The 57472-nt window shown below is 73.7% G+C and carries 48 protein-coding genes and 1 tRNA gene (2 of these 49 cut by a window edge); 25 read left to right on the top strand and 24 right to left on the bottom strand.

The features are described 5' to 3' along the window. Nucleotides 1-1639, top strand: the 3' portion of a protein-coding gene (locus ACN268_RS19385) for a S8 family serine peptidase (protein WP_421484420.1). 53 nt of this gene lie to the left of the window's left edge; only the last 1639 of its 1692 coding nucleotides appear in the window; its start codon lies beyond the left edge, outside the window; the stop codon is at nt 1637-1639. A gap of 161 nt (nt 1640-1800) precedes the next feature. Here ACN268_RS19385 and ACN268_RS19380 read toward each other — a convergent pair whose 3' ends face one another. Together ACN268_RS19380 and ACN268_RS19375 are read right to left on the bottom strand one after the other, a co-directional pair. After that, nucleotides 1801-3036 carry a hypothetical protein gene (locus ACN268_RS19380; RefSeq protein WP_421484419.1) on the bottom strand — a complete coding sequence of 412 codons (1236 nt, stop codon included), beginning with the start codon at nt 3034-3036 and terminating at the stop codon, nt 1801-1803. 367 nt (nt 3037-3403) lie between these two features. After that, entirely contained in the window at nt 3404-4072 is a 669-nt protein-coding gene (locus ACN268_RS19375; protein ID WP_420119378.1) for an IclR family transcriptional regulator, read from the bottom strand. A gap of 252 nt (nt 4073-4324) precedes the next feature. Here ACN268_RS19375 and cysS point away from each other — a divergent pair, with 252 nt between their 5' ends. Further along, entirely contained in the window at nt 4325-5740 is a 1416-nt protein-coding gene (gene cysS / locus ACN268_RS19370) for a cysteine--tRNA ligase (RefSeq protein ID WP_421484418.1), read from the top strand. Continuing rightward, nucleotides 5740-6885: a 23S rRNA (guanosine(2251)-2'-O)-methyltransferase RlmB gene (rlmB, locus tag ACN268_RS19365; protein ID WP_421484417.1), complete on the top strand. Its 1146-nt coding sequence runs from the start codon at nt 5740-5742 to the stop codon at nt 6883-6885. Before cysS ends, rlmB begins: the two co-directional genes overlap by 1 nt. 87 nt (nt 6886-6972) lie before the next feature. Here the strand turns inward: rlmB and ACN268_RS19360 are convergent, their stop codons facing one another. Beyond that, complete coding sequence (locus ACN268_RS19360) at nt 6973-8064, bottom strand: ABC transporter ATP-binding protein (protein WP_204924671.1); 1092 nt, start codon at nt 8062-8064, stop codon at nt 6973-6975. Between the two features lie 365 nt (nt 8065-8429). Here ACN268_RS19360 and ACN268_RS19355 point away from each other — a divergent pair. The 5 genes from ACN268_RS19355 to ACN268_RS19335 all read left to right on the top strand — a co-directional run bounded on the left by ACN268_RS19355 (nt 8430) and on the right by ACN268_RS19335 (nt 11208). Beyond that, a tRNA-Thr gene (locus tag ACN268_RS19355) sits at nt 8430-8506 on the top strand. Nucleotides 8507-8679: 173 nt separating this feature from the next. Beyond that, on the top strand, nt 8680-9744 hold the full coding sequence (locus tag ACN268_RS19350; RefSeq protein WP_421484416.1) for a hypothetical protein: 1065 nt from the start codon (nt 8680-8682) through the stop codon (nt 9742-9744). Between the two features lie 111 nt (nt 9745-9855). After that, on the top strand, nt 9856-10260 hold the full coding sequence (locus tag ACN268_RS19345; protein WP_088643227.1) for a helix-turn-helix domain-containing protein: 405 nt from the start codon (nt 9856-9858) through the stop codon (nt 10258-10260). A 35-nt stretch (nt 10261-10295) separates the two neighbouring features. Further along, nucleotides 10296-10715, top strand: coding sequence for a VOC family protein (locus ACN268_RS19340; protein ID WP_421484415.1), 420 nt, complete (start codon nt 10296-10298; stop codon nt 10713-10715). Between the two features lie 58 nt (nt 10716-10773). After that, nucleotides 10774-11208, top strand: a complete 435-nt coding sequence (locus ACN268_RS19335) for an ASCH domain-containing protein (protein WP_421484414.1) — start codon at nt 10774-10776, stop codon at nt 11206-11208. 30 nt (nt 11209-11238) lie between these two features. On the opposite strand, the gene ACN268_RS19330 is transcribed toward ACN268_RS19335, so the two are convergent. Both ACN268_RS19330 and ACN268_RS19325 read right to left on the bottom strand, forming a co-directional pair. Further along, nucleotides 11239-11934 (bottom strand): hypothetical protein, encoded by a 696-nt coding sequence (locus tag ACN268_RS19330; RefSeq protein ID WP_421484413.1) that lies wholly within the window; start codon nt 11932-11934, stop codon nt 11239-11241. Between the two features lie 137 nt (nt 11935-12071). Then, the gene (locus tag ACN268_RS19325) at nt 12072-12620 is read right to left on the bottom strand and encodes a hypothetical protein (protein WP_421484412.1); all 549 of its coding nucleotides are present in this window, start codon (nt 12618-12620) and stop codon (nt 12072-12074) included. Between the two features lie 168 nt (nt 12621-12788). Here ACN268_RS19325 and ACN268_RS19320 point away from each other — a divergent pair, with 168 nt between their 5' ends. Both ACN268_RS19320 and ACN268_RS19315 read left to right on the top strand, forming a co-directional pair. Next, nucleotides 12789-15176: a M4 family metallopeptidase gene (locus tag ACN268_RS19320; RefSeq protein ID WP_421484411.1), complete on the top strand. Its 2388-nt coding sequence runs from the start codon at nt 12789-12791 to the stop codon at nt 15174-15176. A 105-nt stretch (nt 15177-15281) separates the two neighbouring features. Next, nucleotides 15282-16046 carry an enoyl-CoA hydratase/isomerase family protein gene (locus ACN268_RS19315; RefSeq protein ID WP_421484410.1) on the top strand — a complete coding sequence of 255 codons (765 nt, stop codon included), beginning with the start codon at nt 15282-15284 and terminating at the stop codon, nt 16044-16046. A gap of 235 nt (nt 16047-16281) precedes the next feature. Here ACN268_RS19315 and ACN268_RS19310 read toward each other — a convergent pair whose 3' ends face one another. Further along, the gene (locus ACN268_RS19310; protein WP_363650616.1) at nt 16282-16725 is read right to left on the bottom strand and encodes an HNH endonuclease; all 444 of its coding nucleotides are present in this window, start codon (nt 16723-16725) and stop codon (nt 16282-16284) included. 385 nt (nt 16726-17110) lie between these two features. Next, nucleotides 17111-18079: a hypothetical protein gene (locus ACN268_RS19305; RefSeq protein ID WP_421484409.1), complete on the bottom strand. Its 969-nt coding sequence runs from the start codon at nt 18077-18079 to the stop codon at nt 17111-17113. Nucleotides 18080-18300: 221 nt separating this feature from the next. Between ACN268_RS19305 and adhE the strand changes: the two genes are divergently transcribed. Continuing rightward, entirely contained in the window at nt 18301-20874 is a 2574-nt protein-coding gene (adhE, locus tag ACN268_RS19300) for a bifunctional acetaldehyde-CoA/alcohol dehydrogenase (protein WP_421484408.1), read from the top strand. Nucleotides 20875-20922: 48 nt separating this feature from the next. Here the strand turns inward: adhE and ACN268_RS19295 are convergent, their stop codons facing one another. Together ACN268_RS19295 and ACN268_RS19290 are read right to left on the bottom strand one after the other, a co-directional pair. Then, the gene (locus tag ACN268_RS19295; protein ID WP_421484407.1) at nt 20923-22449 is read right to left on the bottom strand and encodes a hydroxysqualene dehydroxylase; all 1527 of its coding nucleotides are present in this window, start codon (nt 22447-22449) and stop codon (nt 20923-20925) included. Nucleotides 22450-22507: 58 nt separating this feature from the next. Next, on the bottom strand, nt 22508-23032 hold the full coding sequence (locus ACN268_RS19290; RefSeq protein ID WP_421484406.1) for an MSMEG_6728 family protein: 525 nt from the start codon (nt 23030-23032) through the stop codon (nt 22508-22510). 145 nt (nt 23033-23177) lie between these two features. On the opposite strand from ACN268_RS19290, the gene ACN268_RS19285 reads away from it, so the two are divergent. Continuing rightward, on the top strand, nt 23178-24971 hold the full coding sequence (locus ACN268_RS19285) for an NAD-binding protein (protein WP_421484405.1): 1794 nt from the start codon (nt 23178-23180) through the stop codon (nt 24969-24971). On the opposite strand, the gene ACN268_RS19280 is transcribed toward ACN268_RS19285, so the two are convergent. After that, entirely contained in the window at nt 24951-26204 is a 1254-nt protein-coding gene (locus ACN268_RS19280; RefSeq protein ID WP_421484404.1) for an APC family permease, read from the bottom strand. The genes ACN268_RS19285 and ACN268_RS19280 overlap by 21 nt on opposite strands. 255 nt (nt 26205-26459) lie before the next feature. Here ACN268_RS19280 and ACN268_RS19275 point away from each other — a divergent pair, with 255 nt between their 5' ends. Then, nucleotides 26460-27605: a hypothetical protein gene (locus ACN268_RS19275; protein WP_421484403.1), complete on the top strand. Its 1146-nt coding sequence runs from the start codon at nt 26460-26462 to the stop codon at nt 27603-27605. Nucleotides 27606-27617: 12 nt separating this feature from the next. Here ACN268_RS19275 and ACN268_RS19270 read toward each other — a convergent pair whose 3' ends face one another. Continuing rightward, on the bottom strand, nt 27618-28409 hold the full coding sequence (locus ACN268_RS19270) for a phosphatase PAP2 family protein (protein ID WP_421484402.1): 792 nt from the start codon (nt 28407-28409) through the stop codon (nt 27618-27620). A 111-nt stretch (nt 28410-28520) separates the two neighbouring features. Here ACN268_RS19270 and ACN268_RS19265 point away from each other — a divergent pair, with 111 nt between their 5' ends. Continuing rightward, nucleotides 28521-29729 carry a DUF4032 domain-containing protein gene (locus ACN268_RS19265; RefSeq protein WP_421484401.1) on the top strand — a complete coding sequence of 403 codons (1209 nt, stop codon included), beginning with the start codon at nt 28521-28523 and terminating at the stop codon, nt 29727-29729. Between the two features lie 27 nt (nt 29730-29756). Here the strand turns inward: ACN268_RS19265 and nagA are convergent, their stop codons facing one another. From nagA to ACN268_RS19250, 3 genes are read right to left on the bottom strand one after another with little or no spacing between them, the layout of a single operon-like run. Then, the gene (gene nagA, locus ACN268_RS19260) at nt 29757-30866 is read right to left on the bottom strand and encodes an N-acetylglucosamine-6-phosphate deacetylase (RefSeq protein ID WP_421484400.1); all 1110 of its coding nucleotides are present in this window, start codon (nt 30864-30866) and stop codon (nt 29757-29759) included. Then, entirely contained in the window at nt 30863-31801 is a 939-nt protein-coding gene (locus ACN268_RS19255; RefSeq protein ID WP_421484399.1) for an ROK family protein, read from the bottom strand. The genes nagA and ACN268_RS19255 overlap by 4 nt, the downstream gene beginning before the upstream one ends. Next, nucleotides 31798-32727, bottom strand: a complete 930-nt coding sequence (locus tag ACN268_RS19250; protein ID WP_421484398.1) for an SIS domain-containing protein — start codon at nt 32725-32727, stop codon at nt 31798-31800. The genes ACN268_RS19255 and ACN268_RS19250 overlap by 4 nt, the downstream gene beginning before the upstream one ends. Before the next feature lie 196 nt (nt 32728-32923). Here ACN268_RS19250 and ACN268_RS19245 point away from each other — a divergent pair, with 196 nt between their 5' ends. The 5 genes from ACN268_RS19245 to ACN268_RS19225 all read left to right on the top strand — a co-directional run bounded on the left by ACN268_RS19245 (nt 32924) and on the right by ACN268_RS19225 (nt 37121). Beyond that, entirely contained in the window at nt 32924-33709 is a 786-nt protein-coding gene (locus tag ACN268_RS19245; RefSeq protein WP_421484397.1) for a DeoR/GlpR family DNA-binding transcription regulator, read from the top strand. A gap of 118 nt (nt 33710-33827) precedes the next feature. After that, entirely contained in the window at nt 33828-34838 is a 1011-nt protein-coding gene (locus ACN268_RS19240; RefSeq protein ID WP_421484396.1) for an ABC transporter ATP-binding protein, read from the top strand. Continuing rightward, nucleotides 34835-35848, top strand: coding sequence for an ABC transporter permease (locus ACN268_RS19235; RefSeq protein ID WP_421484395.1), 1014 nt, complete (start codon nt 34835-34837; stop codon nt 35846-35848). Before ACN268_RS19240 ends, ACN268_RS19235 begins: the two co-directional genes overlap by 4 nt. 189 nt (nt 35849-36037) lie before the next feature. Then, complete coding sequence (locus tag ACN268_RS19230) at nt 36038-36475, top strand: DUF3263 domain-containing protein (RefSeq protein ID WP_421486937.1); 438 nt, start codon at nt 36038-36040, stop codon at nt 36473-36475. A 133-nt stretch (nt 36476-36608) separates the two neighbouring features. Next, nucleotides 36609-37121: a GNAT family N-acetyltransferase gene (locus tag ACN268_RS19225; RefSeq protein WP_421484394.1), complete on the top strand. Its 513-nt coding sequence runs from the start codon at nt 36609-36611 to the stop codon at nt 37119-37121. Between the two features lie 269 nt (nt 37122-37390). Here ACN268_RS19225 and ACN268_RS19220 read toward each other — a convergent pair whose 3' ends face one another. The 7 genes from ACN268_RS19220 to ACN268_RS19190 form a co-directional block, all read right to left on the bottom strand. Further along, complete coding sequence (locus ACN268_RS19220; RefSeq protein ID WP_421484393.1) at nt 37391-39697, bottom strand: AAA family ATPase; 2307 nt, start codon at nt 39695-39697, stop codon at nt 37391-37393. A 112-nt stretch (nt 39698-39809) separates the two neighbouring features. Beyond that, on the bottom strand, nt 39810-40481 hold the full coding sequence (locus ACN268_RS19215) for a hypothetical protein (RefSeq protein WP_421484392.1): 672 nt from the start codon (nt 40479-40481) through the stop codon (nt 39810-39812). Nucleotides 40482-40523: 42 nt separating this feature from the next. Continuing rightward, nucleotides 40524-41279: an ATP/GTP-binding protein gene (locus ACN268_RS19210; protein WP_421484391.1), complete on the bottom strand. Its 756-nt coding sequence runs from the start codon at nt 41277-41279 to the stop codon at nt 40524-40526. Further along, complete coding sequence (locus tag ACN268_RS19205) at nt 41257-41730, bottom strand: DUF742 domain-containing protein (RefSeq protein ID WP_421484390.1); 474 nt, start codon at nt 41728-41730, stop codon at nt 41257-41259. The genes ACN268_RS19210 and ACN268_RS19205 overlap by 23 nt, the downstream gene beginning before the upstream one ends. Beyond that, the gene (locus tag ACN268_RS19200; RefSeq protein ID WP_067305308.1) at nt 41727-42197 is read right to left on the bottom strand and encodes a roadblock/LC7 domain-containing protein; all 471 of its coding nucleotides are present in this window, start codon (nt 42195-42197) and stop codon (nt 41727-41729) included. The genes ACN268_RS19205 and ACN268_RS19200 overlap by 4 nt, the downstream gene beginning before the upstream one ends. Further along, nucleotides 42194-45046, bottom strand: a complete 2853-nt coding sequence (locus ACN268_RS19195) for a nitrate- and nitrite sensing domain-containing protein (protein WP_421484389.1) — start codon at nt 45044-45046, stop codon at nt 42194-42196. The genes ACN268_RS19200 and ACN268_RS19195 overlap by 4 nt, the downstream gene beginning before the upstream one ends. After that, on the bottom strand, nt 45033-46214 hold the full coding sequence (locus tag ACN268_RS19190; RefSeq protein ID WP_421484388.1) for a hypothetical protein: 1182 nt from the start codon (nt 46212-46214) through the stop codon (nt 45033-45035). The genes ACN268_RS19195 and ACN268_RS19190 overlap by 14 nt, the downstream gene beginning before the upstream one ends. 370 nt (nt 46215-46584) lie before the next feature. Here ACN268_RS19190 and ACN268_RS19185 point away from each other — a divergent pair, with 370 nt between their 5' ends. After that, nucleotides 46585-49455 carry an alpha/beta fold hydrolase gene (locus ACN268_RS19185; protein WP_421484387.1) on the top strand — a complete coding sequence of 957 codons (2871 nt, stop codon included), beginning with the start codon at nt 46585-46587 and terminating at the stop codon, nt 49453-49455. Continuing rightward, on the top strand, nt 49455-50396 hold the full coding sequence (locus tag ACN268_RS19180; protein ID WP_421484386.1) for an ABC transporter permease: 942 nt from the start codon (nt 49455-49457) through the stop codon (nt 50394-50396). The genes ACN268_RS19185 and ACN268_RS19180 overlap by 1 nt, the downstream gene beginning before the upstream one ends. 154 nt (nt 50397-50550) lie before the next feature. Here ACN268_RS19180 and ACN268_RS19175 read toward each other — a convergent pair whose 3' ends face one another. Continuing rightward, nucleotides 50551-51723: a sensor histidine kinase gene (locus ACN268_RS19175; RefSeq protein WP_421484385.1), complete on the bottom strand. Its 1173-nt coding sequence runs from the start codon at nt 51721-51723 to the stop codon at nt 50551-50553. Then, nucleotides 51720-52376 (bottom strand): response regulator transcription factor, encoded by a 657-nt coding sequence (locus tag ACN268_RS19170; protein ID WP_421484384.1) that lies wholly within the window; start codon nt 52374-52376, stop codon nt 51720-51722. The genes ACN268_RS19175 and ACN268_RS19170 overlap by 4 nt, the downstream gene beginning before the upstream one ends. A 124-nt stretch (nt 52377-52500) precedes the next feature. On the opposite strand from ACN268_RS19170, the gene ACN268_RS19165 reads away from it, so the two are divergent. The 4 genes from ACN268_RS19165 to ACN268_RS19150 all read left to right on the top strand — a co-directional run bounded on the left by ACN268_RS19165 (nt 52501) and on the right by ACN268_RS19150 (nt 56141). Next, nucleotides 52501-53043 carry a hypothetical protein gene (locus ACN268_RS19165; RefSeq protein WP_421484383.1) on the top strand — a complete coding sequence of 181 codons (543 nt, stop codon included), beginning with the start codon at nt 52501-52503 and terminating at the stop codon, nt 53041-53043. After that, complete coding sequence (locus tag ACN268_RS19160; protein ID WP_421484382.1) at nt 53040-54173, top strand: peptidoglycan-binding protein; 1134 nt, start codon at nt 53040-53042, stop codon at nt 54171-54173. Before ACN268_RS19165 ends, ACN268_RS19160 begins: the two co-directional genes overlap by 4 nt. 28 nt (nt 54174-54201) lie before the next feature. Then, nucleotides 54202-54888: an ABC transporter ATP-binding protein gene (locus ACN268_RS19155; RefSeq protein ID WP_363792820.1), complete on the top strand. Its 687-nt coding sequence runs from the start codon at nt 54202-54204 to the stop codon at nt 54886-54888. Between the two features lie 77 nt (nt 54889-54965). Continuing rightward, nucleotides 54966-56141, top strand: a complete 1176-nt coding sequence (locus tag ACN268_RS19150; RefSeq protein WP_421486936.1) for an ABC transporter permease — start codon at nt 54966-54968, stop codon at nt 56139-56141. Nucleotides 56142-56347: 206 nt separating this feature from the next. Here the strand turns inward: ACN268_RS19150 and ACN268_RS19145 are convergent, their stop codons facing one another. Further along, nucleotides 56348-57472, bottom strand: the 3' portion of a protein-coding gene (locus ACN268_RS19145) for a hypothetical protein (protein ID WP_421484381.1). The gene runs 633 nt beyond the window's last position; the window shows 1125 of its 1758 coding nt (coding positions 634-1758); its start codon lies beyond the right edge, outside the window; it ends in the stop codon at nt 56348-56350.

Here is a 57472-nt window from a genome sequence, read left to right as displayed (position 1 = left end):
TACGGTGACCGGCCTGACCGTCCCGGCGAACGCCGGGCCGACCACCAGCCGGACGTTCACCGTGGTGGCCGAGGACGGCGTTTCGGCGGACGCGGCGATCGCCGCGATCCGTGCCGCCGGTGGCACCGTCGTGTCCCGTACGGACGACGTCGGTCTCTACCAGGTCACCAGCGACCGGGCCGACTTCGCCGGCCGGGTCACCGCCGCTTCCGCGCTGGTCGGTGCGGCCGAGCAGCGGGCCATCGGCCGCAAGCCCAAGCTGGACCGGGTCGCGCATGAGAACCTGCTGACCGAGACCAGGAAGGCGGCCAAGGCGGCGGCCAACGCCAAGGGCAAGAAGCTGGACCCGCTCGACGACAAGCTCTGGGGCCTCACCGTGATCGGGGCCGACAAGGCCCGCAAGGTCATGCCGGGCGACAAGCGGGTCACCGTCGGCATCCTGGACACCGGCGTCGACGCCAGCCAGCCCGATCTCGCGCCCAACTTCAACTGGGCGCTGTCGCGCAACTTCGCCCCGGACATCGCCGAGGTCGACGGCCCGTGCGAGGTGCCGAGCTGCCTCGACCCGGTCGGCACCGACGACGGCGGGCACGGCACCCACGTCGCCGGCACCATCGGTGCCGCCGCCAACGGCTTCGGCCTGTCCGGCGTGGCCCCGAACGTCTCGCTGGTGGAGCTCAAGGGCGGCCAGGACTCCGGGTACTTCTTCCTCAACCCGGTCGTCAACGCCCTGGTGCACGCCGGCAAGTCCGGCCTCGACGTGGTGAACATGTCGTTCTACGTCGACCCGTGGCTCTACAACTGCACCGCCAACCCGGCTGACTCGCCCGAGTCGCAGGCCGAGCAGCGGGCCGTCATCAAGGCGATGAAGCGGGCCCTGAACTTCGCCCACAACAAGGGCGTCACCCTGGTCGGCTCGCTCGGCAACAACCACGAGGACCTCGGCGCGCCCCGCACCGACGTGTCCAGCCCGGACTACGGCGCCGACCCGTACCCGCGCCCGATCGACAACGAGAGCTGCTGGGACTTCCCGGTGGAGGGCCCGCACGTGATCGGCGTGTCCGCCATCGGCCCGTCCGGCAAGAAGGCCGACTACTCCAACTACGGCACCGAGCAGATCTCGGTCGCCGCACCGGGTGGCTGGTTCCGCGACGGCTTCGGCACCGACACCTACCGGACCGACGCCAACATGATCCTCTCGACGTACCCGAAGAAGGTGCTCCAGGAGGAGGGGTCGGTCGACGAGAACGGCAACGTCGTGCCGGGCTTCGAGAACTCGGTGTTCAAGCAGTGCACCACCGCCGGGGAGTGTGGCTACTACACCTACCTCCAGGGCACGTCGATGGCGTCGCCGCACGTCAGCGGGGTCGCCGCGCTGATCGTCAGCAAGTGGGGCAAGAAGGAGGGTAAGGACGGCTACGGCCTGGCACCGGCCAAGGTGGAGCAGCACCTCTACCGGACCGCCACCGAGCACGCCTGCCCGGAGCCGCGTCTGCAGAGCTACGCCAACGAGGGCCGGTCGACCGAGTTCGACGCGTACTGCGCCGGGTCGCTGAACTTCAACGGCTTCTACGGGTACGGCATCGTGGACGCCAACGCGGCGGTCCGCAGCCCGCTCAAGCCGAACGTCAACCCCTGACGCCACGGCCCTGGGAGAGGCCCGGACGACCCCGGTCGTCCGGGCCTCTCCGTATCCGGACTCTTCTGCTTCTGCGGCGACGGGGTCGATTCTGCGGCGACGGGGCCGATGTTGCGGTGTCGGGGTGAGGGGATAACGCAACACCGGCCCAAGGGGGCGGATCATCGGCGCCAGCCGCGTTGGGTGAGGACCATGCGTACCTCGCCGGCCACGGCGGGGAAGTCGTCCCTCAGCCGGCGACTGGTCACGTGCAGAACGGTCCAGCCGGCGGCGATCAGGTGGTTGAGCCGGCGACGGTCCCGGTGCAGTTGCTCGGGATCGCTGTGCCAGCGCCCGTCGTACTCCACCGCGACCCGGAACTCCGGCCAGGCGAGATCGGGGTGCAGCACCAGCCCCGACGGCAGCCGTACGGGATGCTGCGCGACCGGCCGGGGCAGGCCGGCCAGCACGAGTCGTACCCGTAGGTGCGACTCGGGCGGTGACTGCGCGGCCGGATCGGACAGCTCGAAGACCCGGCGGGCCCGCACCCCACCCCGTCGGTCGGCGAAGCGCGTGGCGATCTCGGCGAGGGCGGCCGGGCTGGTCAGCCCCCTGCCGAGCAGCGAGTCGACGATGCCGACCGCCCGGACCGGGTCCAGCCAGGCCGCCGTCTCCCAGGCGGCGAGCGCGGGGGACGACCGGGGTAGGACGGGCGGTGCCGGACAAGGGCCGACCGCCGGGGTGAGAGCGTCCGTCAGTGTCGCCGTGGTGAGCGGGACGGGCCCGGCCGCCCCGAGGCCCGGCCTGTTCCGGGTCGCCGGCCCGTCCCTCCCGCCCGCGAGCACCGCCGGTGCGGTGGGCAGGGGCGGTCGGGGATGAGCGGCCGACCCGCCGGGGGCGGCAACGCTGTGCACCCGGATACCGCCCGGGGAACCCGGCCACCCGCTAGCAGCCCCCGGCCATCCGCCAGCCGCGCCCGGCCATCCGCTAGCAGCCCCCGGCCATCCGCCAGCCGCGTCGCGTCGGGCCCCGCCCGCGTCGGGCCGGATGCCGCTGGTGACGGTGCGACGGGCGGTACTGCGGGAGGCGGACGTGGCCGCCCCCTGGGAGCCGACCCGGGTCGCCCGGGGGACGAGCACGTGCACCTCGTCACCGAAGCCGGCGGCGTGCTCGATCCCGTGCAGGTACGCCGCCGACGGACCGGCGATGAGCGTGCCAGCGGGCATCCGGAGGAGGGCGGCGCGGCAGGTCAGGGCGTGGTCGCGGGCGAGACGGGCATCGGCGTACACGTCGTGGCCGAGCCGGAGCCAGGACGCCCCGCGCAGCTGGTGGCGGGTGAGCAGGCCCTGGCGGATCGCGTCGGAGCCCCGGAACACCTGCCCGACGAGGGCTGCCGGGCGATGAGGTCGAGGTGGCATGACCTCAGCGTCGGACCTCCCGGCCGCTCGCCGAAACCCCTGTGGACAACCGCCCCTGCCCGTGGACCCACCCCCTGTGGACAAACCCCCACCGCACGACACAGCGTGGTAATGCACGGTTCCCGCACCGTCGATGCGCCCCGATCCTCTCCCGCCTGCTTCCGCCCCTCGGTCTCCACGCCCTCACCTGCGAGGACAGCCGAGGGGGAGAGCGCGTGATCGACTCATGTGGGTCGAAGTTGTGGGGTGGAGGCTGGCGGATACCGCTGTTTCGGCCCGGATGAGTCGATCATCCCCGGGCCAGGGCCCGGGCCGGGCCAGGTCAGGGCGGGCCAGGCCAGGTCAGGGCGGGTCAGGGCGGGGACGGTCAGGATAGGGCGGTGGCGATCGTCCGGGCGGCGGTGGTGACCTGCGGGCCGACCGTGTCGACCGGCAGCGGGGCCAGCGAGATCACCCCGACGCTCGCCTCCAGGCCGGGCACCCCGAGCACCGGCGCGGCCACCCCGTACGCCCCGGCCTGGAGTTCCCCGGCGGTGCTCACCGGGCCCGCGTGGCCGGCCCGCCCGGCGAGGACGGCCCGCCCGGCGGCCCCGCGTTCCAGCGGATGCCGGGCCCCCGGCCGGTACGCCACGTGGAACGACGTCCAGCTCGGCTCGACCACGGCCAGGGCTACCCCCTCGCCGCCCTCCACCACGGTCAGGTGCGCGGTCGCCCCGGTCTGCTCGGCGAGCCGCCGCAGCGCCGGCAGGGCCCCCTCGGCCAGCAGCGGCTGGGCCCGTCGGGCCAGGTGCAGCACGCCGACGCCGAGGCGCAGCCGGCCGTCGCCGCCCCGGCGCAGCATCCCGTGCCCGGTCAGCGCGCCGACCAGCCGGTACACGGCGGCCCGGCCGATGCCGAGCCGGTGGGCGGCCTCGGTGACGGTCAACCCGGCCGACGCGTCGGCCACCAGGTGCAGCAGGCGTAGGCCCCGGTCCAGGGTCTGCGCCGTCTCGCCCCCGGCGGGAACCTGAAGGCCCGGCCCGCCACCCGCAGGCACGCGCGGTCCGGGCCCGCCACCGGCAGCCGGGAGTTGGCCGGCGTCGCCGAAGGCAGGTGACCGGTGGTCCGGCCCGCCACCCGCAGGCACGCGCGGGTCGGTCCCGCCACCGGCAGGCATGCGGCGGCCGGGGTCGTCACCTGCCGGCACCTGGTCGCCCGGTTCGTCGGGGGCCGCCGTCGTCTCCACAGCAGGCAGCGTACGACCCGGCTCGGGCCGACCCGGGGAAGCACGGACAGCTACCCTGGTACGGTGACGCTACGCCTGTATGACACCGCCGCCCGATCGGTGCGGGACTTCGTTCCGCGGCAAGCCGGCAAGGTGGGGGTCTACCTGTGTGGTCTCACCCTCCAGGCGCCGCCGCACATCGGCCATCTTCGCTCGGGCGTCAACTACGACGTGTTGCGGCGTTGGCTGTCGGCCGCCGGCTTCGAGGTCACCTTCATCCGCAACGTGACCGACATCGACGACAAGATCCTCGTCAAGGCGCAGGAGCAGAGCCGCCCGTTCTGGTCCATCGCGTACGCCAACGAGCTGGTCCTGGCCCGCTCGTACCAGGCGTTGAACGTGCTGCCGCCGACGTACGAGCCGCGGGCGACCGGGCACATCCCGGAGATGCACGAGCTGATCGCCCGGCTGATCGAGACCGGTCACGCCTACCCGGCCACCGACGGGTCCGGCGACGTGTACTTCGACGTGTCCTCCTGGCCGGCGTACGGGTCGCTGTCCGGCCAGTCGCCCGACGACATGCAGTCCGCCGGGGACGCCCCGGAGCGCGGCAAGCGGGACCCCCGGGACTTCGCGCTGTGGAAGGGTGTCAAGGCGGACGAGCCGGCCGACGCCTACTGGCCCTCCCCGTGGGGCCGGGGTCGTCCCGGCTGGCACATCGAGTGCTCGGCGATGTGCCTGCGGTACCTCGGCGCGGAGTTCGACATCCACGGCGGCGGGCTCGACCTGACCTTCCCGCACCACGAGAACGAGATCGCCCAGTCACAGGCCGCCGGGCTGCCCTTCGCCCGCTGGTGGGTTCACCACGGGCTGCTCAGCATCGGCGGGGCCAAGATGGGCAAGTCGCTCGGTAACGCCCTCGACCTCGACTACGTCGACTCGCTCGGGGTGCGCCCGGTGGAGCTGCGCTACTACTACGCGGCGGCGCACTACCGGTCCCGGATCGACTACTCGGAGGACGCGCTGCGCGAGGCCGCGGTGGCGTACCGGCGGATCGAGGGGTTCGTCCAGCGGGCCGTGGAACGGGTCGGCGCGGGGCACCTCGGTGAGCTGCCCGCCGGGTTCGTGGCCGCGATGAACGACGACCTGAACACCTCGGCCGCGCTCGCCGTCCTCCAGGCGACCCTGCGGGACGGCAACACCGCGCTGGCCGAGGGCGACGATGTGACGGTCCGCACCACCCTCGCCGCCACCCGGGCGATGCTGGATATCCTCGGCGTCGACCCCCTCGACCCGGCCTGGACCGGTGGCGGTCGCGCCGACGACCTGCGGGGCGTGGTGGACTCCCTGGTCGCACTGGCCCTGGAGCAGCGCGCGCAGGCCCGCAGCCGCAAGGACTGGGCCGCCGCGGACGCCGTACGCGACCAGCTCAAGCAGTCCGGCGTGGTGGTCGAGGACACCCCGCAGGGCCCCCGTTGGACTATTGGAGAGCAGGACTGATGGCCGGCAACTCGCAGCGCCGTGGCCGGCGACTGACGTCGAAGGCAGGTGCCCCCAAGGGCTCCGGCGGCAAGAACAAGGACTCCCTCGCGGGGCGGGGCAAGACGCTGCCCGCCGACGAGCGTCCCTGGCACAAGGCGTACTCGGGGACCGAGAAGCTGCCCCAGCGCACCGCCTGGAAGCAGGACAAGGAGCGCCGGGCGGCGGCCGAGGAGGGTCGCGCTCCCAAGATCGGCCAGCCGGGCACCAAGGACACCACCTGGGGCAGGGGCACCCGGGGCGTGGCCCCCGTCCGGGCCGGCGGTGGTGGTCGGTCCGGCGCGGGCGGCCGGGGTGGCGCGGGCGCGGGCCGCAGCGGTCCCCGGGTCGCGCCGGGGCGCAAGTCCAACCCGTCGCGGGACAGCCCGGAGCTGCTGGTGGGCCGCAACCCGGTGCTGGAGTCGCTGCGCGCCCAGGTGCCGGCGACCGCGCTCTACACCGCGCTGGGCATCGACGCCGACGACCGGGTCAACGAGATCACCCGTACGGCCGCCGATCGGGGCATCGCCATCCTGGAGATCAGCCGGGCCGAACTGGACCGGATGACCGGCGGTGTGCTGCACCAGGGGGTCGGCCTCCAGGTGCCGCCGTTCGCCTACGAACTCTTCGAGGACCTGCTGGCGGCCTCCCTGGAGCAGCCCGCGCCGCTGCTGGTCGCGCTGGACGGGGTCACCGACCCGCGTAACCTGGGCGCGGTGATCCGGTCCGCCGCCGCGTTCGGCGCCCAGGGCGTGTTCGTACCGGAGCGGCGGGCCGCCGGGATCACCGCGACCGCCTGGCGGACCAGTGCCGGCGCGGCGGCGCGGGTGCCGGTCGCGCAGGTGACCAACCTGACCCGGTCGCTGAAGGCGTGTCAGGACGCCGGCTTCATGGTGGTCGGCCTGGACGCCGACGGCGACACCGACCTGTACGACCTGGAGGCCGCCGTCGGCCCGCTGGTCGTGGTGGTCGGCTCCGAGGGGCGCGGGCTGTCCCGGCTGGTCGGGGAGACGTGTGACCTGACCGTCAGCATCCCGATGATCTCCGACGTGGAGTCGTTGAACGCCAGCGTCGCCGCCGCCGTCACCCTCGCCGAGGTGGCCCGCCGCCGCGCTGCGGAAGGCTGATCCGGCGCGGGCACCCGCGACCGGGACGACGACACGACGAAAGGGGCGGCCCGCCGAAGCGGACCGCCCCTTTCGTCGTGCGATGGATCAGATGCGGTGACCGGTGGCCGCGTTGAAGACGTGGCTGCGGCCGGCGCGCGGCTTGACGAACACGGTGTCACCCATGTTCGGCATGTTCCGCCGGTCGGTGCGGACCACGAAACGCTCCTCGTGGCCCTCCAGCGCGGCGTGGCCGTAGACGTTGGCGTCCGAACCGAGGTCCTCGACCAGCTCGACCACGACCGGCATGCCGCCCTCGGTGGGGCTGACCAGGTCGCAGTCCTCCGGGCGGAAACCGACGGTGACCCGGTTGTCGCCGCCCTCGCTGCGGGCCGCCTCGACCTGCTCGCGGGTCAGCGGGATGTGCATCTCGGCGAAGGCCGCACCCCGCTCGTTCAGCGGAACGGTCTTGATGTTCATGGCAGGGGAGCCCATGAAGCCGGCGACGAACACGTTGGCCGGGGTGTCGTAGAGCGCCCGCGGGGTGTCCACCTGCTGCAGGACGCCGTCGAGCATGACCGCCACCCGGTGGCCCATGGTCATGGCCTCGACCTGGTCGTGGGTGACGTAGACCGTGGTGATGCCCAGCTTGGCCTGGAGCGAGGCGATCTGGGTACGGGTCTGCACGCGGAGCTTGGCGTCGAGGTTCGACAGCGGCTCGTCCATGAGGAAGACCTGCGGCTCGCGGACGATCGCCCGGCCCATCGCGACCCGCTGGCGCTGACCACCGGAGAGCGCCTTCGGCTTGCGGCTGAGGTACTCCTCCAGCTGGAGCAGGCCGGCCGCCTCCTTGACCCGCCGGTCGATCTCGGCCTTCGGGGTCTTGCGCAGCTTGAGGGCGAACGCCATGTTCTCGTACACCGACATGTGCGGGTAGAGGGCGTAGTTCTGGAAGACCATCGCGATGTCGCGGGCCTTCGGCGGGAGGTGGGTGACGTCCCGCTCGTCGATGTAGATCGCGCCGTCGTCGACGTCCTCCAGGCCGGCGAGCATCCGCAGGCTGGTGGACTTGCCGCAACCCGACGGGCCGACCAGGACGAGGAACTCCCCGTCGCCGATCTGGAGGTCGAGCTGGTTGACGGCGGGGCGTTCGGTGCCCGGGTAGATCCGGGACGCCTTCGCGTAGGTGACCGTAGCCATGGTGGTGCGCTTCCTTTCACCGGCAGGAACGTGCCGGACGATCCGAGTGAAGGAGCTGTCGGCACCCACGGTGCCGACCCGCGGACCCCGTCCGGGGTCAGCCTTCGCCGGCCCCGGGTGTCATCCGTGTCACTGCACGGTAAACGGGATTTCCAGCTGTGCCAAGACGGGATACACCGAGTGGGACGGACGGCATACGCATTTCGGTCAGGCGGGCACGGCCGGGCATCAATCCCCTCGCCTGACGGGGTCCCGGCGCGTCGATTCGTCGGTGGCGCGGGCACAAGATTGACGTTTTCCATGCTCGGGGACCCTGCCGGCCGGGATTTCCCGACGTCAGTCGCTATGCTGACGTCGCAACACGCGCCCCTGTAGCTCAGCTGGCCAGAGCACTCGCCTTGTAAGCGAGATGTCGCCGGTTCGATCCCGGCCGGGGGCTCCAATTCCACAGCACGGCCGCCACTGGCGTTGCCGCCTGTCGATCCGTCGATAGCGGCCGGGCGCACGCTCCGGTTGCCACCTCCGCGCTGCGTGACCGAATGGTCGCTTCCGGTGGATGCATCGAGCTGGTTGAGTGGGAGTACCCCCACCCCACCGGCTGAGACGGACTGCCTCATGATCCTTATCGCCCCGCGTCGGCTGCGCACCCTCCTCACCGCCGGTCTGCTGGCGGCGATGCTCGTCGCACCCGGCGTCGCGACGGCCGCGCCGAGGACTGACAGCGCCTCGGCCTGCATGATGCATCCGCTGCCCCTGCCGGCCGGCGCGAGCCTGGCCTGGGACGCGATGCTCGTCGACCCGGCCGGCCGGTTCATCGTCGGCACCGGCAGGCGGGCCACCGATCAGGGGCAGGAGTCGCTGCTGCTGCGGTGGGACGGCCCGCGCGTCACCGTGTTGACGAGGTCACCCGGACTGCTGGTGGCCGTCAACCGGCACGGCGTCCTGGTCGGCGACAGCTCCACCAGCACCGGCAACCGACCGTGGCGCTACCGGGACGGCCGGGTGGAATGGCTGCCCCTGCCGCCGAACGGGATCGGCGGCTATGTCACGGCCGTCAACAGCCGGGGGGACATCGTCGGCTACGGCGGTTACCTGGAGGAACCGGTGACCCTGCTCTGGCCGGTCGACCGGCCGGACACCGTCGAGGTTCTCGAGCCCGGCGGCATACCGGTGGCGATTCTCGACGACGGCACCATCGTCGGTGAGGTCCCCGCCGAGGAGGACCGCTCGTCGCACGATGCCGGGGCGCGTGGTGCCGCCGAGCGCGGGGTGGCCCCGCCGCCCGTCGCCTGGGTGCGTCGTCCCGACGGGCGGGTCGACCGGCTCACCGCGCCCGGCGCGGTGAAGTCGACGGTACGGGCGGCCCGGGGGAACTGGGCGGTCGGCCAGGTCGCCGACACGGCGGACGGGCAGTACGAGCAGATGGTGCGCTGGGACCTGCGTACCGGGGTGGCGACGCCGGTCAGGCCGGGATTGATCGCCATGACGGGCGTCAACGCCACCGGTAGCCTGCTCTCCTACTCGGAGGTCGATCACCTTGATCGCCGGGTGCCGCTGCGTAGCGTCGTCTCGGACCCGGTGACCCGCGTCGTCGCCGAGGCGATCGCCGACAACGGTCTGGTCGTCGGCCGGGCCGCCGGCCTGCAGGTCTCCTTCCCGGTCCGGTGGAGCGGCTGCTGAGCGTTCCGGATCTCCGCAGGGCCCGCCGTCGCCGGTCGCGGCGGGACCACGCTTGTCGGTCCGGCTGGGTAGCCTGGTCGGCGCGAACGGGGACGACGGGGGCGGGGGCCGATGAGTCGTGCGGTGGAGCAGTCGAACCGGGCCATGTTGCGGGCCCGGGACGCGATGGACCGGGCGTACGCCGAACCGCTGGACATCCCGGCACTGGCCCGGATCGCGCTGGTGTCCGAGGCGCACTTCATCCGCACCTTCCGGGCCACCTTCGGTGAGACCCCGCACCGCTACCTGCAACGACGTCGGGTGGAGCGGGCGATGTCGATGCTGGTGGAGACCGGCCGGGACGTCACCGACATCTGCTTCGCCGTCGGGTTCAGCAGTCTCGGCTCGTTCAGCCGCACCTTCCGGCAGATCGTCGGCGAGTCACCCAGCGAGTACCGCAGCCGCCGGTCGGCCGGCGACGCGACGGTGCCGAGTTGCTTCACCAAAGCCTGGACCAGGCCCAGCAGTTTTGGATAAGCGGCAGGTCAGCGGCCTGGCATAGCGTTCCGGGCATGACGATGAACGCGATCACCCGCTCCCAGCTCTACGTCCTCGACCAGGATGAGGCGCTCGACTTCTACGTCGGCAAGCTGGGCTTCGAGGTCAACACCGACCAGGATCTGGGCTTCATGCGATGGCTGACGGTCAACGTGCCCGGCGACCCGCAGCGGGAGGTTCTGCTGGAGAAGCCGGGCCCGCCCGCGCTGGACCCGGCGACCGCCGAGCAGGTCCGGGAGCTGCTGACCAAGGGCGCGATCGGCGGGTGGCTGAGCATCACCACCGACGACGCCCACAAGACGTACGAGGACCTGGTCGCCAAGGGTGTCGACATCACCGACGAGCCGACCGAGCGCTCGTACGGCATCGACTTCGGCATCCGGGACCCGTTCGGCAACCGGATCCGGATCGGCCAGATGTTGCCCCGGGCCTGACCCGGCGTCGCCGGTATCGCGGGTGCGGGCGGTGTGGTCACCGGGCTACCGTCGCCCGGTGACCACACCGAGCCCTACCGACCTGCCCAAGTGCGAGTTCGCCTTCCCCGGCCCGCTGCGCGACCAGCTGGTGGCCGCCGTGCTCAGCGGGGCGAAGACCTCCACCACGGGCCTGCTGCAGGACTACGAGCGCGACGGCGAGCCGTTGCCGGCCGTGGGCGACCGGTCGGTGGTGGTCGACTCCGCCGACCGGCCGGTCGCGGTGATCGAGGTGACCGGGGTGCGGGTGGTCCGGCTCGGCGACGTCGACCTCGACCACGCCCGCGACGAGGGGGAGGGGTACGACTCGGTGGCGGCCTGGCGGGCCGGCCACGAGGAGTACTGGCACGGGCCGGACTACCTGGGCTGGCTGGGTGACCCCGGGTTCCGGGTGGACGACGACACCCTCGCCGTCGTCGAACGCTTCCGGGTGGTGCCGGGCGTCACCGGCTGACCCGCCGCGGCCGGGACGGTGGCGGGCCGGTCAGCCGGTGGGCTGTTCCAGCTCGTCGCGGATGGTGAGGAAATCCTCCTTGCGGTCCGGCTGTTTGGTGGCGGTCAGGAAGACCACCACCCCGGCGACCTCCGGGTCGGCCCAGGCGCAGGCGGTGAGGTGGCCCTCGTCGGCGGTCCGTCCGCGCCCGCACCGGGCCTCGCCGCCGTACCTGCCGAACTCCACCGACCGGATCTTCGGGATCCGGTACGGCTTGAGTAGCCTGGCCAGCGTGGCCTGCGGGTCGGTGACGGTGCCCGAGACGGCGCTCACCACGATCGTCTCCGGGGTGGGTCGGCCCCGCCCGTAGACCCCCTCGACGGTGCTGGTGGCCGGGGTGGCCTCGCGGGTCAGCTCGTTGAGCCGGAACCGGGGCAGCCCGGCGGGCAGTGGGGTACCCGAGCGGGGCAGCCCCAGCAGGGTGTCCGGGGTCCGTAACGTCCGCGCCACAGGTGTCGGGGTTGGTGCGGAGGCGCGTTCGACGTCGGCGACCGCGCACCCGGTGGCCAGGAGGGTGGCGACCATCGCCGGCAGCAACCCGATCCGACCGAGCGTCCGGCGCGGGCCGGCCGGACCGGGCGTGCGCGGTAGGCCGGGGCGTAGCCGCGGGCCGGTCGGGTGCGGCGGGCGGTGGGCAACGGTCGGGCCGAGCCGGTGGCACGGACCGGCGGGTCGTCTCTTCGGCACGACGCTCCTCGCGTGAATCGGAGCGGGTAGGTTATCCGACCAGTGTCACCCCGTGGCGGCGTCCGCCCGGGTAGGCCACCGTGAGCCGCGCCACCGGCGACCCGACCGCTGGCCGGCCGTGGGGGACGCCCTCGTGGTCAGCCGGTGGTGGTGGTTTTCAGCAGCAGCGCGGCCAGTTCCCGGGTGGCGTCCTGTGGTCGCGGGCCGGTCGGGCAGTCGGTCCAGTCGACGCGGGTCGCCCCCACGGTGAGCTGATAGCGGTACGTGTCGGCGCAGCCGTCGTCGGACGGGACGCCGGCATGGTCGCGGGTGGCCGGGCCGACGAGCATCCGGAGCCGGTCGAGGGCCGCCGCGTCGAGCCGGCCGGTGCGCGTCGCGCCGGCCCGGTCGGTCGTGGTCCACCGGCCGTCGGGCTCGACGGTCACCGTGTCCCGGTTGCCGGCGAAGCCGCCGGAGCGGGTCAGGGTGACCCGCTCCGCGCCGGCCCCCCGGGCACCGGGGTCGCCGGGGATACCGGTCGACGGGTTCCCGGCCCCGGTCGGGGTGCCTGGGGTGGTGGTCCCGTCGACGGGCGGAGCGGTCGTGGCCGCTGGTGGCGCGGGGGTTCCCGGTTCGGTCGCTGAGCAGCCGGTCAGTAGGGCGGCGGCGGTCGTGACGGCGGCCAGGACCAGGGCGGATGATCTCATCCCGATGGGACGTGTATCGACGTCAATCGGTTCCCTGGGCAGGGCCCCTCCTCCGTTCGGCCAGTGTCGTGCCATGGAACCGCTCCATCCCTTCTCTTTTCCCGGGTGTATCGCTATATCTACATGCGTGACTACCCCCGTCACATCTTTCCCTTGCCAGGAGGGCACGTGAAAAGACCCCTCGCCGCCGTCAGCGCAGCTCTGCTCACCAGCGGAATGCTGACCTGCGTCGCCACCGCAGCGCACGCGGCTCCCCCCGCCCCCGCCCCCGATGCCGCCCCCGCCGCCCGCGCCGAGAGCCTGCTGCGCAGCAACCCGGGCGCGGTCCAGGGCACCAGCGCGGAGGCGTACCAGGCGGTCCGCACCAAGGTCGATGCCAACGGCGCGGCGCACACCCGCTACACCCGTACCTACCAGGGGCTGCGGGTGTACGGCGGTGACTTCGTCATCCACACCGCGCCCAACGGCACCCTCGCCGGCACCTCCGTCGGCCTGGCCGCCCCGCTGACCCTCGGTACCACCGCCAAGATCAGCCCGGCGGCGGCCGCCGCGACGGCCCGCAAGGCGTTCTCCGGCAAGATCACCGAGGTGGGTGCGCCGGAACTCTTCGTCGACGCCACCTCCGGCAAGGGCCGGCTCGCCTGGGAGACCGTGCTGTCCGGCTGGAAGGCCGACCAGCAGACCCCGTCGAAGCTGCACGTGATCACCGACGCCGTCACCGGCCGGGTCATCGGCGCGCACGACGAGATCGAGTCGGTGGTCGGCAGCGGCCAGGGCATCTACACCGGCTCGGTCAGCATCGACACCACGCTCTCCGGCAGCACCTACCAGATGATCGACCCGTCGCACGGCAACGGCCGCACCTGCGACATGAACAACGGCACCAGCACCTGCACCACGTTCACCGACGCCGACAACGCCTGGGGCGACGGCACCAACGCCAACCGGCAGTCCGCCGCCGTCGACGCCCACTTCGGTGCGGCCAAGACGTTCGACTACTTCAAGAACGTGCACGGCCGCAACGGCATCTTCGGCAACGGCGCGGGCGTGCCGAGCCGGGTGCACTACGGCCGCAACTACATCAACGCCTTCTGGGACGGCTCCCAGATGACCTACGGCGACGGCGCCAGCAACTCCCGGCCGCTGGTCTCCCTCGACGTTGCCGGCCACGAGATGAGCCACGGCGTCACCGAGGCCGTCTCCGGCCTGGTCTACTCCGGCGAGTCGGGCGGCCTCAACGAGTCCACCAGCGACATCTTCGGCAACATGGTCGAGTTCTACGCCGCCGCGCCGAGCGACCCGGGCGACTACCAGGTCGGCGAGAAGATCAACATCAACGGCAACGGCACCCCGCTGCGCTACATGTACAACCCGTCGCTGGACGGCTCGTCCGACTCGTGCTGGAGCACCAGCACCAAGAACAAGGACGTGCACTACTCCTCCGGTGTCGGCAACCACTTCTTCTTCAACCTCGCCGAGGGCACCGGCGCCACGTCGTACGGCACCTCGCCGGTCTGCGGCTCCGCCCCGGCGGTCACCGGCATCGGCCGGGAGAAGGCCGAGAAGATCTGGTTCCGCGCCCTGGACGTGTACTTCACCTCCAACACGTCGTACGTCAACACCAGCACCCCGGCCAACACCGCCCGTGCGTACAGCCTGAAGGCGGCGACCGACCTGTACGGCAGCTGCTCCACGGAGTACAAGGCCGTCCAGGCGGCGTGGACCGCGGTCAACGTGGCCGGCAGCGACGCCCCCTGCTCCTCCACCGGTAACGACTTCTCCGTCTCGCTCTCCCCGACCTCCGGTTCGGTGACCGCGGGCGGTTCGGTCACCACCACCGTCGCCACCGCGACCACCAGCGGCACCGCGCAGACCGTGACGTTCTCCGCGTCCGGCCTGCCGAGCGGCGCGACCGCGTCGTTCAGCCCCGCCTCGGTGACCTCGGGCGCCGCGTCGACCCTGACCATCGCCACCTCGGCCAGCACCCCGGCCGGCAGCTACACGGTGACGGTCACCGGCACCGGTGCGGTCGCCCACTCGGCCAGCTACGCGCTGACCGTGAGCAGCGTCGGTGGCAGCTGCACCGCCGGCCAGCTCCTGGGCAACCCCGGCTTCGAGTCCGGCAACACGGTCTGGGCGGCGAGCACGGGCGTCATCGGGCAGAACGGTGCCAGCCAGCCCACCCACGGCGGCACCTGGAACGCCTGGCTGGGCGGCACCGGTGGCACCCTGACCGAGACGCTCTCCCAGTCGGTGAGCCTGCCGGCCGGCTGCGCGACGTACAACTTCAGCTTCTGGCTGCACATCGACACGCGGGAGGTCACCACCACGACCGCGTACGACAAGCTGACCGTGCAGGTGCTCAACTCCTCCGGCACCGTGCTGGCGACCCTGGCGACCTACTCGAACCTGAACAAGGCCACCGGGTACACCCAGCGCTCGTTCTCGCTGGCCGCGTACGCCGGCCAGAGCGTGACCCTGAAGTTCACCGGCACCGAGGACGCCTCGCTGCGGACGTCGTTCGTGGTGGACGACACGGCGCTCGACGTGTCCTGACCTGACCCCTGCGTCGGTGGGCCCGGCGGCCACCCCTCCCGGGTGGTCGCCGGGCCCGCGCCGTTATGGTCGCCGCACCGGTGACACGACGAGAGGGGCGCGACGGTGTCGGATGCGGAGTTGACCGTCGGGGTGACCGGCGCGGTGGCGACGGTGACCATCCGTAACCCCGGCCGGCGCAACGCGATGACCCCGGACATGTGGCGACGGTTGCCCGTGCTGCTGGACGGGCTGGAGGCCGACCCGGCCGTACGCGCCCTGGTGCTCACCGGCGCCGACGGGGCGTTCTGCGCCGGCGCCGACCTCGGCGACCTCGACGAACTGCTGGACGCCAACGGGGAGGTGGGCGACGCGGTCGCCGCCGAGGAACGGTTGGCCGCGTTCGCCAAGCCCACCGTCGCGGCGGTGCAGGGCCCCTGCGTGGGCGGTGGTTGCCTGCTCGCGGTCGCCTGCGACCTGCGGATCGCCGCCCCGGACGCCCGCTTCGGGGTGCCGCCGGCCCGGCTCGGGCTGGTCTACCCGGCCCCCACCACCCGGCGGCTGACCCGGCTCGTCGGCCCGTCCACGGCCAAGTTCCTGATCTTCACCGCCGAGCTGATCGACGCCGAACGGGCGCTGCGGGTCGGCCTGGCCGACGAGGTGGCCGACGACCTGCCCGGCCGGGTCACCGCGATCACCGCCGCCATCGCGGCCCGCTCCCAGCTCAGCATCGCCGCCGCCAAGGAGATCATCGACGACCGGGCCGGCCCGGCCCGGATCGCCTGGTGGCACCGGAAGGCACGGGACAGCGGCGAGGCCCGCGAGGGCGTCGCCGCGCACCACGAACGCCGTCCGCCCGACTTTCCCTGGTCGCCGTCCGCCGGTCACTGACCCGGCCCGCCCGGCTGCCACCGTCGGGGTGGGCGCACGATCGTGGATGTAGTGGTAACGGAGCTGACGGATGCCACTACATCCGCGAAAGTGAGTCGATCACGCCGGCGAGGGTCTGCGGCGGAGAGCGTGGCGCGGGGCTGCGTTCCGGGGGCCCGTCGTGGGCGGTGGGGCCGGCGGGCGTCGCACCGGGTCGTTCCCCGACGCGACCCCCTGTGCCCGCCGGCCGGTCCGGTCACCGCCCGGCGAGGCTCGCCCAACTCGGCGTCGCCGGCTCCCGCCGCAGCGGCATGTCCGCCTCGGCCGGGGTCCGGTCACCCTTGTGCTGGTTGCACGGGTAACAGGCGGCGGTGGTGTTCCGCCAGGTGTTGCCACCGCCGCGTGAGCGGGGCAGCACGTGGTCGACGGTGCTGGCCGGCCCGCCGCAGTACGCGCACCGCCCACCGTCGCGGCGCAGCACCCCCGCCCGGGACCAGGCCGGGCCGGCGCTGAACCGCCAGCGGGTGACGACGTACCGGACGAGGCGGACCACCCGGGGGACGGGGAAGACCCCGATCACCCGGTCCGGCTCGGCCTCATGGATCTCGGCGACCCGACGGCACAGCATCCGGATCGCATGTTGGACGGTGACCCGGTGCAGCGGGCCGAGGTCGGCGTTGATGACGAGGACGGCGTCCACCGGGCTCTCCCTTCGCGGTCGGTGGGTCGATCGGGTCGGCGGGCGGGGTCAGTGGTCCGCAGTGGCGGCGCCCCGGACCGGGCCGCCGCCGACGGTCGGCCCGGACGACGAAGGCCGCCCGGTCCTCGGGTGGGACGGGGCGGCCGGCGCGTACGGACACGCGTCAGTCGGGATTCCCGTCGCGGGGATCTTCGGCTCGGCAACCGCCGACGGGTAGCGTCGACCACGCGCTGGTGAGCTGCGGCGACGTCATGGTGTGCTCCCGGTTCGACTGGTTGACCGTGCGTGGATCACGCTATGCGCGGGGGTGCGAGCGGGCAACGCATTTCGATGCCACCCGCCGCCCGCGCCCTCCCCTCGAGGGCTGCCGGACCGGCAGGCCCGGTTACGAGCGGACCGACCAGACGGTCACGTCGACCGAGGCCGGCGTCGCCTGGTAGCGGTTGTGGTCGATCCGGACGTAGTTGACCACCGTCGGGTCGCCCGGATCGGGCTGGCAGTAGGTGACCGGGGTGGGTTCGAGCTGTTCGAGGTCGATGCTCGGATACCGCTGCGCCTTCGGGTTCCGGCAGCCCTCGTAGCTGAGGTCGGTCGGGTCGTCGGTCCAGTCGTAGAGGGCGAGCTGGTGGTGCTGCGCCTGGAAGATCAGGGTGCCCGCGCCGGTGCCCCTCGCCACCCGGGGCCTCGGCAGGAAGTAGACCGAGTCGTCGGCGTGCAGGGTCCAGTGCGGTGCACCCGCCGGCGGCACCCAGTCCGGCCCCGCCGGCCCCCGGGTCGGCGTCGGACCGGGCGCGGTGGTCGGCGCGGGGCCGGTCGTCGGCCCGTCCGGACCCGGGGCCGGGGTCGCCGGGGTGGTGGTGGGCGTCGCCCCGGACGGACCGGTGGTGGGTGTCGGCCCGAGCGGGGTCGACGTGACGCCGGGGTCGGCTGACGCGGCGTCGACGGAGGCCGTGGGGGAGGTGCCCCGCGCGTCCGGCGTGCGGTCCGTCGGCCAGGAGAGCACCGTCACCGTACCGACGATCACCAGCAGCAGCGCGGCGATCCCGGCCGGCAGCCGCCAGCGTCGCCACCGGCGGCGCAGCCCCGGACCCGGACCGGTGCCGGCGACTGGGGCCGGTGCGTCGGGCGCGGCCGGGGTCGCCCCCGCCGGCAGGGCGGCGGCGTCCGCCGCCGCCCTGGACAGCCGTGGGTCGATCGCGCTGAACAGGGACAACAGCCCGAGCGCGCTCGCGGCGAAGACGCCGGCCAGGCCCACCAGGGCGTTGGCCTTGTCGACCCCGATCCGCCAGGCCAGCACCGCCACCCCGATGGCGGCCACGGCGAGCAACGTGTAGGCCTTTCGCGGTCCCGTCATGCGAATCATGGTGGTCGGGTCCGGCGGGGCGCGGTGTCGGGTAGGCGACGCAGCGTGGCCCCGGCGCGACATCGGGACCTTCGGCTGACCGGACACGCCCGGGACGGCGCGACGACGGGACCTTTGGCCACCGTCGGACGGGTCCTTGCGCCCCACCGCCGAGACGGCCGTCGATGAATGCTGAGGGTGTCCGAGAAGCCGCCAACCGCCGAGGTGAAAGCATGTCGACCGAACTCGCCACCACGATCGACGCCCTGGTCGCCGACGGCCTCAAGGCCCTGGCCGACTACGACCGGTACGACCAGGAGCAGATCGACCACATCGTCCGCAAGGCGTCGGTGGCCGCGCTGGACCGGCACGCCGCCCTCGCCCAGCTCGCCGTCGCGGAGACCGGTCGGGGGGTGTTCGAGGACAAGGCGGTGAAGAACATCTTCGCCTGCGAGCACGTCACGCACAGCATGGCGAAGACCCGTACCGTCGGGGTGATCGCCCGGGACGAGATCAGCGGCATCGTCGAGATCGCCGACCCGGTGGGCGTGGTCGCCGGGATCACCCCGGTCACCAACCCCACCTCGACCACCATCTTCAAGGCGCTGCTGGCGCTCAAGACCCGCAACCCGATCATCTTCGCCTTCCACCCGGCGGCGCAGCGGTGCAGCGTCGAGGCCGCCCGCACGGTACGCGACGCGGCCGTCGCCGCCGGGGCCCCGGAGCACTGCATACAGTGGATCGAGGAGCCGTCGGTCGAGGCGACCACCGCGCTGATGCGCCACCCCGGCGTCGCCACCATCCTCGCCACCGGCGGCAACGCCATGGTGCGGGCCGCGTACTCGGCGGGCAAGCCGGCGCTCGGCGTGGGCGCGGGCAACGTGCCGGCCTGGATCGAGGCGACCGCCAAGCTCAAGCGCGCGGTCAACGACGTCGTGCTGTCCAAGTCCTTCGACAACGGCATGATCTGCGCCTCCGAGCAGGCCGTCATCCTCGACGCGACGATCCACGACGCCGCCATCGCGGAGTTCCGCACCCTGCACGCCCACCTGGCGACCCCGGCGGAGAAGGCCAAGCTGGAGGCGCTGCTCTTCCCCGCCGGCAAGCTCAATCCCGACGTGGTCGGCCGGACCGCCGCCTGGATCGCCGACGCCGCCGGGATCACCGTCGCCCCCGACACCTCGATCATCCTGGTCGCGGTCGACCGCGTCGGCCCCGACGAGCCGCTGACCCGGGAGAAGCTCTGCCCGGTGCTGGCCGTGCTGCGCGCCGACAGCCGTGAGCAGGGCCTGCGGTACGCCGAGCAGATGGTGGAGTTCCACGGGCTCGGGCACAGCGCGGTCATCCACACCGCCGACGAGGACCTGGTGGAGGAGTTCGGCCGCCGGGTCAAGGCGGTCCGGATCATCTGGAACTCGCCGGCCTCGCAGGGCGGCATCGGCGACATGTACAACGCGTTCCTGCCGTCGCTGACGCTGGGCTGCGGCAGCTACGGGCGTACCTCGGTGTCGGACAACGTCTCGGCGGTGAACCTGCTCAACATCAAGCGGATCGGCCGACGGAACAACAACATGCAGTGGTTCAAGGTCCCGTCGAAGATCTTCTTCGAGGCGAACGCGATCCGCTACCTGGCCGAGATGCCCGACGCGCACCGGGTCACCGTGGTCACCGACGCCACCATGACCCGGCTCGGCTTCGTCGACCGGATCAACCGGGTGCTGCAACGCCGCCCCGAGCGGATCGCCCTGCAGATCATCGACGACGTGGAGCCCGAGCCGAGCGTCGACACCGTCGACCGGGGGGCCGCGCTGATGCGGGCCTTCCGGCCGGACACCATCGTCGCGCTCGGCGGCGGCTCGGCGATGGACGCCGCCAAGGTGATGTGGCTGCGCTACGAGCACCCGGACGTGGTCTTCGACGACATGCGGGAGAAGTTCTTCGACATCCGTAAGCGCGCCTTCACCTTCCCCACCCTCGGCGCGCTGGCCCGGCTGGTCTGCGTGCCGACCACCTCGGGCACGGGTGCCGAGGTCACCCCGTTCGCGGTGATCACCGACCACCGGACCGGCAAGAAGTACCCGCTGGCCGACTACGCGCTCACCCCGACCGTGGCGATCGTCGACCCGGTGCTGACCGCCAGCATGCCGGCGACCATCGCCGCCGACAGCGGCTTCGACGCCCTCACCCACGCCATCGAGGCGTACGTGTCGGTGTACGCGAACGACTTCACCGACGGGCTGGCCCTGCACGCCATCCGGCTGATCTTCGGCAACCTGGAACGGGCGGTGGTCGACGCCGACCCCGAGGCGCGGGAACGGATGCACAACGCGGGCACCATCGCCGGGATGGCGTTCGGCAGCGCCTTCCTCGGCATCGTGCACGCCATGTCGCACACCCTCGGCGCGACGTTCCACATCGCCCACGGCCGCACCAACGCGGTGCTGCTGCCGCACGTGATCCGCTACAACGGCACCGTCCCGGCGAAGCTGTCGGGCTGGCCGCGCTACGAGAGCTACCGGGCCCCGGAACGGTTCGCCGAGATCGCCGCCCAGCTCGGCCTGCCGGCGGGTACTCCGGCGGAAGGGGTGGCGTCGCTGGCCGAGGCGGTGGAACGGCTGCGCGACGCGGTCGGCATCGAACCGTCGTTCGCCGCGATCGGCGTCGACCGGGCGGCGTTCGAGGCGGCACTGCCGCAGCAGGCCCTCAACGCCTACGAGGACCAGTGCGCCCCGGCGAACCCCCGGATGCCGATGCTCGACGACATGCAACAGCTCATGCGGGACGCCTACCACGGCACCGCGCGCTGACCGGCCGGCCCGCCCGGCCCCACCGGTCGGGCGGGCACCCCGGGCGGTTCACTTCCCGGCGAGCAGCCCCCGGGGGCGGATCGAGCGGACCGGCTCGGTGGCCGCCCCCGCGGCACGCAGGATGTGGTTGGCGGCGATGATCCCGGTCGCCGCCGACCGTTCCATCAACGCGCTGGGGAAGTCGGTGCCGATGCCGTCCCCGGCCAGGTAGAGGCCCTCGGCGTCGGTGCGTACCCCGGGCCGGCCGGCGTGGCTGCCCGGGGTGAACGCCGGGGCCTGCGCCTCGACCCGGGCGCGCAGCTCCCGCACCCCCAGCCCGGCGACCTCAGGCCAGAGCGTGACCAGTTCGGTGCGCATCCGTTCGGCCAGCTCCCCGGCCGGCACCCCCTCGTCGCAGGCGTACGCGTGCAGCTCCACCACCGCGCCGCCGGTGCGTTGCGCCCACCGACGGGACTCGTTCTCCAGCCGGTGGTAGAGGGTCACCGAGTCCAGGGTGGGCTGGCGGGACACCCCGCTGAACACCGCCCGGTCGGCCCGGACGTCCCCGTCGAGCCAGTACCGCGCCACCGCGTACGGCGGGCCGGGCCGACCGAACGCGGGCATCCGCGCCACCAGCTCGGGCGCCATCGCGACCAGGCCGGGGGAGGCGTCGACCAGGGCCGCCAACGCGGGCGGGTCGACGGCCAGCACCACCTGCCCGGCGGGGTGGACCGTGCCGTCGGCGGTGGTCACCCGCCAACCGTCCGGCTCCCGGTCCAGCCGGGTGACGGCGGCCCCGGTGCGCACCCGGCCGCCGTGCTTCTCCACGTACCGGGTCAGTGGCTGCCAGATCGCCGTGGCGTAGTCCTCGTCGGGGCAGTCGAACGCCAACCCCTCCGGGTTGCCCAGCAGGTAGAAGTGGAACTGGGCGATCATCTCGGCGGCCGACATCTCGGTCTCGTGGTTGAAGAACGAGTGCGAGAAGACCTCGAACAGCATCGCCCGCGCCCGGTCCGGCAGCTTCAGCGAGGCGAGCAGCGCGTCGGCGGTGGTGTCGTCGAACTCGGCGTAGGTGCGCACCGGGTCGTAGCTGAGCAGCGGCAGCGCGGCGTCCCGGTCCATCGTGCGCAGGTCGGCCAGGCGCAGGCTGGGGCTGCGCAGCAGGAGCGCCAGCAGGTTGACCGGCGGGGCCGGGGGCAGCCTGCCGAACTCCTCGGTGGGCCACTGCGCGGACAGGATCGGATAGCCGGGGATCGGCTTGAGGAAACCGAGCGTCGGGTCGACCCGCCGCAGGACCGACCGCCAGTTGTAGTACTGCCTGAAGAACGCGTGGAAGCCGTGCTCGTTGACCTGGCTGCCGTCGGCGAGCGCCTCCGGCCACGCGCCGAGCCGCCCGCCCAGGGTCGGCGCGGCCTCCAGCACGGTGACGTCCACCCCGCGTTCGGCGAGCACCACCGCCGCCGACATGCCGGCGATCCCGCCGCCCACCACCACGGCCGTGGTCGGCCGGGTCACCCGGGGGCCGCCACCCCCGCCCGGGTCCACCACGTGCTCGTGTACGCCGATGAGCCGACCCAGCTTCTGCGACAGCGCCATGTGCACCTTCCGACCCGAGGGACCCCCAGTCTGCCCGACCAGGCGCGATCCGGCCCGGTCAGACCGGTGCGGTGCCGCCACCGGAGTCGTCGGCGGGGTTCGGCCGCCCGGCGGCGAGCGGGGGACGGTCGGACGGCGGCCAGACGTACTCCAGATCGGACGGCACGTCGCCGAACTGCGGGCGGTAGTGCTCCGGGTCCTTGCGCAGCAGCGCCGACCGGTGGCTACGGTGCAGGTCCTCGCGGCCCAGCCAGGGTGGCAGCTCACCGACGGCGGCCAGCTCGGTCTGGCTGCGGACCCGGCCGTGGCCCCGGGCGGCGGTCAGGTCGGTGACCAGGGTCGACGCGCAGGTGTCCGCCCGGCCCGCCGCCGACCAGACCGCGCACACGTCCAGCCCGTACCGGGTCAACGCCTCCTCGTAGCCGGCCCACATCCGCACCGCCGGGTGGTTGCGCCAGCCGTACCCCGGCCGGGTCAGCCCGCGCAGCACCTGGAGCGCCTCCACCCGCTGCTTGCCCAGCCGCCGCTGGTCGAGGGTCCGCGCGCTGGCCAGGAAGTCCGGGTACGGCAGGAACGTCTGCACGCCCGCTGCTCTACCCGCCGCCACGCCCGCCATGCCTGCCCGGCCGCCATGCCTGCCCGGCCGCCATGCCTGCCCGACCAACCGGCTCTGTCCGGTGCGCTCACCAGGGCTGCGTCCCCGGCGACCGGCTGGCTACCATCCGGGCATGGCCGAACCCCTGCGGGACCGGGCCCGGCGCGCGACCGGCTGGCGGTTACGGATGAACGGCGACCCCCGCCCGCACTACGTGGTCTGCGGCAACGACCCGCTGGCGTACTGGGTGGTGCGGGCGCTCCTGGGCACCGACCTGCCCCACGGCCGGGTCCGGATCACCCTGGTGGTGCCGGAACGCCGCCGCTCCGAGGGCCCCGACGGGCGGGACGTCGACGGGGTCCAGGTGGTCCGGGCCGACCGGCTCGACGAGGACACCTTCCGTCGGGCCGGTCTGGCCGGGGCGGACGGGCTGGCCCTGCTGCACCAGGACGACGTGGGCAACATGCACGCCGCGCTCTGCGCGCAGGAGGTCGAACCCCGGCTGCGCCTGGTGGTCCGGATGTTCAACACCAGCCTCGCCAACGGCCTGCGGCAGCTCTTCCCCGACTCGGCGGTCCTCTCCGACGCCTCGATGGCCGCCCCGGCGTTCGTCGCCGCCGCCCTCGGCGAGGTGGCACCGACCCACTTCCGGCACGGCGGTCGCACCCTCTACGTGGCCCGCCGCGCCGACGTCCGCCCCGCCGACGTGGTCTGCGGGCTGGCCGTCACCACCGATCCGGACCTGGTCCGGGTGCTGCCCGCCGACGAGCAGGCCGCCGACGTGGTGCTCGCCGAGGCGACCGGCCAGCCCGCCGGCACCGAGCTGGCGGCCCGCCGGCTGGTCCGGGCACGGCGTCGCCGGCGACCCGTGGCGGTGCTGCTGCGGGCGGTCCGCAGCTTCGCCACCCGCAAGATCGGTATCGCGGTGCTGACCCTGCTCGGGGTGATCGCCCTGCTCGGCTGGCTCAACGCCCGTGCGGTCGCGGTGAGCTGGACGGAGGCGCTCTACCTGACCCTGGTCACCACGCTCAGCGGCCAGGACCCGGACGTCAACAAGCCGGCCGCCGCCCAGATCATGCAGGTGGTGCTCAACCTGGCCGGGCTGGCGCTGATCCCGCTGATCACCGCCGTGGTGGTCGACGGCATCGTCAACGCCCGGCTGGCCCTGCACGCCGGGCGCATCCAGCCCGGACGCACCGGGCACGTGGTGGTCGTCGGGCTGGGCAACATCGGCACCCGGGTGATGGCCCAACTGCACGACTTCGGCGTCGAGGTGGTGGCGATCGACCGCAGCGCGGAGGCGCGCGGCGCGGCGCTGGCCCGGCGGCTGGGCGTACCGCTGATCGTCGGGGACGCGGCCCGGGAGGAGACGCTGCGTTCGGCCTCGGTGGAACACTGCCAGGCGCTGGTGGTGGTCTCCACCGACGACGGGGTCAACCTGCGGGCCGCGCTGAACGGCCGGGCGCTCAACCCGGAGCTGCGGGTGGTGCTGCGGCTCTTCGACGGCGACTTCGCCGAACGCATCCAGCGGGCGTTCGGCATCGGCATCTCGCGCAGCGTGTCCTACCTGGCCGCCCCGTCCTTCGCCGCCGCCCTGCTGGACCGGGCGGTCATCGCCACCATCCCGGTCGACCGGCACGCCCTGCTGGTGGTCGAGGTGCCGGTGGCGGCCGGTGCCGCCCTGGACGGTCGCCCGCTCGGCGCGGTGGCCCGCCCCGGCGAGGTGCGCCTGCTGGCCCACTCCCGGCCCGGCCACAAGACCGACTGGCGGGCCGACCCCCGGATGGTGATCTCGGCGGGGGACCGGCTGACCGTGGTGGCCCGGCGGGCCGGGCTGGGCGCCCTGCTCCGCGAGACCACCCCGCCCCCGCCCCCGGCTCCGCCGCCGCCCGCCGGGGTGCCGGCCTCACGTGACCCGCAGGAGTGACCAGCGGGATCGGACGGCGTACCAGAGCGCGCCGAGGGCGAGCACCCCGAAACCGGCGAGGACGCTGGCGGCCGGCAGGTTGACCGCGAGCAGCAGGCAGCCGGCCAGCCCCAGCGCGGCGAGCGCCCGGGTGGGCAGCCGTCGGGTCGGGTCCGGGCCCAGGGTCCACGCGGCGGCGTTGGTGATCGCGTAGTAGACCAGCACCGTGCAGCTGGAGAAGCCGATCGCGCCCCGGACGTCGCCGAGCGCCACCACCGCGACCACCACTGCGGCCACGGTCAGCTCCGCGCGGTGCGGGACCCGGTGCACCGGGTGCACGGCGGCCAGCGCCCCCGGCACATCCCGGCGGCGGGCCATCGCCAGCAGGGTGCGGCCCACCCCGGCGAGCAGGGAGAGCAGCACCCCGGTCACCGCCACCGTCGCCCCGGCCCGGACCACCCAGGCCAGGCCGGGCAGCCCCGCGACGGTCACCACGTCGGCCAGGGGCGCGACGGAGTCGGCCAGCCGGTCGGGGCCGAGCACGCCGACGGCGACCACCGCGAGGACCAGGTAGACCGCCAGCACCACCCCGAGGGCCAGCGGCACCGCGCGGGGGATCGTGCGGGCCGGGTCGCGGACCTCCTCACCGAGGGTGGCGATCCGGGCGTACCCGGCGAAGGCGAAGAAGAGCAGCCCGGCGGCGGTGAGCACACCCCGGGCCGTACCGCCGCCCTCGGCGAGCCGGTCGAGCCGCACCTCCCCGGCGGTCAGGCCGGTCACCGCGACCAGGGCCAGCACCGCCAGCACCACGACCACCAGCATCTTCGTGGCGGCGACCGTACGGGTGACGCCGCGCAGGTTCACCCCGGTCACCGCGAGCACCGCGCCGACCGCGACCAGCCGAGCCTGCCCCGGCCACAGGTACGCCCCGATGGTCAGTGCCATCGCCGCGCAGCTCGCCGTCTTGCCGACCACGAAACCCCAGCCGGCGAGGAACCCGGTGAACGGGCCGAGGCGTTCCCGGCCGTAGACGTACGTGCCCCCGGATTCCGGGTAGCGGGCGGCCAGCCGGGCCGAGCTGGTCGCGTTGCAGTACGCGACGAACCCGGCCAGCGTCAGCGCCACCAGCAGCCCGGTGCCGCCGGCGGCCGCGGCGGCCGGGGCGAAGACCACGAACACACCGGCGCCGAGCATCGCCCCCAATCCCACCACCACCGCGTCGGGTACGCCCAACCGTCGCGTCAACTGTCCCACCCGGAAAGCATAGGAGTTCGGGATGAACGTGCGGTGTCGCGGGACGGCCGCAGGTGAAAATGTTTTGCGGAATATTTCGACCCGTGGGCTGTGGTTAATTCCGATGCCCGTCGGTAGTGTCGTCCGTGCAGGTCGGGGTGATTTTGCCCCCCGATTTTCAGGCGTGGTCGACCGCATTTCTCACCGGGTGGATCCGTCACCGCGCCGGCCGAAAATCCTCGGCAGTTTCTGTGTGACTGATTCGGGAGGTGCCGCATGACCCTGTTCGGATGGGACGCCAGCGACTACGACGTCGGCCGGGGCCTGACGGCCCACCGGGTCCGCGCCGCCCGCGTCGCGGGGATCGACTTCATGACCTACAAGGGCACCGAGCAGTCCCGGGCCGGCACGTTCCACAGCCAGTACTACGGGGTGATGCTCACCGCCGCCAAGGAGGCCGGCATCCCCTTCCTGGGCATGTACGTGGTGGTGCACTCCGAGGTGGCCGTCGCCGACCAGGTGGACACGGCGGTGACCTACGCCGACCGGCACACCCCCTGGTGGCGCAGCTACGACAGGTTCTTCTGGCAGATCGACCTGGAACGTTGGCCGACCGACGACGTGCCGTCGACCGTCGGTGTCGACGCCGCCCGCGAGTTGCAGGAACGCACCGGCCGGGTCGCGGTCATGTACGCCTCCCGTGGGCAGTACGGCAGCGACGAACTCGGCACGGCCCCGCGCTGGAACGCCAATTACCCGTACCAGGTGGCGGAGAGTTTTCCGGAGGCGTACCGGCGTGCCGGCGGCGATTCCGGCCCGGGATGGGTCCGCTACGGCAGGCCGGAGGCGACCCCACGGATCTGGCAGTTCACCGATTCGGCGATCATCGGGCACCAGCACACCTGTGACGCGGACGCGTTCCGCGGCACCGTCGACGAATTCGCGGAGATGATCCGCGTGCCGGTGCCGAAAAAGGAGACCCGGAAGATGGTCGCCACCTTTCACAGCACCCCGTACCCGGGTTACACGCTCGACGCGACCGACGCCTTCCACGCCATCCGCTGGGCGACCGGGCTGCACCACTGGACGGTCCCGGAAACCGGGCTGGTCAGCATCCAGGCGACGGTCGACCTGCGCGGGTTGCGACGCGGCGACCTCGTCCGGGTGCGTGCCGACTACCTCAGACCGGGCCACACCGGCAGCGACACGCCACTGCTGACCCAGGAGCTGGTGTCCATCGACCCGGACACCACCGGGGGAGTGTTTGTCGTGAACACCCCCGACACCCGCGTCGACCTGCCGGAGGGCACCCAGATCCGCATCCAGGTGGCCGTGCGGCCCGGCGACGGGGACACCCGCCGGCGGCTGACCTACAGCGACCTCAGCCGGATCAGCATCGTGGAGTTCCGGCTGCCCGACTGAACGGGCGGTCGGTCATCGCCCGGGGGCGCGGTCGGGCGACGGCCAGCCGGCCGGCCCACCCCAGGCGGCCAGCCGGCGGGGCAGCGGCAGGTCGTCCCAGGGGACCCGGCGCAGCAGCCGGTCCAGCAGCAGCCCCAGCAGCAGCCCGGCCACCGAGTCGGTCAGCCAGTGCCAGCCCAGGTAGGTGGTGGTGCACAGGACCACCAGCGGCGGCACCACCCGAACGACCGTGGCCAGCCGGGGTGGCATCCGCCGGCCGACGGTACGCAGCAGCGGCACGAGCAGCAGGGCGAGCACGCCGTACCAGACGATCGCGTTGGCCACGTGCCCCGACGGGTACGACTGGGCGTAGCGGACCGGCAGGTCGTGCTGGAACAGCGGCAGGGTCTGCTCCGGGGGCAGGAACGGCTCCTTGACGCTGGCGCTCGGGGCCGGGCGGGCCGTCCACACCTTGAGCGGGCCGATGGTCAGCAGGGTGAGCACGAAGGCGACCACCGGGGGCAGCACCGGGCGCACCGAGCGCAGCCGGACGGCCAGCAGCACCCCCAGGGCGGCGGCCAACAGCGTCAACGGGGTGCCCTGGCCCAGCAGGTTGAGCACCCGGGCGACCCAGTAGGCGGCGGTCGGCCGGTGCGCCCCGGCCCAGTCGGCGACCGCCCGGTCGACGCCGAACAGGTGGCCGGTGGCGAGCGCCCCGGTCAGCGCGACCAGGACGGTGAGCAGCAGCAGGTCGTACCGCCAGCCGGCCGGGCGGACCGGTCTGAGCCGTACCCCGCCGCGTACCGTCGTGGTTCGCTCCCGCACGCGATCACGCTACCGGCCGCCCCGGGGGGCCGTGGTGGCACGGCCCGGGTCGATGTGTGCCGAACCACGAAGGGAAGCGTCGGACGGGGGACACCCGGCACACTTGTCCCCGTGCGGATCACCTCGGCCCTCGTCGACCCGGCGCTGCTCGACCTTCCCTGGTCGACCCCGCTGGAGCAGTGGCCCGCCCGGCACCTGGTGGCGCTGCCGCAGGGCATCTCCCGGCACATCGTCCGGTTCGTCCGCCTCGGCGACTACGTGTACGCGGTCAAGGAGACCGGGGAACGGGTCGCCGAACGCGAGTACGACCTGCTGCGGGCGCTGGAACGGATCGACTTCCCGTCGGTGGAGGCGATCGCCATCGTGGCCGACCGGCAGGCCGACGACGGCACCCCGCTGGACCCGGTGCTGATCACCAGGCACCTCCAGTTCTCGCTGCCCTACCGGGCGCTGTTCTCCCGCACGCTGCGTCCGGAGACGATGGGCCGGCTGCTCGACGCCCTCGCGGTGCTGCTGGTGCGGATGCACCTGACCGGCTTCTTCTGGGGCGACTGCTCGCTGTCGAACACCCTGTTCCGGCGGGACGCCGGGGCGTTCGCCGCCTACCTGGTCGACGCCGAGACCGGCGCGCTGCACCGTTCGTTGTCCAACGGGCAGCGCGGTGAGGACCTGGAGATCGCCCGGGTCAACATCTTCGGTGAGGCGCTGGACCTCCAGGCCGCGGGGCTGCTGCACGAGTCGATCGACCCGGAGGTGGTCTGCGAGGAGGTCGTGCAGCGCTACGAACGGCTCTGGCACGAGATCACCTACGAGCAGCAGGTCGAGCGGGAGGCCCGGCACGACATCGAGCGCCGCATCCGCCGCCTCAACGACCTCGGCTTCGACGTGGCCGAGGTGGCCCTGTCGACGGTCGACGACGGGCGGTACCTGGTCCGCCCGAAGGTCGTCGACGCCGGCTACCACACCCGGCGGCTGATCCGGCTCACCGGCCTGGACGCCGAGGAGAACCAGGCCCGCCGGCTGCTCAACGACCTGGACGCCTACCGGGTGGAGAGCGACCTGACCGACGAGCAGCAGGCGGCCCACCGCTGGCTGACCGAGGTCTTCGAGCCGGTCGTCCGGGCGGTCCCGGCGCACCTGCGGCACAAGCTGGAGCCGCAGGAGGTCTTCGCGCAGATCATCGAGCACAAGTGGCTGCTCTCCGAGCGGGCCGGCCGGGACGTGGGGATGGGCCCGGCGGTGCAGTCCTACCTGGCCGACGTGCTGGTGCACCGCCCCGACGAGCAGGCCGTCCTGGGCGTCGAGGTCCCCACCGCCTGACCCGCCCGTCCCCGCGTGCGAGCGGGGTCAGTCGAGCCAGGTGCCGGCGCGCATCACCCGGACGACGGTCAGCGCGTCGTCGAGCACCACCAGGTCCGCGCGACGGCCCGTCTGGAGCGCGCCGACCCGGTCACCGAGGCCGATGGCGCGGGCCGGGGTGGTGGCGACCATGCGTACCGCGTCGGTGATCGGGATGCCGGCGGTGACGGCGTGCCGCAGCGCCGCGTCCATGGTGAGGGTGCTGCCGGCGATCGCACCGTCGCGGGCCAGCCGGGCCACCCCGTCGGCCACGGTGACCGGCTGGCCGCCCAGCTCGTACTCCCCGTCGGGCATCCCGGCGGCGGCCATCGCGTCGGTGACCAGGGCGATCCGCTCCGGGCCGGCCACGGTGGCGGCGAAGGTGAGCATCCCGTCGTGCAGGTGCACCCCGTCGGCGACCAGCTCGCAGACCACGTTCGGGGCCTCCAGCAGGGCCACCACCGGGCCCGGTTCGCGGTGGTGCAGCGGGCGCATCCCGTTGAACAGGTGGGTGCCGACGCTCGCCCCGGCCGAGACGGCGGCCCGGGTCTGCTCCCAGGTGGCGTCGGTGTGGCCGACGGCGGCGACCACCCCGTGCGAGGTGAGCAGCTTGATGGCGTCCAACGCGCCGGGGCGCTCGGGGGCCAGGGTGACCATGCGGACCGCCCCGCCGCCCTCGGCGACGAGCCGGCCCAGCTCGTCGGTGGACGGGTCGCGGAGGAACTCCGGGTTCTGCGCGCCGCACCGGGCCGCCGACAGGTAGGGCCCCTCGAAGTGGATGCCGGCCAGCACCCCCTCGCCGACCAGCGGCGCGAACGCGGCGGTCGCCGTGCGCATCAGCTCGAACGGGGAGCTGACCAGGCTGGCCAGGAGGGTGGTGGTGCCGTGCCGCAGGTGGAACGCGACGGCGGCGCGGGCGGCGTCGGCGTCACCGGTGGTGAAGGTGTGCCCGCCCCCGCCGTGGGTGTGCATGTCCACGAACCCCGGCACGATCCAGTGCCCGTCGCGCTTGGCCGGGTACTCGGCGACGGCGGTGATCCGCTCGCCGTCCAGCTCCACGCACCCCTGCCGGATCACGCCGGTCGGGGTCACCACCTTGCCGGTCACCCGCTGGGTCATCGTCTCTCCAGACTGTCGAGGGCGAGCAGGGCGGCACCGAGGCAGCCGGCCTCGTCGCCGAGGGCCGCCGCGACCAGGCGCGGCTCCCGATGGAAGGTCATCCGTTCCCGCAGGGCCGCGCGGAGCGGGTCGAGCAGTTGCCCGCCGGCCCGGGCCAGGCCGCCGCCGATGACCATGGTGTCGACGTCGTAGAGGGCCTGCCCGGTGGCGAGCCCGTCGGCGAGCGCCTCGACGGCCTCCCGCCACACCCGCCCGGCCAGTTCCTCACCGGCCGCCGCGCGCCCGGCCACGTCGGCCGCGCTCGCCGTCGACCCGGCCAGTTCGGCGTAGCGGCGGGCCACGGCCGAGGCGGACGAGACGGCCTCCAGGCAGCCGGGCCGGCCGCAGCCGCAGCGCGGGCCGTCGGGGCGTACCAGGATGTGGCCGATCTCGCCGGCCGCACCGTGCGCGCCGACGGCGGCCGACCCGGCGACCACGTGCGCGGCGGCGATGCCGGTGCCGATCGCGACGAAGAGCACGTGCCGGGCGTCCCGACCGGCACCGAGCCGGGCCTCGGCGATCCCGCCCACCCGCACGTCGTGGCCGAGCGCCGCCGGCAGCCCGAGCCGCGCCCCCACCAGCGTGCGCAGCGGTACGTCCCGGAAGCCGACGTTGGCCGACCAGACCGCCACCCCGGCTGCCTCGTCGACCACCCCGGGCACGGCGACGCCACAGGCCACCGGGGTCGACCCGGCGGCGCGGGCCCGGTCGGCCAGCCCTTCGGCGACGGCGAGGACGGTCGCCACCACGGCGTCCGGGCCGCGTCCGGCGTCGGTCGGATGCCGTTCGGCGTGCAGCACACTGCCGTCCGGGCGGACCAGGGCGCACTTCATGCCGGTGCCGCCGACGTCCAACGCGACGACCACCCGGTCGTCGCCCGGCGGCCCGTCGGTCATGCCAGCACCACGGAACGGGTCAGGTGCCGGGGCGCGTCCGGGTCCAGCCCCCGGCTGGTCGCCAGGGCCACCGCGAAGCGTTGGGCGAGGATCAGGTCGGCCATCGGGTCGACCGGGGTCCGGCCGGCCGCCCAGCTGCCGAGCACGGTGTGGCAGCCGTGGTGCCGGCTGTGCACGAACGCCGCCCCGGTGGCCGCCACGTCCTCCGGCAGACCCTCGGGCAGCTCCCCGAACGCCCAGACCAGCCGGCCGGGGCCGGCGATCGAGATGGGGCCGTGCCGGTAGTCCATCGCCGGGTACGCCTCGGCCCAGAAGGTGGCCGCCTCGCGGCACTTCAGCGCGGCCTCCTGGGCCAGCCCGACCGTCCAGCCGCGACCGAGGAAGGTGGCCTGGTCGATGCGGGCCGGGTCGAGCGGCAGCGGGGCGCGGACGGCGACCTCGGCGTCGGCGGCCAGTGCCTCGACGTTGTCGCCGAGGTGGGCGCGCAGCAGCGCCAGGGCGGTGGTGGCGAACCGGGTCTGCACCACCGAGCGCTCGTCGGCGAAGGGCATCGGCACGGCCGTGTCGGCCAGCGTGACGGCGGGCGAACCGGGGTCGCCGACCAGGACGGTGGTGGGGGTCCGGCCGCGCAGCGCGGCGAGCAGGTCGAGCACCTCGGTGGTGGTGCCGGAGCGGGTGACGGCGATCAGCCGGTCGTAGCGGCGCTCGGGGGGGAACTCGCTGGCCTGGAAGGCGTCGGTCTCGCCGTGGCCGGCCCGTTCGCGTAGCCCGGCGTACGCCATGGCCATGAACCACGACGTGCCGCAGCCGACGACGGCGACCCGCTCGCCGGGGCGGGGAAGGGCGTCGGCGACGGTGCCGACGAGTCGGGCCGCCTCCCGCCAGCAGTCGGGCTGGCTGGCGATCTCCGCGTCGACGTACGCCATGGGAACTCCTCGCACAGGGGAGGGAGGTGCGCAATACGGCTCATTACCACCGTCTTTCGCGCGCTATTCTGCGCGAAACGAGGTGCGCGTGGCAACCTGCCCCCGGATCGCGCAGTCGGGGGTTTTGCGCACCGGGAGTTTCGCGCACTACTGTGCACGCATTCGATCACCCTTCGTGCAGAGTCGGAGGCCCCCCGTGGACCGGTACGCCAGGTGGAACGCTCTGCTCGAAATGCTCACCGACAGTGGTCGGGTCAGCGTCGAGGAGGCCGCCGAGCGGCTGGACGTCTCCCAGGCGACCATCCGGCGCGACTTCGACCAGCTCGCCCAGCAGCAGATGATCACCCGGACCCGGGGCGGCGCGGTCGCCAACGGCGTCTCGTACGACCTGCCGCTGCGCTACAAGACGGCCAAGCACTCGGCCGAGAAGCAGCGGATCGGGGCCGCCGCCGCCGCGCTCGTCGCGCCCGGCACCGTGGTCGGCCTCAACGGCGGCACCACCAGCACCGAGGTGGCCCGCGCCCTGGCCGTCCGGCCGGATCTGAACACCAGCGCCGAGGGTGCCCAGCTCACCGTGGTCACCAACGCCCTGAACATCGCCAACGAGCTGCTGGTGCGCTCCCGGATGAAGGTGGTGGTGGCCGGGGGTGTGGTGCGGCCGAAGTCGTTCGAGCTGGTCGGGCCGTTGGGTGGGGCGCTGCTGCGTGAGGTGACCCTCGACGTCGCCCTGTTGGGCGTGGACGCGCTCGATCCCCAGTTGGGTGCCGCCGCCCACCACGAGGGTGAGGCGGCGATGAACAACCTGATGGTGGCGCGGGCCAAGCGGGTGGTGATCATCGCGGACTCGTCCAAGCTGGGCGGTCACGCGTTCGCCCGGATCTGCCCCGTGGAGCGGGTGGAGACCCTGGTGACCGACTCCGGGGCGGCCCCGGAGCTCGTCGATGCGTTCCGTGCCGCCGGAGTGGCCGTCATCTGCGCCTGAGTGACCCGTTGGTACACCGTCGGTAGTAATCGGGCGCTGATGCATACCGGGTATTGCCCTGGCGGGTATACCGAGTATGGTGACCGCTGTCATCAGCCACCATCGGGGGAGGCGCAGCTTGTCGGCTGTCCTGGAGATCGAAGGTCTACGTAAGACGTACAAGAGTCGTCGGCGCGGGGTCCGCAACGCGCTGGACGGCTTCGACATGCGGGTGGAGGCCGGTCAGGTGCACGGCTTCCTCGGCCCCAACGGGTCGGGCAAGACCACCACCCTGCGTACCCTGCTCGGGCTGATCCAGCCCGACGGCGGGCGGATGGCCATCCTCGGCCACGAGGTCCCAGGCGCCCTGCCCACCGTCGCCGGTCAGGTCGGCGCGATCGTGGAGAGCCCGCAGTTCTTCCCGCACTTCTCCGCCCGGGACACCCTGTCCCTGCTGGCCGGGGCCGGCGACGTCCCCGCCGTCCGGGTCGACGAGGTGCTCGAACTGGTCGGACTGCGCGACCGCGCCGGCGAGCGGGTCAAGACGTACTCGCTCGGCATGAAGCAGCGGCTCGCCGTCGCCTCCGCCCTGCTCAAGAACCCTAAACTGCTGATCCTCGACGAGCCGGCCAACGGCCTCGACCCGGGCGGCATCCGGGAGATGCGCACCCTGATGCGCACCCTCGCCGAATCCGGGATGACCGTGGTGCTCTCCAGCCACATCCTCGGCGAGATCCAGCTCATCTGCGACGAGGTCACCATCATCTCGCTGGGTCGCCGGGTCGCCGCCGGTCCGGTGGAGCAGGTGCTGGCCCAGCACTCGCACGGCGGCGTACGGGTGCGGCTGGACGCCGCCGAGGACCTCGCCGCCGCCGCCGAACTGCTCGGCCGGGCCGGCGTCGCGGTCACCCGCCACCCGGACCACCTGATGCTGGCCGGCGTGGACAAGCCGGCCACGGTCAGCCGGCTGCTCGCCGAACAACACCTGTACGTCAGCGAACTGGCCCCGGTCTCGGTGGACCTGGAGAGCGTCTTCCTGGAGATCACCGCCACCGCTCCGGTCCCCGGTCAGCACCGCCAGGTCGACCAGTCCGCCACGATCGGCGAGCCCGGCCACACCGCCGGCACCACGGGAGGGTGGGGCGCATGAGCCTGTACGTCACCGAACTGCGTCGGCTGGCCAAGCGCCGGCTCACCCGGGTCATGCTGGTCCTGCTCGTCCTCGGCCTGGCCGGCATCGTCACCGCCTTCACCTTCTCCAGCCACAAACTCTCGCCGGCCGTGATCGCCCAGGCGCAGGCGGAGTCGGACGCGAACTTCCGGGACGCCGTCCGGGAGTGGGAGCGGTCGATCGCCGAGTGCGACGCGGCCAAGGCGCGCGGCGAGCAGACCGAGGAGCGGTACGGCCCCAACTGCGGCCGGGACTGGAAGCCCACCGCCGAGATGTTCGACCCGAAGTGGAACCTGCCCTACCAGTTCGACTTCCGGGCCGAGTTCGAGATCTTCATCGCCGTCTTCGCCGGGGCGGTGGCGTTGTTCGGCTTCCTGATCGGCGCCTCCTTCGTGGGCGCCGAGTGGAGCACCGGCGGGATGATGAACCTGCTGCTGTGGCGGCCGAAACGGCTCACCGTGCTCGGCACCAAGCTGGCCGCCGTGCTCACCACGCTGACCGGGGTGACGGTGGTGCTCGGTGCGCTGTGGACCCTGGCCTTCTGGCTGATCGCCAGCTTCCGGGGGACCACCGAGAAGGTCACCTCCGGGGTGTGGCAGTCCGCCGGGATCAGCGGCCTGCGGGCGCTGGCGATCATTCTCGCCGCCGGTGCGGTGGCCTTCGGGTTGGCTTCGCTGGGCCGGCACACCGCGATGGCGCTCGGCGTGGCCGTCGGGGTGGGGGTGATCAGCGAGATCGGCATCCGGATCGCCATGACGATCGCCGGGGTCCGGTTCGGTGACCGGTGGGTGCTGTCCACCTATGCGCTGGCCTGGTTCCAGAAGCAGTGGGCGCTCGTCGACTACCGCTCCTGCGAGTTCGTCCAGGGCGAGTGCACGCCCAAGGAGATGGTGGTGACCTGGCAGGATTCGGCGCTGGTGTTCGGCATCGGCACCGCCGTGGTGATGGTCGCCGCGTTCTGGCTGATGCGCCGGCGGGACATCACCTGATCCGGGTGCCGCCCGGTTCGGGCGGCACCCGATCGTGACGGGCCCGGGTCGACCACGTGTCGAGCCGGGCCCGTCCGTCGTCCGGAAGCGTCGCCCACCCTGGTTAAGCTGGGTTTCCCCGGCCGGTACGCCCGGTCGTCCACCCTGCCGAGGAGCGCCGTGCCGCCGCCCACCGACGCCATGCCGCCCGTGCCCCCCGTCGACCCCCCACCGCCCGCCGACGCCCTGCCGCCCGGTCTGCCCGCAGCGCCCGCCGACGCCCGGTCCGCGCCGTCGCCGGTGCCGTCGCCCCGCCCGGCACCGCAGGGCGACGTGCCCGCATCCCGACCGACCCCGGACGCCGACGTGCCGTCGCCCCGATCCGGGTCGGCCGGTGCGCGGGCGACGGCCGGCGGCGACGAGCTGACCGAGCGGGAGCGGTCGATCCTCGCCTTCGAACAGCAGTGGTGGCGACACGCCGGGGCCAAGGAACAGGCCATCCGGGACACTTTCGGGCTGTCCGCGACCCGCTACTACCAGGTGCTCAACGCCCTGCTGGACCGCCCGGCCGCGCTGGTCGCCGAGCCGCTGCTGATCGGCCGGCTACGCCGGCTGCGCGCCTCCCGCGCCCGCAACCGCCGCCGCTGAGCCCTGCCCACACCGACAGCGGAGCGTGAGGTTCCCAGCTCAGGTGGGACGACCGGCCGAGACCTCCGACCGGACCGCCAGTCAGCGGCCAAAGGGGTGGACGACGGCCGGTACGGGCGGCAGACTGCGGCACGTGGCAGGTACGGTACGGCTGGAGCCGGTGGACGAGGCGAACCTGGAATCGTTGCTCTCCGTAGCGGCGGCCGAGGCGGAGCCGGTTGACGTCATGCCCCCGGTCGACGCTCCCGCCGGCTGGTCGCTCGCCCGCCGGGAGGCGTTCCGTGACTTCCACCGGGCAAGCTTCGCCGGGCTGGACGGCCCGACCCGCACCGTGATGTTCGCCGTGTATGCCGGCGGCGAGGTGGTCGGCATGATCCGGATGACCCGCTGCGACGCCCCGGGAGTGGTGGAAACCGGGATGTGGCTCGGCCGGTCGGCCCGGGGCCAGGGCCTCGGCGCGGCGGCCCTGCGGCAACTGCTCAACGCCGCGGCGGCGGCCGGCATGCACTCCGTCGTCGCCGACACCACCCCGGACAACCTGGGGGCCGTCGCGGTGCTGCGCAACTGCGGCGCCAAGCTCCGCGAAGACGACCACAAGGTGTACGCGGAGATCTCGCTCGACGCGACGCCCCCCGCCGACGGCTGACCCCCTCACCTGCCGCCGCGCGGGCGGCGTGTCGCCGACGGCTGACCCCCTCGCCTGCCGCCGTGCGGATCGGCGTGTCGCCGACGGTCGAGATGCCCGCAGCGAGTGATATGACTACCTGTCATATTTATGCCGCTCAGGCATATCGCTCACCGGCACATCCACCCTCCCCGACGACACGCCCAGCCGGAGCCGCCCGTCAGGCACGGCCGGAGCCGCCCGCCCGGCACGGCCGGACCCGCCCGCCCGGCACGGCTGCACCAGCAGGCTCAGCCCGCGTGCTTGTCGGCGTAGGCGGCCAGCCAGGCGACCTGCCCGGGGTCCAGGGAGGGGCGCACCCGGTCCCGGGCGGTGGCGACGTGTGCGGCGGTGACCGTGGCGGCCGACAGCGACTCCCGCATCGCGGCCAGCGCCGCCTCCCGCACCAGCGCCGCACAGTCCGCCGCCGAGAAGCCGGTCAACTCGGCACCGAGCGCCGCCAGGTCGACGTCCTCGGCGAGCGGCACGGCGCGGGACGCGGCCCGCAGGATCTCCGCGCGGGCCGGGCCGTCCGGCGGCGGCACGTACACCAGCCGCTCCAGCCGGCCGGGACGCAGCAGGGCCGGGTCGACCAGGTCCGGCCGGTTGGTCGCCCCGATCACCACGACGTTGCGCAGCGCCTCCACCCCGTCCAGCTCGGTCAGCAGGGCGGCCACCACCCGGTCGGTCGTACCGCCGTCGGTGGCCTGCCCGCGTACCGGGGCCAGCGCGTCCATCTCGTCGAGGAAGACCAGCGTCGGCGCGGCCTCGCGGGCCCGGCGGAACAGCTCCCGCACGGCCCGCTCGCTCTCACCCACCCACTTGGACAGCAGCTCGGCACCCTTCACCGACAGCACGTTCGCCCGTCCGGTGCCGGCCAGGGCGGTCACCAGGTAGGTCTTGCCGCACCCGGGTGGCCCGTAGAGCAGCACCCCCCGGGGCGGCTGCACCCCCAGCCGGGCGAAGGTGTCCGGGTAGGTCAGCGGCCAGAGCACCGACTCGGTGAGGGTCTGCTTCACCTCGCCGAGGCCGCCGACGTCGTCCAGGGTGACCGTCGCCAGCTCCAGCGTGGACGCCGCCATGGTGGTCGGCCGGACCACCTCCAGCGCCGCGGTGAAGTCGGCCATCGCCACCGTCGGCGTCTGCGCCGTCTTCTGCCGCAGCGCCGCCCGCACCCCGGCCTCCCGGACCAGCGCAGCCAGGTCGGCGGCGACGAACCCGGGGGTGCGCCCCGCCACCTCGTCGAGCCGGACGTCCTCGGCCAGCGGCACCTGCCGGGTCAGCACGGTCAACTGTTCCCGACGCAACGCCGGATCGGGCAGCGGCACCGAGATCCGCAGCGACAGCAGATCCGGCGCACGCAACCCCGGATCGACCGACTCCGGCCGCGCGGTGGTGCACACCACCGCCGTACCCGACCGGACGGCCCCGGCGAGCACCTGCCGGAACACGGTGGCCAGCGGCCCGGCGTCCTCGGCCGGGGCCAACGCCTCCACGTCGGTGACCAGCAGCACGGCCGGCCCGCCCGAGGCCAGCTCGGCGACGGTGTCGCGCAGCCGTCGGGCCGCCGCGTCGTTGGTCAACGCGGCGAGTTCCGGCGCCCACAGCGGGCGTACCCGGGCACCGACCGTCTTGGCCACCGCCCGCACCAGCGCCGACTTGCCCGAGCCGGCCGGCCCGCTGAGCAGCACACCGAGCGAGACCGTGGTACCCAGCCGCCCCAGCACCTCGCGGTGGTGGAAGCCGAGGTCCAACAGTTCGGTCAGCTCCTCGGCCTGCGCCCGCAGACCGGGCAGCTCGTCCACGTGCGGCACGTCGTCGTCGTGCCCGACCCCGCCGGCCTCCCCGGTCCCGCCGACCCCGCCGGCCTCCCCGGTCGGACCGGCCCGACCGGTCGGGTCCGTCGCGCTGCCGGCCGGAGCCGTCCCGGTACGGCCGGTCGAGCCCTGCCCGGGGCCGGCCGGGCCGGACGAACCGTGGGTGACCTGACCGTGTTCCCAACCGACCACGGTGTCCATGGTGACCAGGCCACCGGTCTGCGGGTCAGCGGCGACCACGGTCAGCAGGGTGCTCGTCCAGGCGTACCCGACGGTGTTGGCGAGGCTGCGGCGGGCGGCCTCGACCAGACCGCGTACCGAGGCGTCGGGGAGCACGTCCTGGGGGAGCAGCGAGACGTTGTCGCCCTCGCTGACGACCTTGCCGAGCAGGGCGAGCCGGAGCATCTCAGGGGACACCGCGGCGAGCACCGACACCGGGCCGGCCAGGGTCACCCGGCGGGCCGGGGTCACCGGGGCGGGACCGACCGTCACCTGCCCGCCGTCGCGCAGCCCGAGGTTGCCCAGCGTCAGGTCGTCGGCATAGAGCAGGGCGGCGCTGGCGGTCGGCTCGGCGGGCGCGACGATCCCGGCGGTGACCCGCCTGCCGGCCAGCCGTACCGGGTCCCCCGGGCGCAGGGCCAGGGCGGTGAGCACCTCCGGGTGCAGCCGGACGATGCCACGTCGGGCATCCAGCGCGGCCGGGCGCAGGCTGGCGGTCAGGGTCAGATCCGGTGCGGGCATCGCCCGACAGTAGCCGCCCGCCGCCGCCGACGCCCGGCGGTCATCCGGTACGACCGCCCAGGCCAGCCGGCCGGTCGGGCCCGGACGCGGGGTGCCGCGCCCGGTCGTACCGTCAGGTGTCGTTGTCGAGCAGCGTCGGGTCCCGCCGGATCAGCTCGGCGAGCCGGGCCGCCGGATCGACACCCGGCATCTCCCGGGCCGGGGTCCACGCCGGTGGCGTCCGGTCGGCCAGCGGCCAGGCCGGCGGCGGGGTGGCCGACGGGTCGCCACCCGCCCGCGCCCCGCCGTCGGACCGCTCGTTGCGTGCCCCGTTCTCCGGTCGCTCGGTGCGTGTCCCGACGCCCGGCCGCTCGTTGCGGGCCGCGGGCTGCGCCTGCTCGATCCGCAGCGGGAACGTACGTCCGGCGTACTCGACGCGCAGCACCACGGTCAGGCCGGGGTGGGCGGCCACCACCCGGCGGACGGCCTCGGCCACCTCCTCCACCGGGTCGCCGCCGGGGGCGGGGACCGGCCCGGCCCACCCGGGCCCGGTCCGGGCCAGTTCGCCGGCCGCCGGCGTGCCGGGTCCCGGCCCGGGGCGTGCCGGCCCGGTGGCGGCCGATCCCGGGCGTGCCGGTTGCGTCGCTGCCGGCCCGGGGTGGGCCGGGGCGGTGGCCGGGTGGCCGGTGGTCCCGAAGGCCAAGGTCGGTCCGCCGTCGTCGCTCTCCGGATCGACCGACCGGCGGCGACGGGCCTCCTCACGGCGGGCCAACCGGGCGAGTGTCTCGTCCAGACCACCCCTCATCACGTCCCCCTCTCCGATGGAAACGACCGGGCGTCGGCTCGGTCAGGCGCCCTTCTCCCGCACCGCCCGGTCCAGCGCCCGGTCCAGGACGACCAGCAGGGCGTCCCGTACCGACAGCCGTTCCCGGGCGTCGAACTGCACCAGCGGCACGTGGTCACCGATCGCCAGCGCCCACCGGATCGCCCCCAGCTCGTGGGTCAGCCGGCCGTCGAAGGTGTTCACCCCGACCACGAAGGGCAGGCCGGCCCGCTCGAAGAAGTCGACCGCCGGGTAGCAGTCGTCCAGCCGGGAGCTGTCCACCACCACCAACGCGCCGAGCGCGCCCCGTGCCAGGTCGTCCCACATGAAACCGAACCGGTCCTGGCCGGGCGTGCCGAACAGGTAGAGCTTCAGGCTCCGGTCGATGGTCACGCAGCCGAAGTCCATCGCCACCGTGGTGGTGGTCTTCCCGCTGCGGGCCCCCGGGTCGTCCACCCCGATCCCGGCGCTGGTCATCTCGGCCTCGGTGGTCAGCGGGGCGATCTCGGAGATGGCACCGACCGTGGTCGTCTTGCCCACCCCGAAACCTCCGGCGATGAGCAGCTTGACCGGGATCGGCGGAGCGGCCGGCGGGCCGCTGCGGGTGTCCGTCGTCGGTGTCGCCGATGCCGCCGGTGGTCGGTACGGCAGTGGCGCGGCCGGGTGCTGCGGTGCCGTCGGCGGGCCGCCCACGGGCTGTCCGTAGCGGGCGGAGGCACTGTTCGCGGCGAGCCCGCCGAGCGGGGCGACCGGCCATTCAGGAGATCGCACGGAGTCCATCAATCACTCGCAGGATGAGGTCGGGGTCAAATGCGTCGTCGACGGCGCCGACGTGCACGTCGAGATGGCCGGCGGCCCGCAGGTCACCGACCAGCACCCGGGTCACGCCGAGCTGCAGCCGCATCCGGGCGGAGATCTCCGCCACCGAGATCGGCTCACCACACAGGGCGACGATCGCCTGCAACTCGGGGGCCAGCAGGGCCGCCACGGCGGCGGCCCGGCCCGGCCCGGCCCGGGCGGTGACCTGGGTCTCCAGGCCGATCGCCGGGTCGGCGCCGGCCACCCGCCCGGCGGTCAGCACGAACGGGCGGGGGCTGGCCGGGCGGTCGGCCTCCGGCTCGGGGACGGGCGTGGGCGTCGGTGTCGTATCGCCCACCGGGGTCCGCAGGTAGGGGCGGACCCGGACCATCGGTTCGGGTTCCGGTTCCTCGCCAGCGGCGTCCCGGGTCATTGCTGAACGGCGTTCTTCAGCTCGGCGATGAGTCTCGGTGTCAGCGCGCCGCCGGCCCGGCCGGCGAAGAGGGTCATCTCGTACGCGACGGTGCCCAGGTTGGCCGACCGGTCGGCGATCACGCCCAGCACGGAACCGCTGCTGATCGCCGTGATCAGCAGGTAGCCGTCGGCCATGTCCACGATCACCCGGTTGAGCCCGCCGAGGGCGTACCAACTGGCGGCACCCCCGGCCAGGCTGGTCATGCCGGAGACGACGGCGGCGAGGCGTTCCGCGTTGGACCGGTCCTTGATCGACGACATGGCCATCAGCAGCCCGTCGGAGGAGACCGCGATGGCCTCCAGTACGCCGGCGGTGCTGGAGGTGAACGAGTCCAACAGCCAGTTGAACGTGCGCGCCTCCGGGCTGAGGTCCCCGGCCGGGTGGTTCTGGTAGTCGACGTTCTCGTGTACGTGCGGGCTGGTCACCGTGTCGTTCCTTCTTCAGTGCGGTGGTCGGTGCGGACTTCGCGCAGAGCGCGGGCGACGCCCGTCTCGAACGCGTTGATGAGATCGCGGACCTCGCCCGGATCTCCCGGATTCTCACTCGGTGCCTGCCGGGGCGGCGAGACGGCCAGGTTGGCGCCCGGGACCCGCCGGGTCAGCCGGGGCACCGCCGGTGCGGCGGAGGACTGGGCCGCAGGGGGTCGAGCGGCGGACGACGGGGTGGCGGCGGGCTGGGCGGCAGTGGGTCGGGTGGCAGCGGGTCGGGCGGCGACGGACGCGGCGGCCGGCCCGGCCTGTTCGGCCCGGTGCACCCCGGACTGGAACTGCTCGACCAGGGCCCGCGCCGCCTCCGGGTCGGCCCGGCTGCCGTCCACCGGCCCGACGACCGGTGCGGTGCGGGGCAGGCTCGCACCGGGGACCCGCTGCCGGATGCCCGGCAGCGGGGCCGGTCGGCCCGTCGTGGGCGTCGTGGTCTGCCCCACGGTGGGGAGCAGAACGGCCTGCGGGACCGCCGGGTGCGGCGCGTCGGCCACCGGGGCCACCGTGGCGGTGCCCCGGGCCGGCAGCACCGTCGTGGCACCGGCCGGGTCGCCGCCGGCGGGACGGGCCACGTCGGGGTCGGTGCCGGGGGTACGGGACGGCTCCTGGTCGGCCGGCGCGGTGCCGAACGCGTCCCAGGGGCCGGTGGCCGCCATGCTCCTGGTCGCCTTGCTGAGCAGGGTGGGGTCGAACCCGGGCAGCGCCGTGGCGTCGACCACCGGCCGGGCCGACGCCGCGTCGACCGTCGGCCGGGCCGGACCGGCGTCGAGCACGACCGGCGTGCGGCCGGTCCGCAGGGGGACGTCGGTGCCGGGCCCGGTGGCCGGGCCGGTCGGTCCGGGTCGTTCCCGCGTCGGCAGTCCGGCCGGCGGGGTCGTCACGGGGCGGTCCCGCGACGGCAGCGCGACCCGGCTGACGGGTTCCCCGCCACGCCCGGTCGCGGGGCGGGCCAGGGCGGAGCCGGGAAGCACCAGGCTGGCGGTCACCCCGCCGCCCGGGGTGGCGGCGAGTTCCACCGTCCAGCCGTGCCGGCGGGCGAGCCGACCCACCACGAACAGTCCCAGCACCTCGGACGGGGCCAGGTCCAGCCGCTCCCGGCGGGTGAACCGGGCGTTCTCCTCGGCGAGCCGCTGCTCGCTCATCCCGATGCCCTGGTCGATGACGGCCAGCCGGGCACCGTCGTCGGTCGTCTCGGCGGTGACCACGACCCGGGTGTGCGGCGGGGAGAACACGGTGGCGTTCTCCATCAGCTCGGCCAGCGTCAGCACCAGGTCACCGACGATCGCCGGTGCGGCGACCACCTCCGGCGGGACCTGTACGTCCACCCGGGTGTAGTCCTCGATCTCACCGAGGGCCAACCGGACCACGTCGGCGACCGGGACCGGTGCGACGTGCGCGTCGTCGCCGGTCGCGCCGGAGAGCACCACCAGGCTGCCCGCGTTGCGGCGCAACCGGCTGGAGATGTGGTCGAGCCGGTACAGGTGCTCCAGCCGCCCCGGCTCGGTCTCCTGCTGCTCCAGCCGGTCGATCAGGGCGATCTGCCGGCCGACCAGGTTCTGGGTACGCCGCCCGACGTGGCCGAACATCTGGGCCACGTTGCGTCGGCTCGCCACCTGCCGTTCCACCAGCCGGGCGGCGGTGTTCTGCACCCGTTCGAAGGCGCGCGCCAGGTCGCCGATCTCGTCCCGGGCACCCACGTCGACCGGGTCGAGACGTACTGGTGGGGTGGTTTCGGACTCGTCGTCGGCGACCCGGACCAGTTCGGACTCGGCGACCCGGGCGACCCGGTCGGCGGAGCGGGTGAGCCGGGTGAGCGGTCGGGCCACCGCCCGGCCGACCGCCACGGTGAGCAGGATGACCGCGATCAGGATCAGGACGATCAGCAGGGTCACCCAGTACGCCCCGGCGAGCGCGACCTGCCGGTCGGCGCGTACCTCGGCGGTGACGTCGGCGGCCAGCTTCTTCTCGACGAACTGGCCGAGCGTGATCATCGAGCCGACGGTGGGGAAGAGGGTCGCCACGTCCAGCGCGCCGATGGCGGTGGCCGGGTCGACGGCGCTCTGGTCGATGAAGTTCGGCCCGGTGCGGTTGGCGACCGCGACCTCCTCCAGGGTGAGCAGGTCGAGCTGCTCGGGGGTGACCAGGGCTTGGAGCCGGGCGCTCTCGTCGGCGAGGACGGCGAAGTTCGCCACGTAGGCGGTGACGGTCTGGGCGTTGGGCCGGGCGGCGACCAGCACGATCAGGGTGGCCCCGGCGCTGAGGCTCTCACCGGTGCGCAGCAGGCCGTCCAGGGCCAGCACCTGTCGTCCGGCCGGGGTACGGGTGTCCGCGTTGAGCCGTAGCCGCAGCGAGTCGATCAGGGCGGTGTTCACCGGCCCGTATCCGGCCATGAGCTGGTCGGGGCCGGTCTGTCCGGCGACCGCCGCCGTCCGCAGGGCGGCGAGCTGGCGTACCCCGTCGAGGGCGGTGTCGACCTCGCCGGGCAGGTCGTCGCCGAGGTCGGAGCGCAGGTCGGCGACCCGGTCGTCGACCTCGGCGATCTTCTGCACGAGGTCGGTGCGTTGCACCTGCCCGAGCAGCAGGCCGACGGCGAGCAGTCGTTCCTGCTGGAGGTGTTGCAGGATCGTGCCGACCCGGCTGGCGATCCGGACCCGGTCGGCGATGTCGCCGGCCCGCTGGGCCGCGGAGGCCCGCTCCCAGACCACCGGCACCGTGAGCCCGGCCATGCAGAGCAACGGGACCACCACCAGCAGGGCCAGCTTGCCCCGGATTCGCAGCCTACCGAGCAGCATCGAAGGGCCTCCACCGGTCGGGTTCGGTGCCCCGGCCGGCCGGCTGGAGCACCGGCCCGGTGGGCAGGCGGCCGGGCGGCGTCGGCGGCTCCCACGGGGCGGGTCCGCTCGCGTCGGCCGGCTCGACCGCCGGGGTGTCCCGGCCTGTCGGGCGCTCACCGCGGCGGGTCAGCCAACCGCTCGCGCCGAGCGCCACCAGCAGCAGCCCGGCCACGCCACCGGCGGCGAGGATCAGCAGCGCGTCGCGGTCGAGCTGGTCGATGCGCTGCCGCAGCAGCCGGTCGAGTTCGTCGAGGAGGACCGGCTGCAGTTCCCGGCTGGCGGTCTGCGCCTGGTTGCGGGCGGCGGCGAGTTTCGCCACGTCCAGCTCCTGGGTCCGGCCCCGGGGCTGGGACAGCGCCCCCAGTGCCTCGATGGCCCGCTGGTAGGTGTCGAACGGGGTGAGCACCCCGGCACCGATGTCGGCGCTCTCCGAGGTGTCGACCACCGTCTGGAGGTCGTTGACCAGGTCACCGGCGGGTTGCAGGGCGGCGAACCGGAGGGTGGCCAGTTCACCCACGGTGCGGGCCTGGTCGGCGGCGGGGCGTCGCTGCGCCAGCACGGCCAGGTCGACGAGGCGTCCGGCGGCGACCGTCGCCTCCGGCATCTCCTCGCCGACGCCGTCCTGCAGGAAGTACGAGTCGGAGCCGGGGTCGCGGATCAGGCCGGAGGTTTCGCGGATCTTGCCGTGCAGGGCGAGTAGCAGGTCGGTGACCTCGCCGTACGCGGTGAAGGCGGTTTCCGGGTCGGTGAGCGACCGGCTGGGCAGGCCCTCCAGTTTCGCGCGCAGGCCGGCCCACCGTTCGGTGCTGCGCAGTTCGCCGCCGACCCGGGTGTCGACCGCCGCGGCCTCCTCCACCGCCCGGTCCAGGGCGTCGCGGGGCACCGGCCGGCCGGCGACGGCGGCGGTCTGCGCGTCGACCAGTGCGGTGGTGACCGGGCCGAGGGCGCGCAGGTACTCGACGCCGAGCCGTTCCCGTTCGGCCAGCTCGCGGTCGGCGTCCACGAGCCGGTGGCCCTGTACGACGAGGAACGCCACCGGCAGCAGCAGCGCGGTGGCGAGTAGCAGCGGCAACAGGCGGCCCGGTGTCCTGGGCCGTCGACGGACCCGCGAGGCGGGAACGGTCATGGTTGTCTCCTCCGGCGGCGGCGCAGGGGGTCGGGGATGGCGTGACAATTCGGTCCCGTGCGTCGGACCGAGAACCTAATCGACGGGCGATCCCTGGCCGGAGGTCTACGCGGGTCAGTTTTGCGTCACTTCGAGTGATGTGACGCAAGATTGACCCGCTCGTGACGCTGCGTACTGTTGTCGCGGTGACATGCTCGTTTCCATAGCGATATAGCGTCTTACGCGTGAATTCACGTAATCCGAATTCGTACTGCGTGAACGCCGGGTGACCTTGTGCGGTTTCCGCTGTCCGACCGACGATCGGCTGCCCAGGACGGACGTACGGCGGATCTCAGCCAACGCTCAGCTTCCGGGCCGTACCGTGATCCGAATGAAATCGCCGTTGTCGGCCGCACGGGTCCGTCGTGCCCTGCCCACCGGCCGTCGCGCGGTCGCCGCGTCGGTGGTCGTCGTCCTGCTGGCGGCGGTCGTCGGCTGGGCGGTCTGGCCGGACCGGCCGGATTTCCGCACCGAGTCGGCCATGCTCAGCGTGCGCTCCGGGCCGACCGGCGACGAGCCCGTCGACCTGGACACCACGTTCTACCTGCCGGAGGGCGCGTCGGCCGACCGGAAGGTCCCGGCCGTGCTGCTGGCCCACGGCTTCGGCGGTACGAAGGACTCCGTCCGCGCCGACGCCGAGGACCTGGTGGGCCAGGGCTACGCGGTGCTGACCTGGACCGCGCGGGGCTTCGGCCGCAGCGGCGGGCAGATCCACCTGGACAGCCCCGACTACGAGGTGCGCGACGCCCAGCGGCTGCTGGACTGGCTGGCCGCCCGCCCCGACGTGCGTACCGACGCCGCCGGTGACCCGCGGGTCGGGGTGGTCGGCGGCTCGTACGGCGGCGGCCTGGCCCTGCTGCTGGCCGCCCAGGACCCCCGGGTCGACGCGATCGTCCCCATGATCACCTGGAACGACCTGTCCCGCGCCTTCCTGCCGGAGAGCACCGGTAGGCCGGCCACCGAGGGCGTGTTCAAGAAGGGCTGGGCCGGCATCTTCTTCGGCGGCGGTGGCAGCGCCGGCTCCGGCCCGGCCGGGCTGTCCGGCAACACCGCCGCCGTCCAGCCGGAGGGCGCTCCCGCGTCGGCCGGTGCGCCCAGCCCGCAGCCGGGCAACGGGCCGGGCAGCCGGTCGCCGCGCGTGCCGGGGGCCGCCGCCGACCCGGCCTGCGGCCGGTTCGCCGCCGACGTCTGCGCCGCGTACCTGCGGATCGCCACCACCGGGCGGGCCGACCAGGCAGCGGTGGACCTGCTCCGGCGCTCCTCCCCGGCCGACGTGCTGGGCCGGATCAAGGCCCCCGCCCTGCTGGTGCAGGGCGAGGCGGACACCCTCTTCCCGCTCACCGAGGCGGACGCCAACGCACGCGGCATCGCCGCCGCCGGCACCCCCGTGCGGGTGGCCTGGTTCACCGGCGGCCACGACGGCGGCGCCGGCCCGACCAGCGACTCCGACCGGGTGAAGTACCTGACCGTGCAGTGGCTCGACCACTACGTCAAGGGCACCGGCGCGGCCCCCGGCGACGACTTCACGTTCTCCCGGATCGCCGGCTTCGACGCCCTCGACCGGGGACTCGTCGCCACCGGGTACCGCACCGCCGACTATCCCGGGGTGACCGGGGACGCCAGGCGCGAGGTGCCGGTCACCGGGCCGGCCCAACCGGTCGCGAACCCGCCCAACGGCAACCCGGCGGCGATCTCGGCGATCCCGTTCGCCGGGTCGCTCGGCTCCCTGCTCGACGGGGTCGCCGGCGACGTGCCCGGCCAGCACGCCCGGTTCGAGTCGACGCCGCTGGCCGAGGCGGTGGACGTGGTGGGCGCGCCCACCGTCACCGTCCGGGCCGCGTCGGCGACCGGCGAGGCGGTGCTGTTCGCCAAGCTCTACGACGTCGACCCGGCCGGTGCGGCGACGCTGCCCGACGGGCTGGTCGCACCGATCCGGTTGACCGGGCTGCCGGCCACGATCGACGCCGCGCAGCCGGTCCAGGTGACCCTGCCGGCGATCGTCCGCCGGGTCGAGGCCGGGCACCGGCTGCGGGTGGTGCTGGCCACCGCCGACCAGGCGTACACGACGCCGGCCGCACCGGCCGTCTACACGGTGGCGGTCGACGGGGCGGTGAGCCTGCCGACGGTCACCGCCACGCCGATCCCGACCACCGCGACGGTGTGGCGCTGGGTGCTGGTCGGCCTGCTGGCCGCGATCCTGGTCGGGCTCGTCGTGGTCGTCGCCGTGGTCCGCCGCCGGCACCGCCGCCAGGACGACTCCGTCCACCCCGAGTACGCGGGCATCCCGCTCGCCGTCCGCGACCTGCGCAAGGAGTACGCGGACGGCTTCGTCGCGGTGTCCCGGGTGGACTTCGAGGTGCACCCCGGCCAGGTGATGGGGCTGCTCGGCCCGAACGGCGCGGGCAAGACCACCACCCTGCGGGTGCTGATGGGGCTGACCCAGCCGACCGCCGGGGAGATCTACGTCTTCGGGCACCGGCTGGTGCCCGGCTCGCCGGTGCTGTCGCGGATCGGCGCGCTGGTGGAGGGGCCCGGTTTCCTGCCGCACCTGTCCGGCCTGGACAACCTGAAGGCGTACTGGCGGGCGACCGGGCGGCCGTGGGCCGACGCGCACTTCGACGAGGCGTTGGAGATCGCCGGTCTGGGCGACTCGGTGCACCGGCGGACCAAGAACTACAGCCACGGCATGCGGCAGCGGCTGGCCATCGCGCAGGCCATGCTGGGCCTGCCGGAGCTGCTGGTGCTCGACGAGCCGACCGACGGGCTGGACCCGCCGCAGATCGCCGAGATGCGCCGGGTGCTCCAGCGCTACGCCACCGACGGCCGGGCGGTGCTGGTCTCCAGTCACCTGCTGGCCGAGGTGGAGCAGACCTGCACGCACGCGGTGGTGGTCAACAAGGGCCGGATCGTCGCCGCAGGCCCGGTGGAGGAGATCGTCGGCGAGTCGCCGAGCACCCTGTTCGAGGTGACCGACCAGGCCGCCGCGCGGGAGGTGCTGAGCCGCCTCGACGCGGTGCAGGTGCTGACCGCCGACGACGCCGGTGCTCTGGTGGTGGACACGAACGGGACCGCCCGCAGCGAGGTGGTGGCCGAGCTGGTCCGGGCGGGGATCGGGGTGGACCGGGTGGTGCCACGGCGTCGCCTGGAGGACGCGTTCCTCGCCCTGGTGGGCGAGAACTCTCGGGGAAGCGGTGACCGGTGATGGCAGGTTCTTCGGTGGGCACGCCGTCGGGCGGCGCGGCTGCGCGTGGCGGGGCCCCGGACGGGACCGCCACCGGGGCGTCCGGGCCGGGCGGGGCGGCGGCCGGGTACCGGCCGGGGGCGACCCTGCCGTTCGGGGCGGAGTTCCGCCGGCAGGCGTCGCGGCGGCGGACCCAGTTGGCGCTGGGGTTCATGGTGCTGCTGCCGTTGATCATCCTGGTGGCGTTCCAGTTCGAGTCCGGGGACGACGACGGCGGGGGCCGGGGCGAGTTCGCCAGCCTCGCCGACCTGGCCACCTCGGGCGGGCTCAACTTCACCCTCTTCTCGATCCTGGTCTCGGCGTCGTTCCTGCTGGTCGTGGTGGTGGCGCTGTTCTGCGGTGACACGGTCGCCAGCGAGGCGAGCTGGGGCAGCCTGCGGTACCTGTTGGCGGTGCCGGTGCCCCGGGCCCGGCTGCTGACGGTGAAGCTGCTGGTGGCGCTGGCGTACTCGGGGCTGGCCCTGCTGTTGCTGGCCGGTACGGCCCTGCTCGCCGGCACCCTGCGCTACGGCTGGTCGCCGCTGACCAGCCAGGTCGCCGCCGAGCTGACCCCGACCGAGGGGCTGGTGCGGCTGCTGGCGGTGCTCGGCTACCTGGCGGTCGTGCTGCTGGTGGTGGCCGGGCTGGCGTTCCTGCTGTCGGTGGTCACCGACGCCGCGCTGGGCGCGGTCGGTGGCGCGGTGCTGCTGTGGATCCTGTCCAGCATCCTGGACCAGATCACCGCGCTGGGTGTGCTGCGCGACTTCCTGCCGACCCACTACAGCAGCGCCTGGTTGGGCCTGCTGTCCACCCCGATGCAGACCGACGACGTGGTCCGGGGCGCGATCTCGGCGGTCAGCTACGCCACCCTGTTCTGGGGCCTGGCCTTCTGGCGCTTCACCCGCAAGGACGTCACGAGCTGAACCGGCCCGTCGGACGGGCCGCCCTGCCCGCCCCGTCGGACGGGGTCGCCGTCGCAACGGGGCCGATGGTGCGGTGTCACTGCCGTTGGATGCCGCGACATCGGCCCCGTTGGGGTCGATCACGACCTCGATCACGACCGGGTCGCGGGGCAGGTCAGGAGGGGCCGGGGAGGGAGACGGTGACCACCAGGCCGCCGTCGGGGCGGGGCACGGCCCGCACCGTCCCGCCGTGGGCGCGCGCCACCGCCCGGACGATGGACAGTCCCAGGCCGAAGCCCCGCTGACCGGCGACCCGTTCCCGGTTGAGCCGGCGGAACGGCAGGAACATCGTCTCGACCTCGTACCCGGGCACCACCGGCCCGCTGTTGCTGACGGTGAGGGTGGCCCGGCCGTCGACCACCGCCGTGGCGACCGAGAGCCAGCCGTCGACGTCGACGTTGTGCCGGACGGCGTTCTCCACCAGGTTCTGGGTGAGCCGTTCCAGCAGCACCGGGTCGCCGGCCGTACGCGCCGGGGCCAGTTCACGGGTGACGGCGAGCGTGGTCGACCGGGCGGTCTGCTCCGCGACGTGCCCGGCGATCTCGGCGAGATCCACCTCGGCGTGTTCGGCCAGGGCGTTCTCCGAGTCGGCGAGGGTGAGCAGCCCGTCGATCAACCGTTCGTGGCGTTCGTTGACGGCCAGCAGGGTCTCCCCGAGCTGCCGCAGCTCGGGTGGGGAGTCCGGCCGGGTGATCGCCAGCTCCACCAGGGACCGGTTGATCGCCAGCGGGGTACGCAGTTCGTGCGAGGCGTTGGCGACGAAGCGCCGTTGCCCGTCGAAGGACCGGTCGAGGCGTTCGAGCATCAGGTCGAACGTGTCGGCCAGCTCCTTCACCTCGTCGGTCGGCCCGACCAGGGCGATCCGCTCGTGCAGCCCCCGGCCCGCGCCGTCGGCACCGGCGATCCGGCGGGCGGTGCCGGTGATCTGCTGCAACGGCTGCAACGCCCGGCCGGCGACCAGCCAGCCGAAGGCGACCGCGGCGATGGTCACCACCGCCAGCGCCACCCCGCCCTGGGTGAGCAGCGAGTCCAGGGCGTCGCGGCGGGCGTCGTCCTGCACCTGCCGGACGATGGTGCGCAGGTGTTCGGCCTGGTTGGCGCTGATCTGGGTGCCCTGCGGCAGCGAGATCGACTCCTTGCCGCCGCTGCCGCGCAGGTTGAACCCGAGACCGTGGGCGAGCCGCTGGTCGACGAGCACGTATGTCACGGCGAGCAGCACGGTGCCGGCGAGCAGGAACAGGCCGCCGTAGATGAGGGTGAGCCTGGCCCGGATCGTCGGTTTCCTCATCGGATCTGGTATCCCACCCCGGGCACCGTCTCGATGACCGCCGGGTCGCCGAGCTTGCGGCGCAGCTTCATCACGGTGACCCGCAGCACGTTGGTCATCGGGTCGATGTGCTCGTCCCAGGCGCGTTCCAGCAGGTCCTCGGCGGAGACCACCGCACCGTCGGCGCGCAGCAGCTCGGCCAGCACGCCGAACTCCTTACGGGACAGCGGCACGAAGTGCCCGTCCCGGGTGACCTCCAGCCGGGACGGGTCCAGGACGATCCCGGCCCGGCTCAGCTTCGGCGGGGCGGCCGGGCGGGTGCGCCGGGTCAGCGCGTGCACCCGGGCGCTCAGCTCGACGAACGCGAACGGCTTGGTGAGGTAGTCGTCGGCGCCGATGGCCAGGCCGGCGACCCGTTCCCGCACGGCGGCGGCAGCGGTCAGCATCAGCACCCGGGTGTCCCGTTCGGCACGGACCAGCGCCCGGCACACGTCGTCGCCGTGCACGACGGGCAGGTCCCGGTCGAGGACGACCACGTCGTACCCGTTGACGCCGATCCGCTCCAGGGCCGCGTCGCCGTCGTACGCGACGTCGACCGCGAACGACTCCCGGCGGAGCCATTCGGCGATCGCGTCCGCGAGCAGCTTCTCGTCCTCGCACACCAGTACGCGCACCGTTCCATCCTCGCCTATGCCGGGATAACCACCGCGTTAACGCCATCGCTTATGCCCTGGATACCGCCTCAGGAGTTGAGTTATCCCTAATGCCGGCTCTCTGCCGGCCGAAGGGAGACCGACGATGCGACGAAATCCACTGCGACTGCTGCTGGCCCTGCCCGTGCTGGCGGCCCTGGCCCTGAGCGGCTGCCAGGGCGGGGGCGACGACGACCCCGGGGTGGCCACCGCCGGTGGCGGCGGCGCGGAACCCTCGGTGTCCGCCGCCGGGCTGAGCGACGAGCAACGCCAGCTCAAGTTCACCACGTGCCTGCGGGAACAGGGACTCGACGTACCGGACCCGCAGCCGGGGGAGAAGGGGCCCCGGTTCGACTCGGGGGCGGACATCGACCTGGGCAAGGTGCAGGCGGCGTTGCAGCAGTGCCGCGAGTACGCCCCCAACGGGGGGCAACCCCGGCAGCTCGACGCCGAACAGACCGAGCAGGTCCGCAAGCTGGCCGGCTGCATGCGGGAGAACGGTGTGCCGGACTTCCCGGACCCGTCCGCCGACGGGCGCATCCAGCCCGGCAAGGCCAACATCGACCTGAAGGACCCGAAGGTGCGGGCCGCGTTCGACAAGTGCCGGGAGATCATGCCCAACCTGGGTGAACGCCGGAGGACGTCATGAGCACCACGGCCCACCCCGCCGAGTCGACCGCCACCGCACCCGACGAGCCACCGGCCCGGCGGCGACGCCCACGCGTGGGGGTCCTCCTCGGTGCGGTGGGCCTGCTCGTCGTGGCGGTGGCGGTCGTCGCGGTCACCTCCGCCGCCGACGGCCGGGCCGACCGGTCCGCCGCCGTCGACCGGCCGCCGGCGACCGCCACCGTGACCCGGCAGACCCTGGTCGACCGGGAGACCAAGAACGGCGAGCTGGGGTACGGCACCCCGCGCGCCCGGGAGAGCCGGCTGGCCGGGACGGTCACCTGGCTCGCCCCGGGCGGCGCGACGGTCAAACGCGGCAAGGCCCTCTACCGGATCGACGACGAGCCGGTGGTGCTGCTCTACGGCGGTCTGCCGGCGTACCGGATGCTGCGCTCCGGGGTCAGCGGCACCGACGTCAAGCAGTTCGAGCAGAACCTCGCCGCGCTCGGGCACACCGGCTTCGACGTCGACGAGGACTTCACCTCGGCGACCGCCGACGCGGTCCGCGACTGGCAGGAGGACCTGGGCCTGCCGGAGACCGGTCAGGTCGAACCGGCGCGGATCGTCTACGCCCCCGGCGAGGTGCGGGTGGAGAGCCACGCCGTGGAGGTGGGTGACACCGTCGGCGCGGGCAAGGTGGTGCTGTCGACCACCGGCACGGCCCGGCTGGTCACCTGCACCCTGGACGTCGAGGACCAGCGGTTGGCCCGCAAGGGCGCGGAGGTGACCATCACCCTGCCGGACGGCACCCGCAGCACGGGTCGGGTCGACACGGTCGAGACCGTGGTGCAGACGTCGGCGGCGTCCGGCAAGGACCCGGAGACCGAAACCAAGATCGAGGTCACCGTCACCGGGGACGACCCCAAGGTGCTGGCCGGCTACGACAAGGCGGCGGTGGATCTGGGCCTGATCGCCTCGGAGCGTGCCGACGTGCTCTCCGTACCGGTCGCGGCGCTGCTCACCCTCGCCGAGGGCGGTTACGGGCTGCAGGTCGTGGAGGACACCGGCACCCGGATCGTCGCGGTGCGCACCGGCCTGTTCGCGGCCGGTCGGGTGGAGGTCTCCGGTGAGGGGGTCACCGCGGGGCTGACCGTGGGGATGCCCGGTGACTGACCCGGCCCGGGTCGCCGGCCCCGACCACGTGGTCGAGCTGCGCGACGTCACGAAACGGTACGGCGACACGGTCGCCGCCCTCGGCGGGGTGTCGATGACCGTCGACCGGGGTGCCCTGGTGGCCATCGTCGGCCCGTCCGGGTCGGGGAAGTCCACCATGCTCAACGTGATCGGCACGCTGGACCGGCCCAGCTCCGGCGCGGTCCGCATCGACGGGTACGACGCCGCCCGGCTGTCCGACCGGGAGTTGTCCGCGCTGCGGGCCAGCCGGATCGGGTTCGTGTTCCAGCAGTTCCACCTGGCTGCCGGCGTACCCCTGGTGGAGAACGTGGCGGACGGCCTGCTCTATGCCGGGGTGCCCCGGCGGGAGCGGCGGCGGCGGGCGGAGGCGGCGCTGCGACGGGTCGGTCTGGGGCACCGGCTGGACCACCGGCCGCACCAGCTCTCCGGCGGTGAGCGGCAGCGGGCGGCGATAGCGCGGGCGGTGGTCGGTGAGCCGCCACTGCTGCTGGCCGACGAGCCGACCGGCAACCTCGACTCCAGCTCCGGCGCGGGGGTGATGGAGTTGCTGCACGAACTGCACGCGGCCGGCACCACCGTCGTGGTCATCACCCACGACCGGGAGATCGCGGCGAGCCTGCCCCGGCAGGTGCAGATGCGCGACGGGCTGATCGTGGCGGACTCCGCCGCGCCGACCGAAGGGGTGCTCCGATGACCACGACCCCACTGCGGCCGACCGGCGCGCAGCGCAGGGGTGACGCCGGGCGACCGGAGCGGCTGCGACCGGCCCGGATGAGCCCACGGGACGTGCTGCGGGTCGGCGGCGTGGGGCTGCGTACCCGGCCACTGCGGGCGTTCCTGTCCGCCCTGGGCATCGCCATCGGCATCGCGGCGATGATCAGCGTGGTCGGCATCTCGTCGTCGTCCCGGGCCGACCTGGACCGGACGCTTGCCGCCCTCGGCACCAACCTGCTCACCGTCGCGCCGGGCAGCACGCTCTTCGGCGCGGACGCCCAGCTGCCGGTCGAGGCGGTCGGCATGATCAGCCGGATCGGCCCGGTACGCCAGGTGTCGGCCACCGCGCAACTGCCGGACACCCCGGTCTACCGGTCGGACCGGATTCCGGCGGCGGAGACCGGTGGCCTGGGCACCCAGGCGGTGGAGCTGGACCTCCTCGACACCGTCGGCGGTTCGCTGGCCAGCGGGACCTGGCTCAACGAGGCCACCGCGCGGTATCCGGCCACGGTGCTCGGGTCGGTCGCCGCGCAGCGGCTCGGCCTCGGCGCGGCCGGGCCGGACATCCAGGTGTACGTCGACGGGCGGTGGTTCACCGTGATCGGCATCCTGCGGCCGGTCCCGCTCGCCCCGGAACTCGACTCGTCGGCGCTGGTCGGCTGGTCGGCCGCGACCACCTACCTCGGCCTCGACGGCCACCCGACCCGGATCTACACCCGCTCGGTCGAGCAGCACGTCGAGGCCGTCCGGGCGGTGCTGGCGGCGACGGCCAACCCGGAGCAGTCCAACGAGATCCAGGTTTCCCGGCCGTCGGACGCGCTCGCCGCCCAGCAGGCCACCGACGAGGCGTTCACCGGCCTGCTGCTCGGGCTGGGGGCGGTGGCGTTGCTGGTCGGCGGGGTGGGGGTGGCCAACACGATGGTCATCTCGGTGATCGAGCGGCGGGCCGAGATCGGGCTGCGGCGGTCGCTGGGTGCCACCCGGGGGCAGATCCGGACCCAGTTCCTCGCCGAGTCGCTGCTCCTGTCGGCCCTCGGCGGCGTCGGCGGGGTGCTGCTCGGCGGCCTGGTCACCGCCGGTTACGCCAGCTCGCAGGGGTGGCCGACCGTGGTGCCGCTCTGGGTGGTGGCCGGCGGCATCGGGGCGACCATCGCCATCGGCGCCCTGGCCGGGCTCTACCCGGCGATCCGGGCCAGTCGGCTCTCGCCCACCGAGGCGCTCGCCGCCCCGTGACCGCCCGCCGCCCCGTGACCGACGGCCCGTGACCGCTCGCCGCCCCGTGACCGCCCGCCCGTGACCGACGGCCCGGCGTCGTCCGGTCGGCGACGTGCCCCCGGCCCGCGCGTCACACCCCTCTCCGGGTGTGACGCGCGGGCCGGGGTGGCCCGCCGGACGGTGGGGACCGTTCCGGCCGGCGGGCCACGGTCAACCGGCCTGGGTCACCGGCGGCTGACCTTGATCAGCTCCCAGCCACCCTTGGGGACGCCGGGCGTCGGGTCGGTACGCAGGTTCATCGGGTTCGCCATCCCGACGTAGAGCGTGGAGCCGTCCACGATCATGGTGCGTACCCCCTGGTTGAGCGGGTTGCCGAAGCCTCCGGTGTCGACCGCGCGGGCGGGACGGTCCGGCGCGTCGAACGCCCAGAGGTCGGAGCCGAAGGTGGGCGGGGTGGTGGCACCGCCCGCCGGAGGCGTCGGCAGTTGACCCTCCAGCGAGATGTAGGCGAAGTCCATGGTGCCGATGTAGAGCCGGCCGCCGGCCACCGCCATCTTCCAGGCGTACAGGTTGAACGGGTCGCCGAAGCCGGAACCGCCGTAGACCGGGGTCACGCCGGTGGGTGCCGGCGCCCAGGCGCCCACGCCGTTGTTCGCGGTCGGGTCGAAGGCCGGCAGGGTGGACTCGCCGTAGAGCGTCTCGATCCGTTCGTGCGCACCGCCGAGGTTCTGGCCCCGGAAGACGGCGAACGCCCGCTGGGTGTTCTGCACGGTGGCCTGGAGTTGCGCCTGGCTACGCGGCGGGTAGACCGAGACGTGCAGGGCGGTCGCCTGCAACGGCACGTGCATGGTGCCCCAGTAGAGCCGGCCGCCGAAGGAGGCGAGCCCACCGAGGGCGTACGCCCGGCGGACCACCGGGTCCGGCTCGTACTCGGCGGCCGACCAGACCTGCGTCCAGTTCCCGGCGTCCTGCGGGTTGAGCCCGGGTGCGCCGACGGCGAGCAGCGGGCTCATCCAGATGCTGGCCAGGTCGTTGGGGTCGTCGGCCGGGGGCGGTGCCAGCGGGGTGCCGCTGTCGCCGGGGGCCACCGTGGTGACCGCGGACGGGGCGACGGAGCCCTCGACGATCGCCTTGGGCCAGGTGGAGACGTAGAGCCGGCCCTGGTGTTCGGTGAGGTCGGCGACCTGGGTGGGCAGGTCGGCGACCTCGGTGAAGGTGAACGGGGTGGTGCGGTCGCCGGTCCAGCGCAGCACCTTGCCCGCCTCGCCGCCGTTGACGCCCACGCCGACCCCGGCGTAGAGCGCACCGCCGGCCACCACCCAGTGCCTGATGTTCTCGTACGCGGAGAG

Source organism: Micromonospora sp. WMMD735 (assembly GCF_049178995.1).
GTDB lineage: Bacteria > Actinomycetota > Actinomycetes > Mycobacteriales > Micromonosporaceae > Micromonospora > Micromonospora wenchangensis.
This window is presented reverse-complemented; position numbering and strand designations above follow the sequence as displayed.

What these genes read in the sequence shown, in the direction of transcription:
- ACN268_RS19255 (WP_421484399.1), bottom strand. Translation starts at nt 31,801, where the DNA reads ATGACCGACGGGCCGCCGGGCGACGACCGGGTGGTCGTCGCGTTGGAC.
- ACN268_RS19165 (WP_421484383.1), top strand. Translation starts at nt 52,501, where the DNA reads ATGCGACGAAATCCACTGCGACTGCTGCTGGCCCTGCCCGTGCTGGCG.
- ACN268_RS19250 (WP_421484398.1), bottom strand. Translation starts at nt 32,727, where the DNA reads ATGGCGTACGTCGACGCGGAGATCGCCAGCCAGCCCGACTGCTGGCGG.
- ACN268_RS19340 (WP_421484415.1), top strand. Translation starts at nt 10,296, where the DNA reads ATGACGATGAACGCGATCACCCGCTCCCAGCTCTACGTCCTCGACCAG.
- ACN268_RS19360 (WP_204924671.1), bottom strand. Translation starts at nt 8,064, where the DNA reads ATGGCTACGGTCACCTACGCGAAGGCGTCCCGGATCTACCCGGGCACC.
- ACN268_RS19295 (WP_421484407.1), bottom strand. Translation starts at nt 22,449, where the DNA reads ATGGCGCTGTCGCAGAAGCTGGGTCGGCTCATCGGCGTACACGAGCAC.
- ACN268_RS19380 (WP_421484419.1), bottom strand. Translation starts at nt 3,036, where the DNA reads ATGCCACCTCGACCTCATCGCCCGGCAGCCCTCGTCGGGCAGGTGTTC.
- ACN268_RS19205 (WP_421484390.1), bottom strand. Translation starts at nt 41,730, where the DNA reads ATGACCCGGGACGCCGCTGGCGAGGAACCGGAACCCGAACCGATGGTC.
- ACN268_RS19175 (WP_421484385.1), bottom strand. Translation starts at nt 51,723, where the DNA reads ATGAGGAAACCGACGATCCGGGCCAGGCTCACCCTCATCTACGGCGGC.
- ACN268_RS19350 (WP_421484416.1), top strand. Translation starts at nt 8,680, where the DNA reads ATGATCCTTATCGCCCCGCGTCGGCTGCGCACCCTCCTCACCGCCGGT.
- ACN268_RS19215 (WP_421484392.1), bottom strand. Translation starts at nt 40,481, where the DNA reads ATGAGGGGTGGTCTGGACGAGACACTCGCCCGGTTGGCCCGCCGTGAG.
- ACN268_RS19285 (WP_421484405.1), top strand. Translation starts at nt 23,178, where the DNA reads ATGGCCGAACCCCTGCGGGACCGGGCCCGGCGCGCGACCGGCTGGCGG.
- ACN268_RS19180 (WP_421484386.1), top strand. Translation starts at nt 49,455, where the DNA reads ATGGCAGGTTCTTCGGTGGGCACGCCGTCGGGCGGCGCGGCTGCGCGT.
- ACN268_RS19235 (WP_421484395.1), top strand. Translation starts at nt 34,835, where the DNA reads ATGAGCCTGTACGTCACCGAACTGCGTCGGCTGGCCAAGCGCCGGCTC.
- ACN268_RS19160 (WP_421484382.1), top strand. Translation starts at nt 53,040, where the DNA reads ATGAGCACCACGGCCCACCCCGCCGAGTCGACCGCCACCGCACCCGAC.
- ACN268_RS19195 (WP_421484389.1), bottom strand. Translation starts at nt 45,046, where the DNA reads ATGCTGCTCGGTAGGCTGCGAATCCGGGGCAAGCTGGCCCTGCTGGTG.
- ACN268_RS19305 (WP_421484409.1), bottom strand. Translation starts at nt 18,079, where the DNA reads ATGACGGGACCGCGAAAGGCCTACACGTTGCTCGCCGTGGCCGCCATC.
- ACN268_RS19325 (WP_421484412.1), bottom strand. Translation starts at nt 12,620, where the DNA reads ATGAGATCATCCGCCCTGGTCCTGGCCGCCGTCACGACCGCCGCCGCC.
- ACN268_RS19210 (WP_421484391.1), bottom strand. Translation starts at nt 41,279, where the DNA reads ATGGACTCCGTGCGATCTCCTGAATGGCCGGTCGCCCCGCTCGGCGGG.
- ACN268_RS19150 (WP_421486936.1), top strand. Translation starts at nt 54,966, where the DNA reads ATGAGCCCACGGGACGTGCTGCGGGTCGGCGGCGTGGGGCTGCGTACC.
- ACN268_RS19190 (WP_421484388.1), bottom strand. Translation starts at nt 46,214, where the DNA reads ATGACCGTTCCCGCCTCGCGGGTCCGTCGACGGCCCAGGACACCGGGC.
- ACN268_RS19185 (WP_421484387.1), top strand. Translation starts at nt 46,585, where the DNA reads ATGAAATCGCCGTTGTCGGCCGCACGGGTCCGTCGTGCCCTGCCCACC.
- ACN268_RS19275 (WP_421484403.1), top strand. Translation starts at nt 26,460, where the DNA reads ATGACCCTGTTCGGATGGGACGCCAGCGACTACGACGTCGGCCGGGGC.
- ACN268_RS19345 (WP_088643227.1), top strand. Translation starts at nt 9,856, where the DNA reads ATGAGTCGTGCGGTGGAGCAGTCGAACCGGGCCATGTTGCGGGCCCGG.
- ACN268_RS19220 (WP_421484393.1), bottom strand. Translation starts at nt 39,697, where the DNA reads ATGCCCGCACCGGATCTGACCCTGACCGCCAGCCTGCGCCCGGCCGCG.
- rlmB (WP_421484417.1), top strand. Translation starts at nt 5,740, where the DNA reads ATGGCCGGCAACTCGCAGCGCCGTGGCCGGCGACTGACGTCGAAGGCA.
- adhE (WP_421484408.1), top strand. Translation starts at nt 18,301, where the DNA reads ATGTCGACCGAACTCGCCACCACGATCGACGCCCTGGTCGCCGACGGC.
- nagA (WP_421484400.1), bottom strand. Translation starts at nt 30,866, where the DNA reads ATGACCCAGCGGGTGACCGGCAAGGTGGTGACCCCGACCGGCGTGATC.